Here is a 57,375-nt window from a genome sequence, read left to right on the forward strand (position 1 = left end):
CACGCCTGTCGCGTGCAACGGTTAACGGCATATAGTCCCGGAAAGATCCATAGCGCGTTTTCACAAAGCCCGTGCGTCGAAGGGAAAAGCCTTCAGCACGGGCATTGCCCGGAGGTGAGTTGCGGCGCCGGCCGCCGCGTGACAAGAACCCGTGCTGAAAGCGGATGGCAAACATCGAACAGCCTTCCACCTTCATTAAACGGCACGAGCGTGCCATTCTTTTACACGGAGTTTCCCTAGTTCCCCACAACCACGGCCTTATGGCTTGTCTTGCGACCGCCGCAGCGCCTCCTCGTCCTCGGGTGAAGCGCCCGGCGCGAGCGGATCGGTTTCGGGCGGCACACCCGGCAATGGACGCGGTTGCTCGCCCGGTTCGTCGAGCGGCTGGTTGGCAGGATCGGCGACGGGGTCGATGGTGGGATCGGTTTGCATGATGAGCATCCTGAGTATGGGAATGTTTCCCAACGCTCAGCGCGCAACGGCTATTCCCGAAGGCCCTGCGGCTACGGCCGGACTGCTGGCCTTCGCGTGATGATCTCGATCAGTGGATGTCCGGCTGTAGAAATTGCCTCAATGAGCGGCGAAACTTTCAACGCCCAATCGCGGACCCTGCCCCGTGTCACGGACTATTGACGATCGAGCCGCGAGCGCGGCATCTCACCGGCCAATCCGGTCAGGAACGGCTCCAACCCGAACAGCCACGCAAAACAGAATGTGACGCGCGACAACGCGCTGATTTGCCGTTGCGGCACGCCCGCGTGCTCGCTTTCCGGCGACGTAGGCAACAAGGGTTGAGTCTGGACAAACTCATCAGCGGTGTGGTCAGGTCGCATGGTCGTTCTCGTTATTGATATGGTTTGGAAGCCGTGCTTACGCAAACGACGTGCCACTCTCACCCAGCGGACTTTGGGTCGACTGGCACTCAGATTAGCGCTGCTATCGACATGGAGTCTGTGCGTCAGAGCGCCAACGGAAAACCAGCGAACGACGAGACGAATCCCGGAAGCGACGGATTAAATCCGTCGGAGTTTGCGCCGACGAACGCAAAAGGAATGACGATATTTCCGCAGCGTGAAATGTGTTGCCTAACACGCGCGCCTGAGTTCGCAGCGATCAATTTCAAGCGCGTCTGAATGCCGCCCATATGGCGACGAGCACCTTTTATCCAGCTGGATAGAAATCCTCCGCGCGCAGCTTAATGGCGGAACGGAAGTGACATATTGCCGCACTCAATATCCATTTCACGCCATACAAACAAAAAGGGTTCCGACATTATCGGAACCCTTTCGTTTCGCATCATTGGTGGGCCGGGTCGGATTCGAACCGACGATGTCCTTTCGGAGGCGGATTATGAGTCCGCTGCCTGCAACCAGCACGGCGTCCGGCCCAAGAAAAAAGACCCGGTCGTGAAGGCCGGGCCTATTCGTTGATTGGCCGACATACTACACGAAAAAGGGGCCTTCGCAACCGCTTCGCTACGGCGAAACAACCGCGAGGCCCCTTCAAACCGCTACATCATTTGCAACCAACGCCAGCTTCGATCAATTCCCTTCGAGGAACGACTTCAGCTTGTCCGAACGGCTCGGGTGACGCAGCTTGCGCAGCGCCTTCGCCTCGATCTGACGAATCCGTTCACGCGTCACGTCGAACTGCTTGCCGACTTCTTCGAGCGTGTGATCGGTGCTCATCTCGATACCGAAACGCATGCGCAGCACCTTCGCTTCACGCGGCGTCAGCGAGTCGAGCACGTCCTTCACGACATCGCGCATGCTGGCATGCAAAGCGGCGTCGGCCGGCGCAACCGTGTTGTTGTCTTCGATGAAGTCGCCCAGATGCGAATCGTCGTCGTCACCGATCGGCGTTTCCATTGAGATCGGCTCCTTCGCGATCTTCATGATCTTGCGGATCTTGTCTTCCGGCATTTCCATCTTCTCGGCCAGCGTTGCCGGATCCGGCTCGAGACCGGTTTCCTGCAGAATCTGACGCGAGATGCGGTTCATCTTGTTGATCGTTTCGATCATGTGAACCGGAATCCGGATCGTGCGCGCCTGGTCGGCGATCGAACGCGTAATGGCTTGACGGATCCACCACGTTGCGTACGTGGAGAACTTGTAGCCGCGACGATATTCGAACTTGTCCACCGCCTTCATCAGACCGATGTTGCCTTCCTGAATCAGGTCGAGGAACTGCAAACCACGGTTCGTGTACTTCTTCGCGATCGAGATCACGAGACGCAAGTTCGCCTCGGTCATTTCGCGCTTCGCCTGACGCGCCTTCAATTCGCCCGCCGCCATCTGACGGTTGGTTTCCTTCAGGTCTTTCAGCGGCAGCACGACGCGCGCTTGCAGATCCAGCAGACGTTGTTGCTGTTCGCGAATAGCCGGAATGTTCCGCGTGAGGATCGCGCTATAAGCGTGACCTTCACCGACGATCTTATCGGCCCACTCGAGATCCGTTTCGCTGCCCGGGAAACGCGCGATGAATTCCGCACGCGGCATGCCGCACTTGTCGACCACCGTATGCAAAATCTGACGCTCGACCTGACGCACTTCGTCCACCTGCGCGCGCAGCGTGTCGCACAGACGCTCTACCGTACGCGCGGTGAAGCGGATCGTCATGAGCTCGTTCTGGATCGTTTCCTGCGCCTTCAGATACGACTTGGACTTGTAGCCTTCCTTCTCGAACGCGCGACGCATCTTGTCGAACCATTCGCTGATCATCGCGAACTTTTCGAGCGACGCACGCTTGAGCGCTTCCATCTGCGCTGCGTTGGCCGTGGCTTGCGCCGTGCCGTCGTCTTCTTCCTCGTCTTCTTCCGAGTCTTCTTCGACTTCCTCGTCTTCGCTCTCGATCGCTTCCGCTTCTTGCGCGGAGAAACCGTCCGCGTCTTCCGCGTTGGCGTCGATCAGGCCGTCGACCAGTTCGTCGATGCGAATTTCCTCATTCGCGACGCGCTCGGCCATTGCCAGGATGTCGGCGATCGTGGTCGGGCATGCGGAGATGGCCATCACCATGTGCTTCAGGCCGTCTTCGATCCGCTTGGCGATTTCGATTTCGCCTTCGCGCGTGAGCAGTTCGACCGTGCCCATTTCACGCATGTACATGCGGACCGGATCCGTAGTGCGGCCGAATTCCGAGTCGACGGTGGACAGCGCGACTTCCGCTTCCTCTTCCACTTCGTCGTCGGACGAAGCCGCCGGCGCGTTGTCGTTCAGCAGCAGCGTTTCAGCGTCGGGGGCCTGCTCGTACACCGCCACGCCCATGTCGTTGAACGTGCTGATGATGCCTTCGATCGCCTCGGTCTCGGTGAAGTTATCCGGCAGGTGGTCGTTGATCTCAGCGTACGTGAGGAAGCCGCGTTCCTTGCCGAGCTTGATCAGCGCGCGCAGTTTGGAGCGGCGCTCCTCGAGTTCCTCGACCGTGCCCGGCTGTGACGACGCGAAAGCGTCTTTCAGCAGCGCTTTTTCCTTTGCACGACGGTCGCGAGCCTTGGCCTTTTCCACCTTGGCCGGAGCAGCAGCCGCGGGGTTTTCTTCGCTTTGGGTTGCGTCGTCATCGACGGGTACTTCGTTCAGCTTTTTCGTCATGGAGTTCGCCGTACCGGCTGTAGTCTCGACTCGCGGCTGGTGGACGCCAGCCGGTTGAACCGTGGATACTGGAACCTCGCGCACTACCGCATCGTCCTGCGCGGCAGCCGCTTCCCTTGCGCTTCTGACACCCGACCCCTTCGTGGCCGGTACTGCTACAACTTTCGCCGCCCTGACCGGCTCGGCTCGCGCAGCCGAACTGGTCGAGGACTTCTTCCCGGCAACTGGTGCAACACTGACCGCAGACGCTTTTTTGACAGAAGAAACTAACCTGGCTTCGGTGACCTTTCTGGTCGGCTCCTTGGAGCTTGTGCCTGTCGTTTTCTTTCCGCCCGTTGTTCCGCCCGCAGTCTTTGCCATCGCATCGCCTTTTCGCCTTTGCTAGGAAAACCCTTGAAAAACAAACCGCTGGAAACCTTTTATTATAGCACCGAGGGTCTCCGCGCTCCGCCTACAGCCCGAGCTGGCGCTTCATGTCAGCCCGCTTCCGATTGAGCTCCGAGAGCTCCGCAAACTCCTCCGGCGTGTGCCGGGATTGCCGCGAAAGCTGCTCGAGACGATCGCAGTAAGCGTCGTACCGCATCTTCAGGATCGCCGCCTTCAGCTCTTCTCCAACGATCCGCTCCTGCTCGCGCCGTTCCTCGATGACGGTCGCATCTTCCGGGTCCTTCAGCAGCAAATCCCGGACGTTTTCATCATAGTCTAGAATTTTGCGAAAGATTTCCTCGAAAGTTGGGGCGTTCGCGCCGTTTCGCAATAGGTCGGACAACAACTGAAACTCCGCCGAATCGCCCAGCGCACGCGCGTGCGTCGTCACTTCCTCGAACAGTTCGCCGTGCCGCGTGACCGTGAGCAACGCCTGTTCGGCCTCTTCGTCCAGCACGCCCACGGTGCGCGGATACATCACCAGATTGCGCAGCGTTTTTTCCTCGATACCGGTCACACTGCGCCGGTCTTTGCGGGCCGGTGCGGCGCGGGCCGCCGCCGCGATCCGGGAATCGACCTCGCACAGCGCGGCGACTTCGTCGAACGGCACATCGAGCCGGTCGGCGAACATATGCATGATCTGCGCGCGCAGGGCATTGGCCGGCAGCGCCTGCAGCAGCGGTTTGGCGTCGAACAGCGCGCGGGCGCGGCCTTCCGGCTGATCCAGCTCCTTGCCGGTCAGCACTTCGTTCAGCATGAACTGCGACAGCGGCATGGCCCGCTCGACCTGCTCGGCAAAGGCCTCGGTGCCGTATTCACGCACGTAACTGTCCGGATCGTGCTCGGACGGCAAAAACAGAAACCGGATGGTCCGGTTGTCCGCCGCGTGCGGCAGACAGGCATCCAGCGCCCGGCGAGCGGCGCGCCGGCCGGCCGAATCGCCGTCGAAACTGAAGATGACCGTGTCGGTCTGGCGCATCAGTTTCTGCACATGAATCGGCGTGCAGGCCGTGCCGAGCGTGGCGACCGCGTTCTGGAACCCCAATTGGGCCAGCGCAACCACGTCCATGTAGCCTTCCACGACCAGCACGTAGTGTTGTTCGCGGATCGCCAGACGCGCCTCGAACAGCCCATACAGCTCGCTGCCCTTGTTAAATAAAGGCGTTTCGGGCGAATTCAAATATTTGGGCTCGCCGCTGTCCAGCACGCGGCCGCCGAAGCCGATCACCTGCCCTTTCACATTGCGAATCGGGAACATGATCCGCTCGCGAAAGCGGTCGTAGCGGCGGTTCTGGCCTTGAGCGTCGGACTTTTCGCTGACAATCACCAAACCCGATTCGACCAGTGCATCGTCGCGGTAGTTCGGAAAGGCCGGTTCGAGGTTCTGCCAGCCGTCCGGGGCGTAGCCGAGTCCGAAACGGGCGGCGATCTCGCCGGTCAAGCCGCGCTTCTTAAGATACTGAATCGCGACCGGCGAGCTGCGCAGTTGCTTGCGGTAGAAGTCGCAGGCGGTCTGCATGACATCGGAAAGCGCGGTGGTGACCGCTTTGGATGCTGCCGGCGCATAGCCGCCGGACCCGCCGCCATAGCCGGGCGACGGCTCGTTCGGCACGGTCAGCCCGACGGACTGCGCCAACTCATTGACTGCCTCGGGAAACGAGGACCCGACGTGCTCCATCAGGAACCCGATCGCCGTACCATGCGCGCCGCAACCGAAGCAGTGATAGAACTGTTTAGTCGGACTAACCGTAAACGAAGGGCTTTTCTCGTTATGGAACGGGCACAGCCCCATGAAGTTCGCGCCGCCCTTTTTCAGCTGCACATACCGGCCGACCACGTCGACGATATCGACGCGGTTGAGCAGGTCCTGCAGGAATGACGGTGGAATCACAGTAAATGACGCTGCCTTAAAAAAACTCAACGCCGCGCACGCCGTCGAAAAACAGCGTGCACGACGCGAAAATACGGAAATTTACTTCGCGAGCGCGGCTTTGACTTGCGTCGAAACAGCGGTCATGTCGGCGCGGCCGGCCAGCTTCGGCTTGAGCACGCCCATCACCTTGCCCATGTCCTGCGGTCCGGCTGCGCCGGTTTGCGCTACCGCAGCCTGGACTTCGGCAACGATCTCGGCCTCGGACATCTGCTCCGGCATATAAGCAGACAAGATCGCCAGCTCGGCCTTTTCCTTGTCGGCCAGATCGGTGCGGCCAGCGGCTTCGAACTGGCTGATCGAATCCTTTCGCTGCTTGATCATCTTGTCGATGACAGCGGTGATCGCGGTGTCGTCGAGCGTGATGCGCTCGTCGACTTCGCGCTGCTTGATCGCGGCGAGCAGCAGGCGGACCGTGCCGAGACGCTCGGTCTCACGTGCCCGCATGGCGGCCTTCATATCGTCGTTGATCCGGTCCTTGAGACTCATCACTCACCTGAATGCGTTGGAATTTGAAAAACCGGCCAGATCAACCACCTGCACACGCGCATCAACACGAATACCCGCTTGGGACTGCTTCCTCAAGCGGGTTGGCACCCTGTGCGTGGTGGTTGCGACCCTGCCGGCTGGCCCGAAGGGCCGTGTTTTCCGTGATGGCGCCTGTCGCGCCCTCACCGGTTGGATGTCGCCGCTCCGTTAGACGGGAACCGCGGCAACGCCAGAATCAGTAGAACTTCTTTGGCAGCATCTGGCTACGCAGACGCTTGAAATGACGCTTCACCGCGGACGCCTTCTTGCGCTTGCGCTCGGCCGTAGGCTTTTCGTAAAACTCGCGAGCGCGAAGTTCCGTCAGCAAGCCGTTTTTCTCCATGGTGCGCTTGAACCGGCGCATGGCAACTTCAAACGGCTCGTTGTCTTTTACGCGGATGGTCGTCATTTTTCAATAACGGAACTTTGTAAAGGTTCAGGAGTATAGCAGAGCTTTCTCACAAAGCCAGAGCGCCGTCAAGCCCCTCTGGCGTACTCCGCGGCCGCTTCGCCGGCCGCCACACCCGACGCCCAGGCCCACTGAAAATTGTAGCCGCCCAGCCAGCCGGTTACGTCGACGGCTTCGCCGATGAAGTACAAGCCCGGCGCGCGCGCGCTCATCATCGTCGACGATGACAGGTCGCGCGTGTCGATGCCGCCGCGCGTCACTTCGGCTTTGCGGTAGCCTTCCGTGCCGTTGGGCGTGAGCGTCCAGCGCGACAGCGCCTCGCCGACGCGGCGCAGGGTTTTGTCCGGCAAATCGGCCACGCGGGCTTCGGCGGGAATCTGATGGGTTTCCAGCCAGACATGGGCGAGCCGCTGCGGGACCCATTCCGACAACAGATTGGCGATCTGCCGCTTCGTGCCGGTCTTCGCTTCCAGCAAGGCGGTCGTAGCGTCATGCTCCGGCAGCAAGTTGATGTGAATCGGCTCGCCGGGCTGCCAATAACTCGATATTTGCAGCACACCCGGGCCGGAAAGACCGCGGTGAGTGAGCAGCAGGTCTTCGTTGAATTCGGCGCCGGTCTTTTTGTTGCCGGTCGTCAGTTGCACTTCCAGCGAGACGCCGGACAGCGCCGCGAACGGCTCCCAGTCTGCCGCTGCAAAGGTCAGCGGAACCAGCGCCGGGCGCGTGTCGATCAGCTTGTGACCGAACTGCTTGGCAAGCCGGTAGGCGAAATCGGTGGCGCCGATCTTGGGGATCGACAGCCCGCCCGTAGCAATCACAAGTGCGCGTGCCGTAATCGGCCCCGACTGCGTATCCAGCGTGAAACGCCCTTCCGGATCCTGTCGCACCTGCTCGACCGCGAGCGGCGTGCGCCACGCCACGCGGCCCGCGTCGCACTCGTTCTTCAGCACATTGATGACCGCGTCGCTCGACTGGTCGCAGAAGAGCTGGCCTTTGTGCTTCTCGTGCCACGTCACATGATGACGCTTGAGGAGCGCCATGAAGTCGCGCGGTGTATAGCGCGCGAGCGCCGAGCGGCAAAAATGCGGATTGGCCGACAAGTAATTAGCCGGGCCGGCATACAGATTCGTGAAGTTACAGCGGCCGCCGCCGGAGATGCGGATTTTCTCCGCGAGACGCTGCGAGTGGTCGATCAGCACCACGCGACGGCCGAGTTGTCCGGCCACCGCCGCGCACATCATGCCGGCCGCACCTGCGCCGATCACTGCGATATCGAAGGATTCCATGGGGCCGCATTGTACCTGCGCGTCGGCGGCGCCTTGCCCGCGCTGCTATACTTTCAGGCTTGCCTTCTCACTTTCGGGCGCTGGAGTTTTGTCACTTCGGCGGCCGCTCAAGCTCACCATCATGCTCGTTCTCGGCATCGAAAGCTCTTGCGACGAAACCGGTCTCGCGCTCTACGACACGGAGCGCGGCCTGCTCGCGCACGCGTTGCATTCGCAAATCGCGATGCATCGGGAGTACGGCGGCGTGGTGCCGGAACTGGCGTCGCGCGATCACATCCGGCGCGCGCTGCCGCTGCTCGAAGAGGTGATGGAACGCGCCGGCGCGGCCCGCGGCGACATCGACGCGATCGCCTACACGCAAGGCCCCGGTCTCGCGGGCGCGCTGCTGGTTGGCGCGAGCGTCGCCAATTCGCTGGCCATGGCGTGGGACAAGCCGACCATCGGCATTCATCACCTTGAAGGGCATTTGCTGTCGCCGCTGCTGGTGGATGAGCCGCCGCCGTTCCCGTTTGTCGCGCTGCTGGTGTCCGGCGGTCACACGCAACTGATGCGCGTGACCGACGTGGGCGTCTACGAGACGCTCGGCGAGACGCTGGACGACGCCGCCGGCGAAGCCTTCGACAAAACCGCCAAACTGCTCGGCCTGGGTTACCCGGGCGGCCCGGAAGTCTCGCGCATGGCCGAATTCGGCACGCCGGGCGCGGTGGTCCTGCCGCGTCCCATGCTGCATTCCGGCGACCTCGATTTCAGCTTCAGCGGCTTGAAAACCGCTGTCCTCACGCACGCCAAGAAGCTCGGCGGCGCGAATATCTGCGAGCAGGCGAAAGCCGATCTGGCGCGTGGTTTCGTCGACGCGGCAGTCGACGTTCTGGCTGCCAAGTCGCTGGCCGCGCTCAAGAAGACCAAGCTCAACCGGTTGGTCGTCGCGGGCGGTGTCGGCGCGAACCGGCAGTTGCGCGAGGCACTGTCCGCTGCCGCGAAGAAGCGCAATTTCTATGTGCACTATCCGGACCTGTCGCTGTGCACGGACAACGGCGCGATGATCGCGCTGGCCGGCGCCTTGCGACTGCAGCGCTGGCCAGATCAGTCGGGCAAGGACTACGCGTTCACGGTGAAGCCGCGCTGGGATCTGACGTCCCTCGCACGCTGAGTCCTGTATTCGTTTGGCCGTAAAAAAAGCCGCTTTCAAAAGAAGCGGCTTTTTTGTTCGATTCAGCTAAAGCGCGTATCAAGCCGCCCGTTTATCCCGCTCGATCACCGCGTACGCGCTGTGATTGTGAATCGACTCGAAGTTCTCGGCTTCCAGCACATAGGCTACGATCCGCTCATCCGCGTTCAAACGCTGCGCGACGTCGCGCACGAGGTCTTCGACGAACTTCGGATTTTCATAAGCGCGCTCGGTGACGAACTTCTCGTCCGGGCGCTTGAGCAAGCCCCACAGTTCGCACGAGGCTTCTTCTTCGGCGATACGGATCAGTTCTTCCACGGCCACGTCGCCCGCCAGTTCGGCGTTGATGGTGACGTGCGAGCGCTGGTTATGCGCGCCGTACTGCGAGATCTTCTTCGAACACGGGCACAGGCTCGTCACTGGCACCAGCACCTGCAGGAACAGACGCGTCGCACCGTTGCGAGTCTCGCCCGTCAGCGTGACTTCGTAGTCGAGCAGGCTTTGCACGCCCGACACCGGCGCGGTCTTGTTCACGAAATACGGGAACGACACCTCGATGCGGCCAGCCTCGGCCTCGAGCTTTTCGAGCATCGCGGCGAGCATGGCGCGGAACGTGGCCGGCTCCAGCGGAGCCTTGTTCTCTTCCAGCAACGCGACGAAACGCGACATGTGCGTGCCCTTCTGGTCAGCCGGCAGATGCACGTCGAGATTCCACGTGCCGACCGTCGGCTGCACCTCGCCGCTTTGCGTGCGCACCGTCAGCGGATGGCGCACGGCCTTCACGCCGACCCGTTGAATCGGGATCTGACGGGTGTCGGGCGTGCTTTGTACATCGGGCATCACAAAGGCGGGATTCATCTGATTCATCTTCTTGTCCTTTCAGGAAACGCCGGACTGCCCCGCGTCTTTCGCCCGCAGAAAAGCCCTTCGGGCAGTCCGCTCGCGAGGGCTGTCGCGAAGCGACAGGCTCGGCGGCTCCCGGCGGCCGCGCGGATCAAGGCGCGCAACGGCGAACGCCGGCCCTTGCCGGCGTTGGATGATGGGCCCGAAGGCCCACCGATTCAAGTTGGAGATTGCTTATGGCCGCCATGGCACGGCGACCGAACCGCGAGCGGCGACGCTTTACGCGACGCGCTTCACCGACGACTGGCCGCCGACCGCGCCGCTCGACAGGAAGCGCTCGCGGATCGACTTGGTGATACCCGCGGCGTCGAGACCACACGCGGCGAGCAGCTTGGCCGGGTCCCCATGATCGATGAACCGATCGGGAAGGCCCAATTGTAGTACGGGTCGCATAACCCCACTTTCAAGCAGGGCTTCGACGCAAGCCGAGCCCGCGCCGCCCATCACGCAGCCTTCTTCGACGGTCACGATGGCGTCGTGCGTTTCGGCCAGCTGACGGACCAGACCGGCGTCGAGCGGCTTCACGAAGCGCATGTTGGCAACCGTCGCGTCCAGTTGCTCGGCGGCGGCCAGCGAGGGCGCGACCATCGTGCCGAACGCCAGAATCGCAATACGCTTGCCAGCCGGCTGCGACGTTTCGCGACGAATCTCACCCTTGCCGAGCGGCAGCGCGGCCATCTGCTTGACAGTGGCGACGCCCGTGCCGGCGCCGCGCGGGTAGCGCACCGCCGTCGGGTTCGGCTGCTGCAACGCCGTGTACAGCATCTGGCGGCATTCGTTTTCGTCCGACGCGGCCATCACCGTCATGTTCGGGATGCAGCGCAGGAACGCCAGGTCGTAAGCACCCGCGTGCGTGGCGCCGTCCGCGCCGACCAGACCCGCGCGGTCGATGGCGAACACCACCGGCAGGTTCTGCAGCGCGACGTCGTGAATCAGCTGGTCGTAAGCGCGTTGCAGGAAGGTCGAGTAGATCGCGACCACCGGCTTCATGCCTTCCGCGGCCAAACCGCCGGCGAACGTCACCGCGTGTTGCTCGGCGATGCCGACGTCGAAGTAACGATCCGGGAAGCGCTTTTCGAACTCGACCATGCCCGAGCCTTCGCGCATGGCCGGCGTGATGCCGACCACACGTGCGTCGAGCTCGGCCGCGTCGCACAGCCATTCGCCGAACACCTGCGTGTAGGTCTTCTTCGACGGCGTGGTGGCCGGCTTGATGCCTTCAGCCGGATTGAACTTGCCCGGGCCGTGATACAGCACCGGATCGGCTTCGGCCAGCTTGTAGCCTTGGCCCTTCTTCGTCACGACGTGCAGGAATTGCGGACCGCGCAGTTCCTTGATGTTTTGCAGCGTCGGGATCAGCGAGTCGAGATCGTGACCGTCGATCGGGCCGATGTAGTTGAAGCCGAACTCTTCGAACAGCGTGGCCGGCACGATCATGCCCTTGGCGTGCTCTTCGAGCTTGCGGGCGAGATCGAGCATGGGCGGGGCAACGCGCAGCACGCGTTCGACACCGGCACGCGCGGCGGCGTAGAAGCGGCCCGACATCAGGCGCGCCAGATGGCGATTCAGCGCACCGACCGGCGGCGAAATCGACATGTCGTTGTCGTTGAGGATGACCAGCAACGGCACGTCGTCTTCGACGCCGGCGTTGTTCATCGCCTCGAACGCCATGCCGGCCGTCATTGCACCGTCGCCGATTACGGCGATGCCCGTGCGATTGTCGCCCTGCAGCTTGCTCGCGACCGCCATGCCGAGCGCGGCGGAAATCGACGTGCTGGAGTGCGCCGTGCCGAACGTGTCGTATTCCGATTCGTCGCGCTTCGGGAAGCCCGAGATGCCGCCCAGTTGACGCAGCGTGTGCATCTGGTCGCGGCGGCCCGTCAGAATTTTGTGCGGATAGGTTTGATGGCCGACGTCCCAGACGATCCGGTCGCGCGGCGTGTCGAACACATAGTGCAGAGCAATGGTCAACTCGACCGTGCCGAGGTTGGACGAAAGATGGCCGCCCGTCTGCGATACGCTGTCGAGCACGAAGGCACGCAACTCGTCGGCAAGCGGTTGCAATTGGCGGCGATCGAGGCGGCGCAAGGCTGCCGGGTCGTCAATGGTTTTCAGCAAGTCGTACATCGTCGTTCCATTGTAGGAAAACTTACGCGCCCGCACTTCATACATGCGCCTTATAACGAAGGCGCGCGGCGGCGGGCTTTCGCGTTCAGCTAACCCGGTTCACCACCAGGTCGGCCAATTCGGCAAGACGCTGCGCGCGTGCGCCAAATGGCGCCAGCGCGGCGTGAGCGTCGCTGCGCAACTGCGCTGCGAGCGCGCGCGACGCGTCGAGCCCAATAATCGACACGTAGGTCGGCTTGCCGTCCTTCGCGTCTTTACCTGCCGTTTTGCCGAGCGTCGCCGAATCGGTCGTGACGTCGAGAATATCGTCGACGACCTGAAACGCGAGGCCGACAGCGGCCGAATACGCGTCGAGCGAACGCATGGCGTCCGCGTCCGGCGTTTCGCCCGCCAGTGCGCCCATGCGCACTGCGGCGCGCAGCAAGGCGCCGGTCTTCATGCGGTGCATGGTTTCCAGTTGCGTGCGTGTCAGCGTGTGGCCGACGCTCGCCAGATCGATGGCCTGGCCCCCGCACATGCCGATCGAACCGCTCGCCAGCGCCAGTTCGCGCACCAGCGCGGCCTGCTGCGCCGGGGCCAGAACGTCCGACGTCAGCGAAACGAACGCTTGGGACTGCAGCGCGTCGCCAACCAGCAATGCCGTCGCTTCGTCATATTTGACGTGTACCGTGGGCTTGCCGCGACGCAGCGCGTCGTCGTCCATGCACGGCATGTCGTCGTGGACGAGCGAGTACACGTGGATCATCTCCAGCGCTGCTGCCGCCGCGTCGAGGCACTCGGCGCGCGCGCCTGTCAGCTCGCCGGCCGCGTGGCACAAGAGCGGGCGAACCCGCTTGCCGCCGCCCAGCACCGCGTAGCGCATTGCTTCATGCAGCGTGGCGGGCTCGGTTGCCTCGGTCGGCAGGTAATGTTCCAGTGCCGTTTCGACGCGCTCCAGTACCGAGCGCATCCATTGTTCGAATGTCATAGGTCGTCCCCGCTTTCAGTAGCGGCTGTGCCTGCGGTATTCATGGGCAGCGGCTTGAGCGTCTCGCCGTCGAGCACGCGCACCTGCTGCTCGACCTTCTCGAGCTGTTGCTGGCAAAACGCCACAAGGGCGGCGCCGCGCCGATAGGCGGTAAGCGACTCCTCGAGGCTCAGGTTGCCGCTTTCCATGCGGGCAACCAACCCTTCCAGCTCCGCCTGGGCGGCCTCGTAATTCTCGGGCAGCGGCGTGCTGTCGACGCCTTCGGCTGGCGTGGCAGCAGTATCTTTCGACGCGGTCTTCGCCATGAATAGTCGCAAAATTAAAACAAGTCGGACATTCTACGGCAAAAGCGATATTTCCGAGCCGCCGCCGCCCTACGCCTCGCCTTCCCGCTGTGCGCCGTCCCAGCAGTCTCGCAGAAAAAAAACGATCGGTCTGCGGCGAAAACGTCGAACTTTCCTGAGAATTTTGACCCAAATCAGGCACTTAACGGCCCCAAACAAGGGGAAACAGGTATAATCGCGGGCTCCCTAAATCGAAACCTTCGATGGTTGGGTTGTTCACTGCTTTCACGTCTTCACGGGAGTGGGAATGTCCAATCTGAGCAATGCATTGCAGTTGCGGTCTGTCCACAGCCAGCTGCCAGTCACGGCTTACTTTGACGAAGCGCTTCTAACGCGCGAAATCGAAACCCTTTTCAAGAAAGGTCCTCGTTACATCGGCCACGATCTCATGGTGCCCGAGGCGGGGAATTATTTTGCTTTGCCGAGCGAGAGCGAAGGGCGTGTGCTCGTCCGTAACCAGCAGTCGCAAGTCGAACTGCTGTCGAACGTGTGCCGCCACCGGCAAGCCATCATGCTCAATGGCCGCGGCCAGACGGAGAACATCGTCTGCCCCCTGCATCGCTGGACTTACGACCTGAACGGCCAGCTTCTCGGTGCGCCCCATTTTGCGGACAACCCCTGCCTGAATCTCGGCGCCACGTCGCTGCAGAACTGGCAAGGCCTGCTGTTCGAAGCGCAGGGGCGTGACGTCGCGCGTGATCTGGCGCGCCTCGGCACCAAGGAACACTTCGATTTTTCGGGCTTCATGTTCGACCACGTCGAAGTGCACGAGTGCAACTACAACTGGAAGACCTTTATCGAGGTCTATCTGGAGGACTATCACGTTGCGCCGTTCCATCCGGGCCTCGGCAGTTTCGTCAATTGCGACGACCTGACGTGGGAATTCGGCGAGTGGTACAGCGTGCAGACGGTTGGCGTGCACAAGGATCTGGAGCAGCCGGGCAGCCCCACCTACCGCAAGTGGCACGACGAAGTATTGCGCTTTCGCGGCGGCAATCCGCCCGAATTCGGCGCGATCTGGATGGTGTACTACCCGGGCATCATGATCGAGTGGTATCCGCACGTACTCGTGGTGTCGTGGCTGATTCCGCGTGGTCCGCAGCAAACCACCAACGTGGTGGAGTTCTATTACCCTGAGGAAATCGCGCTGTTCGAACGTGAGTTCGTCGAAGCCGAGCGCGCCGCCTACATGGAAACGGCCCGTGAAGACGACGAGATCGCCGAACGCATGGACGCCGGCCGCCGCGCGCTGATGAATCGCGGCGAATCGCAGGTCGGCCCGTATCAGAGCCCGATGGAAGACGGCATGCAGCACTTCCACGAATTTTTGCGGCGCGAACTCGGTACGATCTGATCGGCGCTGAATCAGATTCGCCAGATTTTTCTGGCAGTAATCAATGCATGGAAAGACGGGCTTCGGCCCGTCTTTTTTTGTTTAGACTAACGACATAGCTCGGCCAGCCGTTGGTGGCAGCAAGTTGCTCCAACGGAGCCGCCACCGCCCGCATCGAGCTTTACATGGACGCGAGTAAGCGCTAACTCGGGTCGACCGCTTTACATGGGACCCGAGTAAGCGCTAAAGCGCTAACTCGGGTCGACAGGAGACGTCATGCCGCACACTCACTACACCACTCTGATTTCCGCGACCAATCTCGCGGAACGGCTTGCCGCCGCGCCGGGCAGCGTGTTCGTCATCGATTGCCGATTCGATCTGGCCGACACGGAAGCAGGCGAAAAAGCCTATCTGGCCGGGCATCTGCCGGGCGCGCACTACCTGCATCTGGACCGCGATCTGTCGGGGCCGAAGAACGGTCACAACGGCCGCCATCCACTGCCGGATCGTGCGCGGCTTGTGGAGACGCTGGAGTCGCGCGGCCTGAAGCAGGGCCAGCAGGTCGTCGCCTATGACGCGCAAGGCGGCATGTACGCCGCTCGTGCATGGTGGCTGCTGCGCTGGCTCGGTCACGACGCGGTCGCGCTGCTCGACGGCGGACTGCAGGCGTGGGAAGCCGGCGGTCATTCGCTGACGCAGGACGCGCCGGCCCAGAACACGGGCGACTTCAAGGCAGGCGCTCCGCTGTCCGTTACAGTCGATGCGCAAACGGTCGAGCGCAATCTGGGCTCGAAAGAGCGCGTGGTGGTCGACGCGCGCGCGGCCGACCGCTATCGCGGCGAGAACGAGACGTTAGACCGTGTCGGCGGCCACATTCCGGGCGCGCTCAATCGCTTCTTTAAAGACAACCTCACCGCCGACGGCCGCTTCAAGCCGGCTCATACGTTGCGCGAGGAATATCACGCGCTGCTTGCCGACACGCCACCGGAGCACGTGGTCCTGCAATGCGGCTCGGGCGTGACGGCATGCGTGAATGCCCTCGCGATGGAAGTCGCCGGCCTGCATGGCGCGGCGTTGTATCCAGGCTCGTGGAGCGAGTGGAGTTCTGACCCGAAGCGGCCGATCGCGACGGGCGCGAATCCTTGAGCGCCTCACGGTAAGCCACACACAGCAAGTGATTAGCAAAAAGGCCGTTGCCGCATAAAAAGCGGCAACGGCCTTTTTTATCACCAGTAAGCCAGCGCGGACCGCTCAAACTACTGCAGCCTCAAGCCACCCCATGCTGCTTGAACCAGACCAGCACACGGCGCCAGCCGTCCTCGGCATCGGCCTTCTTGTAGCTCGGCCGGTAGTCCGCGAAAAACGCGTGGCCCGCATCGTCATACACGACGAATTGCGAACCCCGCCCCGCTTGCGGACCTTGCGCGATGGCCTGCTTCATCTGCTCCAACGTGTCCTGCGGGATGCTCTGATCCTGCAGTCCGTAAAGTCCCAGCACCGGCGCATGAAGCTGCGCCACCTGATCGAGTGGATTGGCCGGCATCATCGCGTTCTTTGTGCCTGTTACCCGCCCATACCAGGCAACCCCCGCCTTCAGCCCCGGGTTATGTTCGGCGTACAGCCACGCCATCCGCCCGCCCCAACAGAACCCGTTCACTCCCAGCCGCTTCAGATCGCCGCCATGCTCGCCAGCCCAGGCAGCGGTCGCGTCGAGATCGCTCATCACCTGTTCGTCCGGCACTTTGCTGACCAGTTGCTCGTTGAGTTGCTGCATGCTCGTATAAACGGTCGGATCGCCCTGCCGTTCATACAGATTCGGTGCGATCGCGAGATAACCCTGTTTGGCGAAGCGCCGGCACACGTCGGCGATATGCTCGTGCACGCCGAAAATCTCGTGCACGACGAGAATCACCGGCAAGTGCGTCTTGCCTTTCGGTTGCGCGCGATAGGCCGGCACCAGGGTATCGCCGGAGCGCACCGCGACTTCGCCGGCTTCGAGGCCGTCGCTATCGGTATGAATGGTTTGCGCCGAAACGGGCAGCACAGCGGCGGCGAAGCCAGTGCCGAGCGCGGCCTTGATGAAAGTACGCCGGTCGAAGGGGACGTGCGGGACCAGGCTGTCGATTTCGGGTTTCAGCATGCGGCGCTCCTCGGTTGAACGTTGGAGGCAACAGGATACGCCTGACACGCATCCTGTTGCAGATGCAACGTTTCCCGGCGCCGACCCGGCGCCTCAGTGCAGCTTGACCCGCGGTAGCGTGGTACGGCGCAACCAGTGAGCAAACGTGTCGAGCACCATCCGCGCGTAGCCGTGCAGCGCGGCAATATGCAGCCGATATAGCGACATGTACATGAAGCGCGCGAACAGCCCTTCGATCAGCATATTGCCGCCGATCACCCCGCCCATCAGATTGCCGACCGCGCTGAAATGCCCGAGCGACACCAGCGACCCGAAGTCTCGATAGGTGAATTCCGGCAGCGGCTTGTTTTCAAGCCGCGCCGCCAGCGCCTTCATCAGGAAGCTCGCCTGCTGGTGAGCCGCCTGCGCGCGCGGCGGCACGTTGCGCTCGTTGCCCGGCCACGGACACGCCGCGCAATCGCCGAGCGCGAAGACGTTATCGTCGGTTTCGGTTTGCAGCGTGCGTCGCACGATGAGCTGACCCAGCCGGTTGACCGGCAGGCCGTCGAGCTCGCTGAGAATCGCTGGCGCCTTGATGCCGGCCGCCCACACGGTCAGATCGGCTCGCACGGTTTTGCCGCTCGCGGTGCGGATCATGCCGGGCGCGACTTCGGCCACGGTTTCGCCGATCATCAGCTTCACGCCGAGCTTGGTGAGCAGCTCGGCCGTGGCGGTCGAAACGCGCTCCTGCAAAGCCGGCAAAATGCGCGGCCCGGCTTCGATCAGCACAATGCCGACGTCATGCCGCGGATCGAGCTTGTGCAGGCCGTAGGCGGACAGCACCTGCGCCGTGTTGCGCAATTCCGCCGACAGTTCCACGCCCGTCGCGCCGCCGCCGACAATCGCCACCTGAATGCGCGGCTCGCCGGGCGCGCCAACGGCCGGCGTTGCCTCGACGGGTTCATGCACCTGATGCTCGGCGCGCATGCAGGCTGCAATCAGACGTTTGCGAAAACGCTCGGCCTGACTAACGGTGTCGAGTGCGAGGGAAAATTCAGGCGCGCCTTTGACGCCGAAGAAGGCGGTCGTGCTGCCGATCGCGATGATCAGCGTGTCGTATTCGAGCTGACGTACAGGCAGCAGCTCCGCGCCGTCGTCGTCGAGCACGGTGCCGAGCGTGAGGCGCTTATTCGCGCGGTCCAGCCCCGTCAGGTCGCCCTGCTGAAATTCGAAGCCGTGCCAACGCGCTTGCGCCGCATATTCGAGCTCCTGCGTGAACGGGTCCATGCTGCCCGCCGCCACTTCATGCAGCAGCGGCTTCCAGATATGAGTAGGGTTGCGGTCGACGAGCGTGACCTGCGCCTGAACACCGCCCTTGTTCTTGTGGGGTGCATAGCGATCGCCCAAACGCGTCGCCAGCTCCAATCCCCCCGCGCCTCCGCCAACGACGATAAAACGATGCATGGAACTCTCCGTATTTGCCGATGGGTTATGCGTCGTGCGGCGTCCATGCAATTTCACATGAGCGCCGTCTTGCAGCGATTGTCCGCGAGCAGCAGGGGTTGTCACAAGCCATCAATGCGCATATGTGACATGCGCACGACGATATCGCGTCCCGTCACACGCACGTCAATGCGCTTCTTCCCAGTTCAGCCCGGCGCCCACTTCGGCGACCAGCGGCACTTTCAGGTCGGCGACACCGCACATCAACTCGGGCAAGCGCTTGCGAACGTCGGACAATTCCGCATCCGGTACTTCGAGGATCAATTCATCATGCACTTGCATGATCATGCGCGTGCCGATCTTCGACTCTTCGATCCAGTTCTGCACCGCGATCATGGAGAGCTTGATCAGATCGGCGGCGGTGCCTTGCATCGGCGCGTTGATCGCGGCGCGCTCGGCCGCCTGACGACGCGGACCATTGCCGCCGTTGATCTCCGGCAGCCACAGGCGGCGGCCGAACACCGTCTCGACGTAACCCTTGGCCTTCGCGCTCACGCGTGTTTCGTCCATATACCGCGCCACGCCCGGATAACGCGCGAAATAGCGGTCGATATAGAGCTTGGCAGCGTCGCGCGTGATGCCGAGGTTCGCGGCGAGACCGAACGAACTCATGCCGTAGATCAGGCCAAAATTAATGACCTTGGCCACGCGGCGTTGATCGTTCGACACTTCGAGCGGCGTCACGCTGAAAATCTCCGCGGCCGTGGCGCGGTGAATGTCTTCGCCCTGCGAGAACGCGCGCAGCAGCGATTCGTCGCCGGAAATGTGCGCCATGATGCGCAATTCGATCTGCGAATAATCCGCCGAGACCAGCTTGTGTCCGGGCGGTGCGATAAACGCTTCGCGAATACGGCGGCCTTCGCCGGTACGCACGGGAATGTTCTGCAGGTTCGGATCGTTCGACGCCAGACGCCCGGTGACCGCCACGGCCTGCGCATAGTTCGTATGCACGCGGCCCGTGGTGGCGTTGACCATGCGCGGCAGCTTGTCGGTGTAAGTGGACTTCAGCTTCGACAAGCCACGGTGTTCGAGCAGGATCTTCGGCAACGGATAATCTTCGGCGAGCTTTTGCAGCACTTCTTCGTCAGTGGACGGTGCGCCGCTCGGCGTTTTCTTGACGACCGGCAACTCCAGCTTCTCGAAGAAGATCTGCCCGATCTGCTTCGGCGAACCCAGATTGAATTCGCCGCCGGCCAGCACATACGCTTCGCTTTCCAGCTGGATCAGACGCGTGGCGATCTCGCTGCTTTGCAGACGCAGTTTCTCCGCGTCGATCAGCACGCCGGTGCGCTCCATCTTGCGCAGAACACGCGAAGTAGGCAGTTCGATCGCGCGATACACGTACTCGAGTGTCTTCTCCGCAGTCACTTGCGGATACAGCGCCTCGTGCAGCCGCAAGGTGATGTCGGCGTCTTCCGCTGCGTATTCGGCGGCCTTGTCCAACGCGACTTCGTCGAAGCCGATCTGCCCGGCGCCCTTGCCCGCCACCTCTTCGTACTTGATCGTCTTCACGCCGAGATGGCGCAGAGCGAGGCTGTCCATATCATGCGTGCGATGCGACTCGACCACGTACGATTGCAGCAGCGTGTCGTGTTCGACACCGCGCATTTCAATGCCGTAGTTCGCCAGCACCTGCTCGTCGTACTTGAGATGCTGACCGACCTTCTTGTGTTCGGCGCTTTCGAGCCACGGCTTGAGCTTCGCCAGCACTTCGTCGCGCGGCAATTGCACGGGCGCGTCCGGGCCGCGATGCGCGAGCGGCACGTACGCCGCGCGGCCGGCTTCCAGCGACAACGACAGCCCCACGATCTGCGCAGTCATAGGGTCGAGCGAGGTGGTTTCCGTATCGAACGAGGTCAACTCGGCCGCGTTGATCTTCTCGAGCCACGCGTCGAATTGTTCCCACGTCTGCACGGTGTCGTAGTGCCGCTCGTGATCCACGGACAAAGCCGGCGGCACATCCGTTTCCCGGCCTTCCACGGCGTCCGCGATTTCCACTTCGCGCAGCCACGTCTTGAAGCCGTGGCGCGTGAAGACTTCGCGCAACTCCTCGCGCGATTCCGGCCGGCTTTGCAGGCTTTCCTCGATCGACACGATGTGGTCGGTCATGTCGCAGTTGCGCTCGACGGTGACGAGTTTCTTCGCCATTGGCAGAAAATCGAGCGCTCTGCGCAGATTGTCTCCTACCGCACCTTTGATTTCGTCCGCATGTGCGACGATGCCATCTAGCGAATCGAATTGCGTCAGCCATTTGATCGCTGTTTTCGGCCCGCATTTCTCGACGCCGGGCACGTTGTCGACGGTATCGCCGATCAACGACAGGTAGTCGATAATGCGCTCCGGCGGCACGCCGAACTTGGCGAGCACGCCGGCGCGGTCGAGCGTTTCGTTAGTCATCGTATTGATGAGGGTGACATGATCCGACACAAGCTGCGCCAGATCCTTGTCACCCGTCGACACGATCACATTCATGCCACGCTTTTCCGCTTGCGTGCTGAGGGTGCCGATGACGTCGTCGGCCTCGACGCCGTCTATCATCAGCAATGGCCACCCTAGCGCGCGCACCGCCACATGAATCGGCTCGATCTGGCGCGAGAGGTCGTCCGGCATCGACGGGCGGTTCGCCTTATAGTCGGGATACCAGTCGTCGCGAAACGTTTTGCCCTTGGCGTCGAACACGCACGCGCTATACTCTGCTGTGACTTCCTTGCGCATGCGCCGCAGCATGTTGATCATCCCGTAGAGCGCTCCCGTCGGATTACCGTCGGGGCTGCGCAGATCCGGCATCGCATGGTAGGCCCGGTACAGATAACTCGAACCGTCGACCAATAGCAGGGTCTTACCTTCAAGGCTTCGTTCTTCAGGCATTATGACTAAGAGAAAAGTGATTCCGAGTCTGCGATCACTCGCAGATCAAGAGCGCGCAACGGCCAAAAAGGCCCGCGCATCGTGGCAGATGTTCACGATTATGGCAGAGTTTATCGAGGCGACCGAGTACCTCTCGGAGATTCGCCCGGCTGTCAGCATCTATGGTTCAGCGCGCCTGAAACCGAACTCGCCCTACTACAAACTGGCCACGCAAATCGCCCGCAAGCTCTCGGACGCCGGCTTCGCGGTGATCTCGGGCGGCGGCCCGGGCATCATGGAAGCGGCCAACAAGGGCGCGCATGCAGGCAAGGCGCCGTCGGTCGGCCTGAACATCGAATTGCCGCATGAGCAGTCAGGCAATCAGTGGCAGGACATCTCGTTGCGCTTCCGCCATTTCTTCACGCGCAAGGTCACGTTCGTGAAGAATTCGGATGCCGTGATCGTGATGCCCGGCGGCTTCGGCACGCTAGACGAACTCGCCGAAGTGCTCACGCTGATCCAGACCAAGAAGTCACGCCACGTGCCGATCATTCTGGTTGGCGCCGAGTTCTGGGAAGGCCTGCTCGCGTGGTTCAAGAACTCGCTTACGCCCATGGGCCTGATCAACCCGACCGACATGGACCTCATGCAGGTCATCGACGATCCGGACCAGGTGCTCGAAGCGGTGCTCAAGTTCTATGAGGACCGCGAAGAAACCGAGCCGCAGCCGACCAAGTCGGACGAAGACCGGATGTTCTATCTGTGAGGCTGCCGCTTCGCGCTCCTGCGCGAAGTGAAAGCAACGCAACACGACGAACACGCTTACGCAAACGGGCAGCCTCAAGGCTGCCCGTTTGCATTTCATCGGTTTGATCGACTTGCGCTCGTGACTCCAGATCACAAGAGCGACGCTCAAAAATCGTTTTGCTAGACGCCGGGTTCAGCGCTAACCTCCTGAGCTTGAACCGGAAGCTAACCGATATGGATCACGATCTCACCTCGTCCGAGCCCGCGCTTGCGCCCACGCCCACCTTGCGGCAAATCTTCGGCGGGTTTCTCGGCCTCGGGCTGATCTCGTTCGGCGGCGCACTGCCGCTGGCGCGCCGGGCGCTGGTGGAACAACGCCGCTGGCTGAGCGCCGACGAATTCACCGACTTGCTGGGCCTCTGCCAGTTCTTGCCGGGCGGCAATGTGATCAACCTGTCGGTGGCGATGGGCATGCGCTTTCGCGGCGTGCCGGGCGCGCTGGCCGGTCTGCTCGGACTGATCGCGGGACCGTCGCTGGTGGTGATCGGCCTCGGCGTGCTGTACGAACACACGCAAAACGACCCGCACGTTCGTCATCTGTTTGCCGGTCTCGCCGCCGCGGCCGCCGGCCTGCTGATCTCGATGGCCGTGAAAATCCTGCTGCCGCTGCGGCATAGCCCAATGGCCGCGCTCATCGCGGCACTCGGCTTCATTGCGATTGCGATCATGCGGCTGCCGCTTCTGCCCACCATGCTCGTGCTGACACCACTCAGCATCTACATCGCGTCGAGGAGCGCACGATGAACGACACGCTCATTGCCCTCGCCGTTATTTTCAGTCAGCTTTCGCTGCTCGCGTTCGGCGGCGGCAATACAATTCTTCCGGAGATGCAGCGGCAGGTGGTGGATGTGCATCACTGGATGCCGGCCAGCGAATTCAGCGCGCTGTTCGCGCTCGCGCAAGCCGCGCCGGGGCCGAATCTGATGATCGTCACGCTAATCGGCTGGCACGTGGCCGGCTGGGCGGGCATGCTGGTGACGTCGGTGGCGAAGTTCGGGCCGTCGTCGCTGGTGACGATCCTCGCGATGCATGCGTGGGAGCGCTTCAAGGACCGGCCGTGGCGACGCTACGCGCAACTGGGACTGGTACCCGTGACCGCCGGCATCATCGCGGCGAGCGCGGCGCTGATTGCCGAAGCCTCGAACTCGACAGCAATCGCGTGGGCGATCACCTCTTTCACCGCCGTCATGGCGATGACGACGCGCGTCCATCCACTGTGGCTTCTGGCGGCGGGCAGCTTGATCGGGCTGATCGGCGTCGGGCAGCTTTGAGTTTGTTCGAGCAGGAGCGAGCCGAAGTAGCGCTCGCCCTTGCCTGCCAAAAACCCGCTTACTGAAACGCGACTTCCGCGAAGCTGCGCAGCTTGCGGCTATGCAAACGATGCAGCCCGTTCATCCGCAATAGCTCCATCGCCTTCACGCCGATCTGCAGATGCTGATCGACCTGCGCGCGATAGAACTGATCGGCCATGCCGGGCAGCTTCAATTCGCCGTGCAACGGTTTGTCCGACACGCACAGCAACGTGCCGTAAGGCACGCGGAAACGGAAACCGTTCGCGGCGATCGTCGCGCTTTCCATGTCGAGCGCCACCGCGCGGCTTTGCGAGAGCCGCTGCACCGGCTCGCGATGATCGCGCAACTCCCAGTTGCGGTTGTCCACACTCGCCACCGTCCCCGTACGCATCACGCGCTTCAGTTCGACGCCGTCCAGCTGCGTGACTTGCGCGACCGCGCGCTCCAGCGCCACCTGCACTTCGGCGAGCGCCGGAATCGGCACCCATAGCGGCAAGTCGTCGTCGAGCACGTGATCTTCGCGCACGTAGCCGTGCGCCAGCACATAGTCGCCGAGACGCTGCGTATTGCGCAGGCCCGCGCAGTGGCCGAGCATGATCCACGCATGCGGACGCAACACGGCGATGTGATCGGTAATGGTCTTCGCGTTCGACGGTCCGACGCCGATGTTGATCATCGTGATGCCGCTGCCGTCCGCGCGCTTCAGGTGATACGCGGGCATCTGCGGCAGACGCGGCGGCGCAGTGCCTTCCTGTTCCTGTTCGCCGAGATTCGCGTTGTACGTGACCACGTCGCCGGGCTCGACGAACGACGTGTATTCGCTGCGATAGGCGCGCAATTCTTCGTCGTCGGTATGGGCCATCATCGTGCGGCCGAGTTTGACGAACTCGTCGATATAGAACTGGTAGTTCGTGTACAGCACGTAGTTCTGGCAGTGCGTGGGCGAGGTCGCCGTATAGTGCTTCAGCCGATGCAGCGAGAAATCGACCCGCGCCGCCGTGAACAACGCAAGCGGATGCGGCTCGCCCGGCAGCGGTTCATACGTACCGTTGACGATGCGGTCGTCGAGCAGCGCCAGGTCCGGCGTGTCGAACACGTCGCGCATCAGGAACAGGCGCTCGCGGTCCAGATCGCCTTCGAGATGGATGCCTTCGGCGAAAGCGAAATGAATTGGAATCGGCTGGTCCGACACGCCCACTTCAATCTGCACGTGATGATTCTTCGCCAGCAGGCGCAATTGCTCGCGATAGTAGTTGCCGAACAGATCGGGCCGCGTGACGGTCGTCTCGAACACGCCCGGACCCGCGACGAAGCCATATGAGCGGCGTGAGTCGATATGCGTGTTGACCTCAGTGCACACGCGCACGAACGGATAGCAGGCGCGTACCCGGCGGTCGAACTGTTCGTTGCGGCGATAGCGCGCGAAGGCGTCGCGCAGGAACGAAGTGTTCGCTTCGTAGATCGCCGAGAGGCGGGTGACGGCCTCGGTCGCGTCGTCGAAGGATTCGGTTGGGAAGCTATTGGCGGGAGTCTGCACCGCGCGTTGATTGGTATCGTTGTTCATCTTCATTCGCCTCTAATGATGAGGCCACATTACCACGGAACCGTTGCTCGCCAAATCACCTGACGGTGCTGCAACACACGTTGCCGCACGGCCCGCAAGTTTGCGCGCACGCCGCGCGAAAGCGGCGCAAAATAAGGCGGTCGCGCCCGAGGACCAGGTGGGATTTGCTAGAATCGGGGCACCATATTGGAGAATCACCATGAAGCCGCTCCTTCCCGTCGCCGTTGCACTGGCCTTCGCCTTTGGCAACGCCGCGATGGCTGCCCAGCCTGTCGACGATACACCGGCTCCCGGCGCGCCTCAGTCCGCCAACGAACGGGCCGGTCTGCCCGACCTGGAGAAGATCAATCGTCCGGCCGCCGAGGTCAGTTCGAAGGTCGAAATCAACGTCCCGCGCACGCCGAGTTTCTACGAACGCAGCGCCAACGGCACCGAAATCACCGAATACCGCGACAAAGGCAAGCCCGTCGAAATCAACGTGCATTCGAACCTCGGCACGCGCTATCAAATGAGCGCGCCGCTCGACACGTCGCCCTCCGTACGCGACAACGGCCGTGCAAGCACGCGTTTGCCGTCGGTGCACCTGACCTATTGATGCATGCCGGGGCGGCGCCCCGGTGTAAGCCGCCGCCCGGATCCACGCGCCCGCAAGGCGCCGTCCCGAGCCTCGGTCAGCCTGGCCGCTCACCCTGGCGGTAAGGCATTGAAATACCGCCGCGCTTCACGGCGCCGCAAGAACGCTTTCCCGATACCGCATTTGCCTCACATCGCACTGGCCGAATCGCGCCAGCCCGACCAACCTGACCTGACGCTTCCCGCATGGCTGTCTTCACCGCTGTCACCGAACCCCAACTTGCAGAATGGATGAGCCATTACGATCTCGGCGACGTCGTCAAATTTCGCGGCATTTCCTCCGGTATTGAGAACAGCAACTTCTTCCTGACGACGACGCGCGGCGAATACGTCCTCACGATTTTCGAAAAGCTGACGGCAGAACAGCTGCCGTTCTATCTCGACCTCATGCGGCATCTGGCCGCGCACCGCGTGCCGGTGCCGGACCCCATGCCGCGCGAAGACGGCGCGCTGTTCGGCACCTTGCACGGCAAGCCCGCCGCCATCGTGACCAAGCTCGAGGGCACGCCGGAACTGGCGCCGGGCGTCGAGCACTGCATCGAAGTCGGGCAGATGCTGGCGCGCATGCATCTGGCAGGACGCGACTACACCGGCTATCAGCCGAATCTGCGCAGCCTGCCGTGGTGGCAGGAAACCGTGCCGACCATCCTGCCGTTTCTGGAGGGCGAGCAACGCGAGTTGCTGTCGTCCGAACTGGCGCATCAGGAAGCCTTCTTCGCCTCGGCCGATTACGCCGCGCTGCCCGAAGGCCCGTGCCACGCCGACCTGTTCCGCGACAACGCCATGTTCGCGCACGCCGCGCCCGAGACGGGCCACGAAGTGCGCCTCGGCGGTTTCTTCGACTTCTATTTCGCCGGCTGCGACAAGTGGCTGTTCGACGTGGCGGTAACGGTCAACGACTGGTGCGTCGATCTCGCCACCGGCAAGCTCGACGACGCGCGCACCGAAGCCATGCTGCGCGCCTACCAGACCGTGCGCCCCTTCACGGCCGAAGAAAACCGCCATTGGGGCGACATGCTGCGAGCGGGCGCGTACCGTTTCTGGGTCTCGCGCCTGTATGATTTTTATTTGCCGCGCGCGGCCGAACTGCTCAAACCGCACGATCCCGGCCATTTCGAGCGCATTCTGCGCGAACGCCTAACCGGCGTTGCACTTCCAGGCATTCATACCTCATGCAACTGATCGAAGTCCCCGCGAAAGCCGGCTATGTGTGGTTCCGGCAGGGTATCTGGCTGTTCCGCAAGAACCCGCTCGCGTTCCTGACGCTGTTCTTCACCTATCTGCTGGTGATGACGCTCGTGGCGCAGATTCCGGTGGTCGGCGGCGTGTTGCCGCTGGCCTTCATTCCGGGCGTCGCGGTCGGCTTCATGGCCGCGTGCCGCAACACGATCGCCGGCAAACCGGTATTCCCGACCATTCTGGTGGACGGTTTTCACTCGTACGGCCCGGTGGTCGCCAAACGGCTGCTGGTGCTCGGCGTGCTTTACGTCGTCGCGATGGCATTGGTGCTGGCCGCTTCAGCGCTCGCCGACGGCGGCATGCTGCTGAAGGTCATGCTCGGCGCCGCCACGATGGATCAGGACGCGATCGCCAACAGCAATATCCCGCTGGCGGTGATCACGGCTCTCGTAGTCTACATTCCAGTGGCGATGATTTTCTGGTTCTCGCCGATTCTCGCCGCGTGGCATGACGTGCCGCCCGTCAAGGCGATGTTCTTCAGCCTCGTCAGTTGCTGGCGCAACCGCGGCGCGTTCATCGTGTTCGGCGCGCTGTGGTTCGCGGTGGCGATGACGGTGTCGCTCGGCTTGTCGGCGCTGATGCAGGCGCTGGGCGCGGGCGACTTCGCGTTCGCGATCCTGATGCCCGCCACGATGATCGTCACGACCATGCTTTACTGCTCGTTCTACGCGACCTATCGCGGCTGCTTCGGCGTGCAAACGCCCGAAGCACCGGACCTGCCGACCACGCCGGCGGCCTGAGTCCGTTCTGGCGCGGGCGCTGTTCTGGCGCCCGCGCCGCGCCGCCCTTCGCGGCGACGCCTGCCTTCAGCGTTTCCTGAGTCTCCAAACTGCACTCGTCAAGCTGCGCCGATTTGCGGCACAATGGTTTGCGCGCAATCCATTTGCACGCTCTTTTTATACGAGATGCATCATGACCCAGCGCCCCGCTTTGCCCTTCACGCTCGACGAGCAACTCTGCTTCGCCCTCTACTCGACCTCGCTTGCCATGACCAAGGCGTACAAGCCGCTGCTGGACAAGCTGGGCCTGACGTATCCGCAATACCTGGCCATGCTGGTGCTGTGGGAGAGCGACGACGTCACGGTCAAGGACATGGCCGCGCGTCTGAATCTCGATTCGGCGACGGTCACGCCGCTGCTCAAGCGCCTCGAAACCCAAGGACTGCTGGAGCGGGTACGCGGTGTCGAAGATGAGCGTCTCGTGTATATCCGGCTCACCAAAGCCGGTTCGGCGCTCAAGCGCCAGGCGCGCGAAGTGCCCGCGGAAATCTTGTGCGCGACCCAGCAGACGCCTGAATTTCTGCTGCGTTTGCGCGACGACCTGACTCGCCTGCGCGCCACCCTCAACGACTACATGGACCACTAGCCGGTTCGTTGCAAAACGTGCGCTATCGCTACGATGCGAAAATTAATTTGCACACAAATGATTTGTGTACTATCTTACTCACATGCCGCAGCGACAGCGCTCCGCCAGAACGGCGGGCTCAGCAAAGAGCGGCAAATTTGCAGATCCTGACAACCCAGACAAAGGAGCAGCACCATGAACATCCTCTACAAAGCAAGCGCAACGAGCACCGGTGGTCGCGACGGCCGTGCAGTGTCGTCGGACAAAGCATTGGACGTGAAGCTGGCGGCACCGCGTGAACTGGGCGGCACGGGCGCAGCGGGCACGAATCCGGAACAGCTCTTTGCTGCAGGCTACTCCGCATGTTTCCTGAGCGCCATGAAGTTCGTCGCTGGCCAGAAAAAGCAGACTTTGCCGGCTGACACGCAAGTCACGGCGGAAGTCGGCATCGGCCCGAACGACAAGGGCGGCTTCGCACTCGACATCGATCTGCGCGTCTCGCTGCCGGGTCTGGACGCCGGCGCGGCGAAGGAACTGGTCGACGCAGCGCACCAGGTTTGCCCGTACTCGAACGCCACGCGTAACAACGTCGACGTCCGCTTGCAAATCGCCTGAGCGACGGATTCGATGCATCGCTAGAGAATCGCTCGAGCGGCGCGGAAAACTGCGCCGCTTGCCACGACAGCGCCCGCACCCTGCACAATAGGGGCGGGCGCTGTGGCATTTGCAGACGCGGTATGCAATGTGCGGCGCAGCCACTCACTTTAATTTGACTATCCACGTTCCAGATGACACGTGTACGACGCTTGAACGACTCTTTTGACACCGGTCTGGTCTGGTTTCGCCGTGACCTGCGCAGCACGGACAACGCCGCGCTCTACTACGCGCTCAAGCATTGCGAGCGCGTGTGGTGCGTATTCGTGTTCGACACGACGATCCTGCAACCGCTGGTCGACGCCTGGCGGGTTCGTCATCCAGATACGCAGCCGCAGGATCGCCGCGTCGAGTTGATTCTTGGGGCGCTGGGCGAACTGGATGAAGCATTACGCGCCAATGGCGGCGGCTTGATCGTGCTGTACGGCGACCCGGCCGACCTGGTGCCGAAGCTCGCCGATGAACTCGGCGTGGACGCGGTTTTCGCGAATCACGATTACGAACCGGTCGCGATCGCGCGCGACGAGACAGTCCGCGAGACGCTCACTGAAGCCGGGCGCCAGTGGCTAACGTTCAAGGATCAGGTGATTTTCGAGCGCGACGAGGTGCTCACCGGCCAGAACAAACCGTTCACGGTGTTCACGCCATACAAGAACGCCTGGCTCAAGCAATTGACGGCTTTCGATCTGAAGCCGTATCCGGTGGAAAGTTACACCAAGCATCTGGCCGCGCCGCCGTCGAAGCTGGACCGCCGTTTACCGACGCTCGATCAGCTCGGCTTTGCGCCGAGCAATCTCGCGGAACTGGACCTGCCCGGCGGCATGAGCGGCGCGCAGCGTCTGCTTGACGACTTCGCGACGCGCATCGACAGCTACAAGGACCGGCGCGACTTTCCCGCCGCGAAGGGTCCGAGCTATCTGTCGATCCATCTGCGCTTCGGCACGGTCTCGATCCGCACGCTCGCGCGCCTCGCCCACGAGATGTCGCTGCAACCCGACGGGGAAGGCTCGGCGACGTGGCTGTCGGAACTGATCTGGCGGGACTTCTACTTCATGATCCTGGCGCATCATCCGCGGCTCGCGAACGGCGCGTCGTTCAAGGAAGAGTACGACCGGCTGCGCTGGGAGCAAGGCCCGGAAGCCGACGAGGCGTTCGCCGCATGGTGCGACGGCCGCACCGGCTACCCGCTCGTCGACGCGGCGATGCTGCAACTCAACCGCACCGGCTATATGCACAACCGTCTGCGGATGGTGACAGCGAGTTTTCTGGTGAAGGATCTAGGCGTGGACTGGCGACTCGGCGAGCGGTACTTTGCCGAACGGTTGAACGACTTCGATTTCTCGGCCAATAACGGCGGCTGGCAGTGGGCGGCGTCGACGGGATGCGATGCGCAGCCTTATTTCCGGATCTTCAATCCGATCACGCAGTCTGAAAAATTCGACGCCGAAGGTCGCTTTATCAAGCGCTATCTGCCCCAACTCGCGAAGCTGCCGTCGAAGTGGATTCATGCGCCGTGGCTGGCGGGCACGGAGCGGCTCGCGGAATTCGGCGTGGTATTGGGCAAGGACTATCCGGCGCCGATCGTCGACCATGCCGAAGCGCGAGCGCGCACGCTGGCCCGATTCGGCAAGTGAGCACACGCTTACGTCGCTTTGCTTGGATTCTGGCTATCTGAAGGAGACTCGTGGATGCGCCGATGGCCGTCGCTGCTGGTGTTTCTTGTTCTGGCTTTCGCTGCCGCGTTCGTCGCGAGCCGGTTTCTGCCTGACGCCTGGTACGTGGCGCTGCGAAAGCCTGCGTTCAATCCGCCGGCTTGGGTTTTCCCGCCGGCGTGGTCAGTGCTTTATGTGCTGATGGCGATTGCCGCCTGGCGCGTGTGGAAACGCGACGGCCTGAGCGCAGCGATCGTTTTATGGCTGGTGCAGTTGCTGTTCAACGCAGCGTGGATGTGGCTCTTCTTCGGCCTGCATCGACCGGACGCGGCGCTGGCCGACATTCTGATACTGCTGGTATTGATCGTCGCGCTGACATTTGCATTCTGGCGACGAGACCGCTGGGCAGGCGGACTATTGGTGCCCTATGTGGCTTGGGTGGCGTTCGCCGCGGTGTTGAATCAGGCGTTGTGGCAATTGAATCCGGCTGTCTGAGCGCTTGCAACGACTTGCGACAGCTTGGGCGCCTCACCCTGAACACCGGCGTTGCAATTCGCGCCGATGCTTTAACTGATGCAGCTTAGTGCTGGGTCATCCACGACGGTTGGCGCACGTTCGCCTCACGGTCCAGCTTGCGCATACGGAATTCCAGATCGTACAGATCGGTTGCTTCAGCGAGGAAAGCGTCAGCGCGTTCTTTCGCGAGTTGATCGGGCGATTTGGTCAGAAACAGAAACAGGCGGCTAAGCAGGTACATGGTCAACCTCGACAATGAGTTTAGGCGTTAACGCCTAAGGGATAACCCGTATTATAGGGAAAACCCTAGGAACACGCCAGCACTCATTTCGAAATGTTGTTTAACCGTCAACGCACGCCCGCGGAGGCCGCTGCGGCGTCGGCTTCAGCGATACGGCCTGTGCCCGTGCGGCGCTGATGCTTGAAGAATTCCCACACCATGGCGCTTGCGTCGGGACCTTTGGCGGAATGAAACGGCACGGCGTCGTCGCCGCCGCTCCAGGCATGGGCAAGCCCTTGCACGCGGCACAGCCGGACCACACGCCGCCCGCCGCGCAAATAGTCGCGCATGACCACGCCGCCCTTGCGGTCTTCGCGGACTTCGCCTGATTTGCGCGCGCCGTTCTGGTCGACGATGCGGTTCAGGCGGAGAAACTGTACCGCCAGCTGGTCGGCATTGACCGGCGAGACCACATGGTCGGCATCGCCGTGGATGATGAGGGCCGGCATGCCGGGGTAACGCGCTACGTCGGCGGCTTCGTCGACCAGTTCGGCGGGTTCGCGGCGCGCGCCGCGCCGCATGACGTCCATCGCCATAATGCCGGAACGCGCCTCGCCAAAAGCAGGGCCGGAGTGCAGTGCGACCGCCGCGAAATGCTCCGGATGGTTGAGGGCGAGCAGCGCGGTAAGGCCGGCGCCAGCGGAAATTCCGGCGACATACACGCGCTCGCTGTCGAAACCGTGCTGCGCGACCAGCGCATCCACCAGCGAGACCACCGCACGTGCTTCAGCGCCGCCGGCGCTTTCGCCGGCGTCGTACCAATGCCAGCAGCGGTGCGAATGCACGTGCTTCGACTGTTCCGGATAAACCACGGCAAAGCCGAAGCGGTCGGCGAGCACGTTCATCCGCGTGCCTTCGGCGAATTCATCGATCGACTGCGTGCAGCCGTGCAGCATCACCACCAGCGGCATGGCTTCGAGCGCATGGCCCGTTGGGACATACAAGCCGTATTGAAGGTGGTTGACGAGCCGGCCGGGCGCGGCAGGCGCCGAGTGGAAAGAGCGCGTCCACGAACCGCTCGCCCATGCCGAGGCGCGCGGACGCACCCGTGATTCACGAGCGGCGGCGCGCGGCACCTCGCGTTTGGCGGGCGCGCGCACGGCCGCGGCCGGCTTGATCGGGCGAACTTTGGTGGACGGCTTACTGGTGGCGGGCCGGGCCGGTCGCGTCGTGGTGCGCTTGGTGCTCTTGCGGGCATGCTCGGTCTGGATCGCGAGCAGGCGCTTGAGACCGCGCAGCCAGATTTTCGATAGACTTTTTGCCATTGGCGGAAAACCTCGCAAAAAGGGACAGGGTCCGTCCGGTAGAACGGTACTTTGTTGTGCAATGCACAATAACACCAATCCTCATGCGATGCTGGAACCCCGGAATGCTATCCGGGACCGCAATTTCCGCTCGGCGAACCTTGTCGCGAGGCCGGCGTCGAAGCCCGGCAAGGCTCGTTCGCTGTTGGTTTGCCGCTTTGTTCGCCGCCTTTGTTTGCCGCTTGTCGGACGAATCTTTGCCCTTGTTCGCGAGCCAACTTCCAGCGGCAAAAAGTCTCGCGCGCAGTGCGACTGCGCTGCAGCACCCGTCTATACTGGCGGTGATTCTCTGCCGCGCGGACTTTGCCACGCCGGCCGAGACGGCGATTTGCGCCGCTTGTACGTCAACTCACCACCAACCGATTCTACGCGGCCTTGGTCGCGCCTTTTGCCATGCCCGATTTACCTGCTCACCTTTGGTATTCGATCACAAACCTCGGCGGCGCTGGCATGACGCTGCCGCTCGCGTTCGCCATCGCGCTGTGGCTGGCGGTCGGCTACACGTGGCGCATGGCGGCCGGCTGGCTGCTGCTGCTCGGCGCGGCCATCGGCGTCGTGACGGTGACGAAACTGGCGTTCCTCGGCTGGGGTGTCGGCGTGCGCGAACTGGACTTCACCGGCGTTAGCGGACATGCCATGCTGTCCACCGCGGTCTATCCGGTCGTGCTGTTCCTGATGCTCTTGCCGACGCGGCCTGCCATCCGTCTGGCCGGCGTGCTGCTCGGCCTCGCTGCGGGCATCGCAGTGGGTTTGTCGCGCGTCGTGCTGAGCGCTCACTCGCCGTCTGAAGCCATTACCGGCTGTCTGACCGGTGCCCTGGCGGCACTGGTGTTCGTCCGTCTGGCGTGGCACGCGGAGCCGGGCCGGTTGTCGGCGCTGCCCGTCGCCGTCAGCATGATGGTCCTCGCGGTGGTCGCGCACGGCGTGCACGTGCCGACGCAGCGCTGGGTCACGCATATCGCACTGAAAGTGTCCGGTCATGACCGGCCGTTCATTCGCGCAAAGTGGAAGGCGGTGCGCGATGTGCGTCCGGCCACGGCGCCGCTGTCGCAAACGCTCAACATGCTGGCGCCGCCGCATTCGTCCGACGTCTGAATCAACTCCCGCAATTCGATATACCGCTTCATGCGCACGGCTGAATAACTGTCATGGGTCACCGTTATAACCTTTCATATATTACGATAGCGTTTTAACCCACCGATCCGGCTCAAGCCGGACTTCCAAGCCTTCATGACACTCTCCCGCCGCCTTCTGAAGCAAGCGCTGTTCGTCGCCACCGCCGTCTCCGTCGCCATCAGCGCCAATGCGCGCGCCGACGAGCTGGTGGTCTCCGCGGCCGCCAGCCTGACCAACGCGTTCAAGGCGGTCAGCGAAGTGTTCGAGCAGCAGCATCCTGGCACCAAGGTGCTGTTGAACTTCGGCGCCTCCGACGTGCTGATGCAGCAGATCGTCAAGGGTGCGCCCGCCGACGTGTTCGCGTCCGCGGATCAAAAAGCCATGGACAAGGCCGCCGCCGAAAAAGTGATCGTGCCGGCCACGCGTAAGGACTTCGCCGCCAATTCGCTGGTGCTGATCGTGCCGGCCGACAGCCATTTCGCGCCGACCGCGCTGAACGATCTGACGTCGGCGAATGTGAAACGCGTGGCGTACGGCGATCCGGCGTCCGTGCCGGTCGGCCGCTACACGCAGGGCGCGCTGCAGGCAGCTGGCGTGTGGGATGCCGTGAGCGCGAAGGCCGTGCTGGCGTCGAACGTCCGTCAAAGCCTCGACTACGTGTCGCGTGGCGAAGTCGACGCCGGCTTCGTATTCAGCACCGACGCCGCCGTCATGCCGGACAAGGTCAAGGTCGCGCTGAACGTGCCGACGCAAACGCCGATCACCTATCCGATCGCGCAAGTGGAAGGCAGCCGCCATGCGGCGGACGCGCAAGCGTTCATGAACTTCGTGCTGTCGCCGGCCGGCCAGGCCGTGCTCGCGAAGTACGGCTTCAAGCCCGCGCACTGACATCACCGGGACGACGCACGCTCATGCAACAGGCCTGGATTCCGCTCCTGCTGTCGTTGAAAGTGGCGGGCTGGGCCACCGCGCTCAATCTGGTATTCGGCGTCGCCGCGGCCTTCGGTTTGTCGCGCTGGCGCTCCGGCGCGCGCGACGTGATCGATTCGCTGCTGATGCTGCCGCTCGTCATGCCGCCCACCGTGCTCGGCTATTACCTGCTCGTTCTGCTCGGACGACGCGGTGTGATCGGCGGCTGGCTCGACCGTTTCGATATCCGGTTGGTGTTCACCTGGCAGGGCGCGGTGATCGCGTCGACGGTCGTGGCCTTTCCGCTCGTGCTGAAATCGGCGCGCGCCGCCTTCGAGGCCGTCGATCCGCAACTCGAAAGGGCCGCGCGCACGCTCGGCGTCAGCGAAACGGCCGTGTTCTTTCGCGTGACGCTGCCGCTCGCCGCGCGCGGCATTCTCGCCGGCGGCCTGCTGGCTTTCGCGCGAGCGCTCGGCGAATTCGGCGCGACGCTGATGATCGCGGGCAATCTGCCGGGCCGCACGCAAACGCTGTCGGTGGCGGTTTACTCAGCCGTGCAAGCCGGCGACGACAGCACCGCGAATTTCCTCGTGCTCGTGACCTCGGTGACGTGCGTCGTGATCCTGTTGCTCGCGGGGCGTCTTGTGCCGCAGCACACATTGTTGAAGTCGGGTTGATATGCTGCTCGCCGTCGACATCCGCAAGACCTTCCAGAGCGCCGAGCGGCGCTTCACGCTCGACGTCGCCTTCAAGGCCACCTCGCAACGCGTCGTACTGTTCGGGCCATCGGGAGCGGGCAAGAGTCTGACCTTGCAGGCGATCGCCGGCCTGCTGCGTCCCGACGAAGGCTCGATCATGCTGCATGGCAACGCGCTGTTCGACAGCGCGCGCGGCGTGGATCTGAAGCCGCAGGCGCGCAAGCTCGCCTACCTGTTTCAGGACTACGCGCTATTTCCGCATCTGAACGTGCGGCAGAACATCGGCTTCGGCTTGCAGCAGGGCTGGCTCAATCCGCGCAAGCGCATCACGCATCCGCAGATCGATTACTGGCTCGATGCGCTGGAATTGAAAAGCGTGGCGGGCAATCATCCGGCGCAGCTTTCCGGCGGACAAAAGCAGCGCGTGGCGCTGGCGCGAGCGCTCGTCGCGCAACCTCAGGTGCTGTTGCTGGACGAACCGTTTTCGGCACTCGACAGCGCATTGCGTCAGCGCATGCGCCGCGAGTTGTCCGATTTGCAGACGCGGCTCGATATTCCGATGGTGTTGATCACGCACGATCCCGACGATGTCGCCGCCTTTGGCGATCAGGTCGTGCAGGTCAGCGACGGCTGCGTGCGCGAGGATCATCCGTTCGCGGGGTATGCGCGCAGCGAGCCTTGAGTCTGGACGGCGAGCCCGTCGCCCGCTCAGTCCTTCACGCCAAGTATCACGCTCGACGCCTTGAACGCCGCGACAGCGCTCCCGCCTTCCACGAGGCCGAGCGTGTCGACGCTCTCATTGGTGACGACCGCCGTGATCACCGCGCCGCCCTCCAGCACCAACGACACCTCGGCATTGACCGCGCCGCGCTTCACGCTCTGCACCGTGCCGCGCAACTGATTGCGCGCCGAGAGTTTGAGCGGCGCGCCGCTTGCGTTGTCGACGAGCAGCACGACCCACGACGCCTTGATCAACGCGAACGCCGCCACGCCCTCGACAAGCCCCAGCGTCTCGGTGCTCTCATGCGTGATGACCGAGACGATCGCGTGGCCGCCGGGCAGCGTCAGCGTGATTTCGTCGTTGACGGTGCCGCGCGTGATGGCCGACACCGTGCCGTAGAGCTGATTGCGCGCACTCGTCTTCACGCCGATGCGGCCGATCAGATCCCAGTCCGTCGCGAATCCTTCTATCGCCGCGCCCGCGCGCTCGAGAAAGCGTTGATGCTCGCGCTCCACCGCGCGAAACGTCTCGATCAGTTTGACGGCGCGTGGCGTCAGCGTGGTGCCGCCGCCACCCTTGCCGCCGGTCAGGCGCATTACGAGCGGCTCGCCGGCGAGATTGTTCATCGTGTCGACGGCATCCCACGCGCCCTTGTAACTGATGCCGACAGCTTTCGCCGCGCTGGTGATCGAGCCGGTCTCGCCGATCGCCGCGAGCAGCGCGATCCGCGACGCACCGCCGAGCGTCTGCGCGCCGGCTTGAAACCAGACAGAGCCGCCGAGTTCAAGCGTTTCGCGGGCAGGATCGGTGCGGTCGGATGTCATGGCGAGGAGCGGTCGATGACCGAAGAAAGGACGACGAATGATTATAGCGACGCGAGCCTGCGCCACCGGCCGCTAACCTGGCGGACCTCGAAAACGGATAGATGGGATACTTCGAGTTCGACGCTTCGAACACTAGGCCCTTTGCATTTTCGGCGCGGCTGGCCACGGCTGGTGCGCTGCAACTTCAACAAGGAGCAAGACAGTGAACATCGATCTATCGGGCAAGACCGCTATCGTCAGTGCATCCACGGCGGGCATCGGCCTTGCCATCGCCACCGGCATTGCCGCATCAGGCGCGCAGACCGTCATCAACGGACGCAAGCAGGAGGCGGTGGACCGCGCGATCGACACGATCCGCAAGACCGCGCCGCAAGCGAAATTGCAGGGCTTCGCGGGCGACCTCGGCACGCTGGAGGGCTGCGACGCGTTGGCGAAAGCCGTGCCGCAGGCGGATATTCTGGTGAACAACCTCGGCGTCTTCGGACCCGGCGACCTCTTCAGCACCGCAGACGACGACTGGGAACGCTACTTCCAAGTCAACGTGATGTCGGGCGTACGGCTCACGCGCTACTACCTCAAAGGGATGATGGAGCGCAAATGGGGCCGCGTGGTGTTCATCTCGTCCGAGTCCGGATTGAATATTCCGCCGGATATGCTCGCTTATGGGTTTTCAAAGACGGCGCAACTGAGCATTGCGCGCGGCATCGCCAAACAGGCGGCGGGCAGCGGCGTAACGGTGAATGCCGTGCTGCCCGGACCGACCTTGTCCGACGGCTTCCGTTCGATGGTCGAAGAAACGGCTAAAGAGCAAGGCAAAACCGTCGAGCAGGTCGCGACCGAGTTCGTCCGCGAGCATCGAAGCAGTTCGATCATTCAGCGCGCGGCCACCACCGAGGAAGTGGCGAACATGGTCGTCTACGTCTGCTCGCCGCAAGCCTCGGCGACGACCGGTGCGGCGCTGCGCGTCGACGGCGGCGTGATCGATACGATTGCGTGACGTTGCCGCTTTTCCAATGAACGACGGGCGGCATGGCCGCCCGTTTCACGTTTTCACTTCATAAGACGGCCGCAGCCATCACAACGCGTACTGCGCGATCCCGTTGCCGAACGACCAGTTCTCCTTCAGCACCTCGACGAGGTTGATGAATACGTCCTCTCGTCGCAGCCCGGGCGATTCCGCCAATTCGTCCGCCATACGCTTGTACAGCGCCTTTTTCATCTCGAGCGTGCGGGTGTTGTTCAGCGTGATCTGAATGATCACGAGATCGTCGCTTCGCTGCACGTTCAGATACTGGTTGTCGTACACAAAATTGCCGGCCTCGTGCTCGGTGATCAGCATGAAGATGTCGTCCTTCGGCACGTTGAAGGTGTCCACCAGCGCGCGCTGGATGCTTTCCGTCACCGCCTTCCGGTATTCGACGGGCTTACCTGCGCGCAATGCGATTCGTGTGAGCGGCATGATGAAATCTCCTTGGCTGCGTTGATTGGGTAAAGACAGCTTAGGCGCGCTCAGTCATAATTAACAGACATCATTGATGATTTCATCTATATTCATCGGAAATGAAAGTTCTCGATCTCGACGCGGTCCGGGCGTTTGTGCTGGTCGCCGACCTGCATAGCTTCACGCGTGCCGCGGACGCGCTCGACACGACGCAATCGGCGGTCAGCCTAAAACTCAAGCGGCTGGAAGCCCATCTAGGTAAGCAACTGCTCGAGCGCACGCCGCGCGTGGTGCGACTTTCCGCGGACGGCAACGCGTTCCTCAACGCCGCGCGCGACTTGCTGAACGCGCATGAACGCGCGCTCGGGTCGCTGTCGGTCGAGCGTCGGCGGCTTGCGTTGGGGCTCAGCGAGCATGTCGCGGGACCGGACTTGCCACTTCTGCTCGGCAAGCTCAATGCGCACGACCCGGGTCTGGTGATCGAATTGCATCTGGGCACGTCGGCCGCGCTGCTTGCGCAATTCGACGAACGCCGTCTCGACGCGGTGATCGTCCGCTATGGCGCCGACGAACCTCCACGCGACGACGCCCAAGTGCTTTTCAGCGAACCGCTCGGCTGGCTCGCCACGCCGGCGTGGCTGCCGCGGGTCGGCGAGCCGTTGGCGCTCGCGCTGCTTAGCCCGCCGTGCAACGTGCGCGACGTGGCGCTGCGAACGCTCGCGCAGGCGGGGGTTGCGTGGCAGGAGGTGTTCGTCGGCGGCGGCGTGGCGGCCGTCGGTGCGGCCGTGGCGGCAGGTTTGGCGGTGTCGCCGCTGGCGCGCCGCGTGGCGCCGCGCGGTCTGATCGACGTCGGCCCGCGACTGGGTTTGCCGACGCTGCCGGAGTCGCGCGTGACGCTGCATTCGCGGGTGAGAGATGAGCGGTCGGCGGAGACGTTGCGGCTGGTGACGAATGGGTTGGCGATGCAATGACCTAGCAAGTCGCGCCCTCGCGTGCGGATAAACTTCGCCGCCTTTCGCTTAAGCTAGAAAAGAAAACCCTTTCAAAGTAGATCCGTGGACCTCGACCCCCGACAAACCGCCGCCGTCCGCGCGGTCATCGAAACCGGCAGCTTCGAACAGGCCGCCGTGCGGCTGAACCTCACGTCGTCGGCGGTTTCGCAACGTGTGCGAGCGCTCGAAACACGCCTCGGCAATCCGCTGATCGTGCGCACCCGGCCGTGCCGCGCGACGCAGATGGGCCAGCGTCTGCTGCAATATCTGCGGCGCGCCGCCCTGCTCGAAGACGATTTCGCGAGCGACCTGGCAGGTGCGAACGAAGCGCTCCTTAGCGTCGCCGCCGCCGTCAACGCGGATACGCTGTCAACGTGGTTTTTCCCCGCCCTCTCCGAAATCCTGCTGGAGGAAAACGTACTGCTCGACCTGACCGTCGACGACCAGGACCACACGCACGCCCTGCTCGCTTCGGGCCTCGCGATCGGCTGCATCACCACCGAACCGGCGCCCATGCGCGGCTGCTTCGCCGAGCGGCTCGGCGCCATGCGTTACCGGCTGGTGGCGTCGGCCGCGTTCGTGGCGCGGTGGTTTCCGAATGGCTTGACGCGCGAAAGCGCCCGCCGCGCGCCGGTGATCCTGTCTTCACGCAAGGACGCATTGCAGGCGCGCTTTCTCGAGACGCGCTTCGGCCTGCCGCCGGAAGCCTATCCCTGTCACTACGTGCCCGCGCCGGTGCCGCGTTACATGGCAATTCAGCGCGGCCTCGCGTACGGCATGGTGCCCGAACTGGAATTCGGCGATGCCGTCGAGCGCGGCGAGCTAATCGACCTGGCGCCGAGGCAGCCCACCGACGTCGAGCTGTACTGGCACGCGTGGAAGGTCCAGTCGCCGCGCCTGGAAAAGCTGTCGACGCGCATCGTCGAACTTGGACGCACGGCCTTAGGGCCGCCGGGCAGCAAACCGAAACGCAAACGCGCGGCTTGATTGCGGATCAGTGAAGGATCGGCGGCAGCGAACCGCTGCTGGCGGTAGCGGGATTGCTCGTTGCGTTCGCCGGATTGGCGCTAACGTTTGCGGATGAGGCCGGCACATTCACGTGAGATGCAGCCGGTTTCTCCGCGCCGGTTTTCGCCGCGACCTTGGCCGTTTGCGGATGAGCCTGACGAGCCGGGACCACCAGATTCGCGCGCACAACCTTGCCCTGCCCCGCTTTCGACTGGACCAACTGCGCGTGCGGCTTTTTACCCTGCGCGGCCACAGCCGCTTTCGATCCGGTTTTGCTTGCGTGCGTGGCGCTGACCCCGCTCTTCGTGGCGCCCTTGGCGGCCACCTTGTTCACGCCGGCATGCGCCGCGGGCTGATTACCGTGCGCTGCCACCGCTACGGCGTGCTTCGAGGCGGCCTTCGAAGTGGCCTTCGACTCCTTCTTGGACCCGGCATCCGACTTGACCTTGACCGCCCCCGCCTTGGTCTTTGTCTGGCCGGCGACATGCCCGCTCGCCTCGGGCGGATTCCACACTTCGGCGTAACCGGCGGCCGTCGCCGCGCCCGACACACACCACACGGCAAGCGCCGCTCCTGCTGCTACTGCTCGAACGCCCATCTCCTGCTTCTCCTGATCTTCGACTTTGCAACGAGCGAGGATTATATTCTCTTGCTAAAATCCATATTTAGACTAATATAAATTTTAAGTACAAATTAGGACTTACCCGCTCATGGCTCACGCTGCCCGTGCCACCCAGCCCGAAGCGCCGATTCGTCGGCCGGTTTCGGAACCCACGCTAACGGAAATGTCCGCAGCGGGCCTACGCGCGTTCTTCAACATTGCGCGCGACTGGGACCTGAGCGCGGAAGAACAGATCGTGCTGCTCGGCTCGCCGGGCCGCTCCACCTATTTCAAATGGAAGGCGGCGCCTGAAACGGCCCGCCTCGGGCGCGACACGCTCGAACGCCTGTCGCTGCTGCTCGGCATCTACAAGGCGCTGCAAATCCTGCTGCCGCAAGCCAGCGCCGCCGACACCTGGATCAAACGCCCCAACAGCGCGCCGCCGTTCGGCGGCCGCCGCGCGCTGGACCGCATGCTGGCGGGCAACATCAGCGACCTTGTGGCCGTGCGCCAGTATCTCGACGCAATGCGAGGCGGCTGGGCGTGACACAACCGCATTGGCAGGACCGCTGGCGCACGGCGCCGCTCGATTGGTCGCCCGCGTATCGCGTGATTCCGACGCGCTTTCCGGCCGTCAATCTGTTCGACCGGGTTGCCTCGCCGGAAGATTTCGACGCGCTGTACGCGCTCGAAGCCATGACCAACGACCGTCTGCGCACCGAAGTCGGTGAACTCGATCTGGTGCCGCGCGAGGAGCGCCGCTTCGGACCGGGCTACGGGCCGATCATGGCCGCGTTGACGCATCTGAATCCGTTCGGCAGCCGTTTCTCGGACGGCACGTACGGCGTGTTCTATTGCGCCCGCTCGCGCGCCACCGCGATCGCCGAAACGCGTTATCACACAGGGAAATTTCTGGAAGCAACCGCCGAGCCGCCCATGCGCCAGCAGATGCGTCTCTACACCGTCGTCGCGCAAGGCAACGTGGTGGACATTCGCGACGACACGTCGGTGGATCTTGCGGTGCTGTCACCGGACGACTACCTGGCCGGACAGTCGCTCGGCCGGACAGTGCGCGAGGCGGGTGCGCCGGGTATCGTGTATCCGTCGGTTCGGGACGACGGCGGTGAGTGCCTCGCCGCGTTCAAAACCACGCTGCTGCGCGACTGCCATCACTCAGCGTATCTGGAATACAACTGGAACGGCACGAGCGTGGATATGGTGTTCGAGCTCAGCCAGGTCGGCTGATCGTGCGGCCTGAACGGCCGATGCGTAGCTGATGCGTGACCGGCGTGTGGCCCATGTGTGGCCCATACGCCGACCTGTGGCCGGCGCGCGCCGCCCGCCGTCAAGGCAGCGCCAGCGCCGCCGCGCCTTCCGCGCGCGCCTCTTCGGTTGAAACGGACCAGCGCCGCAACGCGAGCGGCTCCACGATCGTAAGCTTGCCGCCAGGCCCGAACGCACCGGTGTCGATGAACAGCTGCGAACCGATCTGCTTGATGTCGCGCATCGGCGTGTGGCCGCAATAAGTCAGCGAGAGTCCGCGCTGCCGCTGCGGATCGCCATTGCCCAGCGCGAGGTCGCGGCCCCACAGCAATCGCTGGCGGGTTTCGTCGGAGAAATTGCCCGCGTCCAGTTCCGCGTCCGAGCCGAAAAATTCGGCATGCAGAACATTGAAGCGCTCCTTGCCGCTGCCGACCACGCGCACAAGCGGCAACCCGCGCAAGATCTCAGCGTAATGTTGCAAGCGTTCATTGGATAACTGCGCCGCCCACACGCCACCGATTCCATACCACCATTGCCGCCGCAAGCGTCCGTCGGCGACGGCGCACAGCGTGTCCTCATGATTGCCGAGCACAGGGAAAAACCACGGCTTGTCGAGCAGTGCCAAAGCCAACTCAGAATGCTCGCCGCGGTCCACCAGATCGCCGACCGAAAACAACCGGTCCCGCGTCGGGTCGAACGTGATCACGCTCAGCAGATAGCGCAATGCATCGACGCAGCCATGCAGATCGCCGACCACGAAGTCGCGGCCGCTCTGGTTGGCCGGGTGATGCTGGACGGAATGGACGAGTACGGTAGCCATGGGCTAATGATAATGCGGCATCCGCGATACGTATGCGCGCTGGCCATCGTTTCTTGGCGCCGCCAAGGCGTGAATGACGCAAATCTGACGCAAAAGCGGCCTGTTTCCGGCAGGCCTTACCGGAAACACCCCGCCCGCGGGGCCCCTATTGCTGAGTTCGCAATTTGCCGACTTGATCGGCCGTCACGGTCGACTGGGGATTGCCGAACTGCTTGGTCACATAGTTGGTGATGGCGGCCACCTGCTCGTCGGTGAGTTGGTTGGCGAATGCGGGCATCAACACGTCCGCCTGTTTCGTCGTACGAGTGACGCCGTGCAGAATCACCATCGCCAGATTGTTGGCATCGCTCGCGCCCACCGCCGAGTTATGAATCAGCGACGGATACGCCCCCGGCGCACTCGCGCCCACGCCTTGCCCCGTCCAGCCATGGCAGCTCGCGCAATTGGCGACGAACAGTTGTGCACCGTTCACGGCATGGACGGCGGTGCCGCGCAGCGCCGTGACGTCGTCGGCGGGATTGCCCCACTGGTCGCGCGGGCGCGATTCGCCGCCGCTGATCGGCGGCACCGCGCGCAGATACGCGACGATCGAGCCGAGATCTTCACGCGTCAGATATTGCGTGCTGTCGGTCACCACTTCGGCCATCGGACCGGCCGCATTGGCACGGCCCGGCGCCGCACCGGTCGACAGGTACGACACCAGTTCGTCATCGCTCCAGTTGCCCACGCCGCTGTTTTTGTCCGACGTGATGTTGTACGCGTGCCAGCCGGCCTGCACCGCGCCGGAGAAACGCGCACTCGACTTCAAACCTTGCGTGAAATTGCGCGGCGTATGGCATTCCTCGCAATGCGCAAGCCCTTGCACCAGATACGCGCCGCGATTCCATTCGGCGCTTTGCTTGGGATCGGGCACGAAGCGGCCCTCGGTGAAGTTGAACAGGTTCCAGAACACCATCAGCCAGCGCTGATTGAACGGGAAATTCAGGCTGTTGCCAGGCGGCGTGTAGTGGATCGGCGTGAGCGTATTCAGATACGCGCGAATGGCGAGCACGTCCTGATCGGTGACCTTGGTGTACTCCGCGTATGGGAAAGCCGGATACAGGCGCTCGCCGCTTTTGCCGATGCCCTCATGCATGGCGCGCAGAAAATCGGCGTCGCTCCATTGACCGATGCCCGTATCCGGATCGGGCGTGATGTTCGGCGTCACGATCGTGCCGAACGGCGTGTTGATCGGCAGCCCGCCCGCGAACGGCCGCGCCTTGTCCGCGGTATGGCACGCCACGCAATCGCCGGCGCGCGCGAGGTATTCGCCGCGCTTGACCAGGTCGCTGCCGGCCGCTGTCGCCGGCAAGGCCGCGCCGTTAACCGCTTGCGAGGCGTCGTCCGCGCGGGCCGGGGTGATCGGCAGTTCATCGTTGCGTTGCGTATTGGGACCGTGCGCCTCATACCAGGCGACATACAGCGCAAACAGCGAAAAAATCGCGGCCAGCGTCGCGACCCTGAGGTGGCGGCGGCGGGCCTTCTGCACCAGCGTATCGAGCGGCTGCACGCGAGAGGTGTTCTTCGTCATTGTGGCTCTCCGTTCACGCTCAGATTTCACGCTTGAGCTTGTCGGCGAGCTTCAGCGACAAGGCCGCGATCGTGAGCGTGCAATTCACCGATGCCGCCGTCGGCATCACGCCGCTGCTGGCGATGAACAGATTGGAGTGGTCATGCGTGCGGCAGTCCGCATCGACGACCGAATCCGCCGGATCGCTGCCCATGATCGTGGTGCCCATGATGTGATTGTTCGGCGCGAAGGTATCGTCGAAAGTGACCTCGGCGCCGCCGAACAGCGCGGCGATCTGCGCATACAGTTCGTGCGTGTTGGCCGCGCTTTTCTTCACGTAGTCGTTGATCGAGTAATAGATTTCCGGCTGCGGAATGCCGAGCGAATCCTTGTGATCCGCAGACGGCACCACGCGGTTCTGCGGCTCGGCCAGATGCTCATGGAAGCTGTTGATGTTCAGCGTGCGCGCCGCGCGGTCGCGTATTTGCCGGTCGAGTTCGGCGCCGGTCAGGCCTTTTTTCAACAGGTCGGCGGTCACGCTCATGGTCGGCACGCCGTTCGACAGATGCAGCTTTTTCGCGGCGTAGTCCGAACGGAACGCGCCATCGCGGAAGTTGACGATCGAGGTCATCTCCATCGGTCCGCGTCCGGGCCACAACGGTTCATTGGCGAGGAACGTGACGCCCGTGCCCGGATGGTCCATCAGGTTGCGGCCCACATGATCGGAACTGTTGCCGACGCCGCGCGGGAATTTATCGGATGTCGACATCAGCATCAGCTTCGGCGTTTCGATGCCGTTCGCGGCGAGCACGAACAGCTTGCCGGTCACGCGAGTGCTGTTGCCGTTCGGGTCCTTGTAGTGGACCGCCGTGATCAACCCTTTGTTGTCCGCTTCGACGCGATACACCACCGCTTCGGGAATCAGTTTCGCGCCGGCGTGTTCGGCTTTCTCCGCATGCACGACGCCGTTGTACATCGCGGCAATCGGGCAGATCGGCATGCAGTTGTTATTGCCGCAGCAGGTGGGCCGCGCATCGTACGGACGGCTATTGCGCGCCACCGGCTCGGGCACGACCTTGAAGCCTTGCGCATTGAGCACGTCGCTGAAACGCTGATCCATGTACGAGAGCGGAAGCGGGTTCATCGGATATGGCTTCGAGCGCGGCGAGCCGAGATCGATCGAATTGCCAGGGCCGGAGACGCCGAGTTGCACTTCAGCCGCCGAATACCACGGCTCCAATGTTTCATACGGATACGGCCAGTCGCGTCCCACGCCGTACAGCTTGTGCAACTGGAAGTCCGACGGCAACAGCCGCCATGCGGCCGCCGCCCAATGCCAGGTCGTGCCGCCCACCAGCCGCAGATACTGCGAGCTATACGGATAGTCGCCTTTCTGGATCAGATAATTGTTGGCGGGCGCGTACTCGGGATGCGGCGCGTACGGCGTCGATGGATACGGCGTCGCGAAGTCCGACTTGACCGGCGAGTTCCGGAAGTTCTCGACAATCTGCCAACGCGGAATGCGCGGCCCGGCTTCGAGCAGAATCACCGACGCGCCGGCCAGCGCCATCTGATGCGCGACCAGTCCGCCCGCCACGCCCGAACCGACCACGACGATGTCGGCGGAATTTGAGTTTGCCATTGTTGCCCTCTTGCAGGCTTGCTGTGCTGCTTGTTGTGCTCGTTGTGCTCGTTATATTCGCGTTACCGGAGGCACCGCGTCGAATGATTCAATCAAGCGATGCGACACGCGCGAGAGGAACGTCTTTAAGCGCTCAGCGGTTTCTTTGTCCAGTAGAACGGCACGTCCCGGCAATAGGACGGAATCGTGAGCACGTCCTTGACGGGCTCGAACATCAAGGCCTTTTCATAAGCGACCACATCCACATGCGGCATCTCGCCGACGAGGCCGAGATACCACGCGCGTATGATCGCGCTCACGGTCTTGGCGAGCACGGGCTGGTCGACTTGCAAAGCCTGCGTGACGGTATCGGACGGCACGCCGCCATGACCTTGCAGCCATATGTTGAGCGCGGCGACGTTCTGCGTGAACTGACTGTCCGATTTGACGAGGGCGCCGTAGACGCCTTTGCCGAGCGAGGCATCGAAGCCCGTGCGGCCGGTGAGGCGCTGCGAGAGTGCGAGGAAAGCGTCGAGCCCGCCGCCTGCGGGCGCATCGGCAAATGCCGGGGCGATCCATGAAAGCGAGCGACCGGCGCCGGCAAACGCGAGCGCCGCGGCCGCCGCGCATGCGCCGAGCACCCACGCTCTGCGCGAAGCGGAAAACGATGCTGACGGCGACAACTCTGCTGGATGCGTCACTTCGTGGTGCGCATCATTGTTGTTGGGTACATCTGTCATGGGGACTCCAGATGGTGAGTGATTCTCAACGTGCCTCGCGACCCTGGCGTGATGCCATTCGCGCGTGGCGTCGATCTCTACCCCAAACCTGGTCTAAGCGCCGCTTGAGCGGTCTTTGATGAGCCCGCGCATACTCAGTGCGAACTAAGTGGCGCGGTGCTGATGACATCCGTATGAATCCGCATTCACGGCATGGCATGCCCGGCAAAAAAACGGGCCGCCTGCCAATCGCCTTTCAACTGAAAGCGCCGCGCAAGGGCGTTGCGAAAGACTATAGCCTGTGACCCGTCCATTCGACAAATGATGGACCCGGCGCGGGTAGAATCCGCGACACCGAGCCCTACACCCTACATTCCATGCTCACCAAATACTATCCACAGGTTCTTCGCAATCGACCGCGCATGCTGGTTGGCCTTGCGCTCGGCGTCGTCGGCGCGCTGCTCGTGCCCGCGCACACACGCCCGATGGTCCGCGTGCTGGCCGGCTGGGACGCAACCATCTGGAGTTACCTCGCGATGATCTGGGTGCACATGGCCGTGGCCGACGAAGGCCGTGTGCGCGAATTCGCCCGTCGCGACGACGAGAACGCCGGCGTGGTGCTGATGGTGATCTGTGTGGCGACCATCGCGAGTATTGCGGCCATCGTGATGGAACTGGCCTCGGCCAAGGGGACGGCAGGCGCTTCCACAGTCTGGCACTACGCGCTGACCGGACTCACGATGTTCGGCGCATGGTTCCTGATCCCGACCATCTTCACGCTGCACTACGCACGCCTTTACTACGATCCCGATGTAAAGGAAACGCCGCTGCTGTTTCCCGACAAGGCGCTCCAGCCGGACTATTGGGATTTTCTGTATTTTTCGTTCACCATTGCCGTGGCCTCACAAACGTCGGACGTGGTGTTGCGCTCGCGTTCGATTCGCCGCGCGGCGCTCGCGCAATCCGTCCTGTCGTTCTACTTCAACGTGGCTGTGCTGGGTTTGTGCGTGAACATCGCGGCGGGTTTGCTCGGCTCGTAATACTGTCGACACAAAGCGTCTGATCGAACACCCTTGCCGCATAAAACTCCGCCTTTTGCGGTCATCACCCCGCCTGCGACGCGTCACGTGTAAAACCCGGATCGCGGTCGCCCGTTTTACACGCGGCGGCCGTCCATTCGACGTGTAGCAGCGCCTCGCGCTTTTTTCTCACCGCCCTCCGAAGCCTGCTACGAGGGTCGCGCTCGCCCACCCATCGCTCCCGCCCGAGCCGCACTGGCACAGCGTTTGCTGCGTCTCCCGAATCGATCTGGCCGGCCCGGTGCAATCGACGCCTGGCGTCAAAGCACCCCTTACTGGCCAGCGGCGTGACGATCTTTGCACTACATTGACCAGTACGCGCCTTCGCTTAAGCATCGCGCGGTATCCGGCTCTGGAAGCCCAATGAGCGCTGTGATCGCATGCCAATTGCATCCACACCGCAGCAGGACGAATCTGGAAACCATCGATGGAACCTCGAAACGGGTACGCGCCGCGGATTTACTTTTTTCATTCACTTCTGGTTGGGCCGCTCGATGCGTGGCCTGCGCAGTTCGCGCATGCAGCCGCGCTGGGCTTCGATCACGCGCTGATCGGCAGCCTCTTCGAGCCGGGACAGGCCGGCCACGGACAGGTGGTCGGCAACCACGCCCGCCTGCATCCGGTGTTCGAAGCCCAGCAGCAATCTGCTACCGAGGCGATTCGCACGCTTGCGAACGCGGCGAAGCAGAACGGCCTGACCTTGCTGGTCGATCTGGTGATCGACCGGATGGCCGCGGATGGCGCACTGTACGCCGAACATGCCGACTGGTTCCATCCCTTCGAATCTGAAGAGGCGCGGCTCGATCCGCGCCATGTGCATCGCGCGGATAACGTCGCGTATGCGAACTTCAACGAGGCCGGCAGCAGCGCCGCGTTGGTCGGCTGGTGGACGCAACAACTTCTGGCGCTCGCCGAGGCGGGCGTGGGCGGGTTTCGCTTCGATTCGCCCCATCGCGTGCCGGCCGCTGTCTGGCGGCAATTGAGCGACGCGGTCCGCGCACAGCATCCCGACGTACGTTTTCTCGCCGCCACGCCCGGCCTGGCGCGGGACGATCTGCTCGGCCTGCAAGGCGCCGGCTTTGACAGCGTGTTCTCGTCGGTGCGCTGGTGGGACTTTCGCGCGAGCTGGATGGTCGAGGAACATGCCGCGCTCGCGCGCATCGGCGCGCCGATCGGCTTTCCTGAAGCGCCATACGGCACCCGCCTTGCCGCCGAGCTGACCGATGTGCACGACGCCGCCATCGTCGAGCGCGCTTACCGGCGCGCGCTGTTTACGTCGGCTTCGATCGGCACGGGCTGGATGATGCCGATGGGTTTCGAGTACGGTATCGCCGAACCCATGTCGCAAACACGCGGCGACGCTGCTCAGTTCGCCCTCGCCGCTCGAGCCAAAAAATTCGATCTTACGGAAGCCATCACGCATGTGAATCTGGTGGCGAGTAAATCGAAAACGCTGCACGCCAATGGTGAATTGCGCCCGCTCAGCGGGCCCGGCGCACCGGCGGCGGTGTTGCTGCGCGCCGATCAGCCCGACCTGCGCCATGCCGACGAAGCGATCCTCATCGCGATCAATCCCGAACTCGGCGCGCCGGTACGCGTCGATCCCGCGCGCTTCCTTGCGGGCGTGCCCGGCAACTTCACGCGCTTCGTGCCGCTCGACGCGCCCGACAACGCCGCACCTGCCACACTCACGTCGTTCACACTTGCCCCCGGCGCGGTCCGCCTGTTCCGCGCGGTCACGGAGAAGCCGATCCGTCTCGCGCTGCCCATCGACAAGGCGAACAGCAAGCGCAGCGGCCGCAAGACAGTAATAGAGGCTATCAACGCACCGCGCGTGGCGATCGAGAGCGTGACGCCCTCGGTCGATAACGGCCGCTTCGCGGCCAAGCGCAGCGTGGGCGAACGCGCCGAAATCACCGCCGCGATCTTCGCCGAAGGTCACGACAAGATCGCCGCCGCCGTGATCTGGCGCGCCGCCGACGAAACCGCGTGGCACGAAGTGCTGATGGAGCCGGCGCAACCCGCCGGCCTCGACATCTGGAAGGCGCGCATTCCGCTCGAACGCATGGGCCGTCACGAATTCACCGTGATCGCGTGGCGCGACGACTTCGCTTCGCTGGTCGAGCACGTGCAGAAGAAGCTGAAGGCGGGGCAAACCGTCGAACTTGAACTCGACGAAGCGTCGCATCTGTTCGCGCTGGTGCTTGCCGAGGTCGAAACCGTGGAAGGCGCGCACACCGAACCGCTCGAACATATCGTCAAGCTCTTCACCAAGGCCGACGCGGAGACGAAGCTCGCACTGCTGCTCTCGCCGACCACGGCGAAGGCGATGACTGCCGCGAGCCACCGGCCGTTCCTGAGCCGCGATCCGGTCATCTACAAGATCGACGCCGACCGCACCGCCGCGCGCTTCGCGAGCTGGTACGAAATCTTCCCGCGCTCGATGAGCGATGACGAATCGCGCCACGGCACCTTCGCTGATGTCATCACCAAGCTGCCGCGCATCCGCGACATGGGCTTCGACGTGCTGTATTTCCCGCCGATTCACCCGATCGGCGTGGCGAATCGGAAGGGCCGCAACAATACGCTGACCGCGCAGCCGGGCGACGTCGGCAGCCCGTATGCGATCGGCGGCGTCGAAGGCGGTCATACAGCCGTGCATCCGCAACTCGGCACGCTCGACGACTTCAAGGCCATGCTCGCCGCCGCTCACGCGCACGGCCTCGAAATCGCGCTCGATTTCGCGGTGCAATGTTCACCCGATCACCCTTGGCTGAAGGAGCATCCGACCTGGTTCGCGTGGCGCCCCGACGGCACGCTGCGCTACGCGGAGAATCCGCCGAAGAAGTATCAGGACATCGTCAACCCCGACTTCTATGCGCACGACGCCAAGCCCGATTTGTGGCTCGCGCTGCGCGACGTCTTCCTGTTCTGGATCGAAGCGGGCGTGCACATTTTCCGCATCGACAATCCGCACACCAAGCCGCTGCCGTTCTGGGAATGGGTGATCGGCGATATTCGCGCGCGCTATCCCGACACGATCTTTCTCGCCGAAGCCTTCACGCGCCCACGCATGATGAACCGGCTCGGCAAGATCGGTTTCTCGCAGTCGTACACGTACTTCACGTGGCGGGAATCCAAGCGCGATTTCATCGAGTACATGACCGAGCTCACGCAGACCGGCGCGCGTGATTCGTACCGGCCGAACTTCTTCGTGAATACGCCGGACATCAACCCGCGGCATCTGCAATCGCAGGGACGCACGGGCTTTCTGATTCGCGCCGCGCTTGCCTCGACGCTGGCTGGTTTGTGGGGCGTGTATAGTGGTTTCGAGCTATGCGAGGCCGCCGCGCTGCCGAACAGCGAGGAATATCTCGACTCCGAGAAGTACCAGTTGCGCGCGTGGGACTGGAACCGGCCCGGCAACATCACCGGCGAGATCACTGCGCTGAACCGCATTCGCCGCGCGAACCCGGCGCTGCAAACGCATCTCGGCCTGACATTCCTGCCCGCGCATAACGACCACATCCTATTCTTCGAAAAGGCGACCGAGTCGCGCGACAACGTGATTCTCGTCGCGATCAATCTCGACCCCTTCAACGAACAGGGCGCGGATATCGAATTGTCGTGGGAGACTTTCCAGAAATGGAATCTGCACGATCATGGCCCGCTGGAAGTCACCGACCAGATGACCGGCGCCCGCTTCGAATGGCACGGCCGCTGGCAGCACGTCCAGCTCGGGTCGGGCCAGCCGTTCTCGATCTGGCGCATCGCGCCGCTCGGCGGTCTGCCCGCCGAACGGCCGGATGAAGCCGACAGCGACTCCGACAGCGTTCATCACGCAGACGCTGGCAACCCAACCTCAACGGAAGGTGCGACATGAAGCGTGACGACCCAGCTCAAACAACGACACAGTCACCGGTGGGCAATGCTCCCGGCAACACGGCCAAGCCGCGCACCAATCGGCGCGGCAAACCCGCGGCCTTGAGCGACGATCCGCTCTGGTACAAAGACGCGATCATCTATCAGGTGCACATCAAGTCGTTCTTCGATGCGAACAACGATGGCGTCGGCGACTTTCCCGGCCTGATCGCCAAGCTCGACTACATCGCCGAACTCGGTGTGAACGCGATCTGGCTGCTGCCGTTCTATCCGTCGCCACGGCGCGACGACGGCTACGACATCGCCGACTACCGCAATGTTCACCCGGACTATGGCAACCTGTCCGACGTGAAGCGCTTCATTCAGGAAGCGCACGCACGCGGCATTCGCGTGATTACGGAGCTGGTGATCAACCACACGTCGGATCAGCACCCGTGGTTTCAGCGCGCGCGCCGCGCGAAGCCGGGCTCGAATCACCGCAACTACTACGTGTGGTCGAACACCGATCAGAAGTACCAGGAAACGCGGATCATCTTCATCGACTCGGAGCCGTCCAACTGGACGCACGATCCGGTGGCGGGCGCGTATTACTGGCACCGCTTCTACTCGCATCAGCCCGACCTGAACTTCGACAATCCGGCCGTGCTGAAGGAAGTGTTGCAGGTGATGCGGTTCTGGCTCGATATGGGCATCGACGGGCTGCGGCTCGACGCAGTGCCGTATCTGGTCGAACGTGAAGGCACGAACAACGAGAATCTGCCGGAAACGCACGCGATTCTGAAGAAGATCCGCGCCACCATCGACGCCGAGTATCCGAACCGGATGCTGCTTGCCGAAGCCAACCAGTGGCCGGAAGACGTGAAGGAATATTTCGGCGACGAAGACGAATGCCACATGGCGTTCCACTTCCCGCTGATGCCGCGCATCTACATGTCGATTGCGAGCGAAGACCGCTTCCCGATCACCGACATCATGCGGCAAACGCCTGACCTAGCAGCAACGAATCAGTGGGCGATTTTCCTGCGCAATCACGACGAGCTGACGCTGGAAATGGTCACGGATTCCGAGCGCGATTATTTGTGGAACACCTATGCGAGCGATCGCCGCGCGCGCCTGAATCTCGGCATTCGCCGCCGCCTCGCGCCGCTCATGGAGCGCGACCGCCGCCGTATCGAGCTGATCAATTCGCTGCTGCTCTCCATGCCCGGCACGCCCGTGATCTATTACGGCGACGAACTCGGCATGGGCGACAACATCCACTTGGGCGACCGCGACGGCGTGCGTACGCCGATGCAGTGGTCGTCGGATCGCAACGGCGGATTCTCGCGCGCCGACCCTGAGCAACTGGTGCTGCCGCCGGTCATGGGCTCGCTGTACGGTTTCGACGCGGTGAACGTGGAAGCGCAGAGCCGCGACCCGCACTCGCTGCTGAACTGGACCCGGCGCATGCTCGCCACGCGCCGCGCGAAACAGACTTTCGGGCGCGGCACGATCCGCTTCCTGAAGCCGGAAAACCGCAAGATTCTCGCGTATCTGCGCGAGATGCCAGGCGAACCGCCGATCCTGTGCGTGGCGAATCTGTCGCGCGCGCCGCAAGCGGTGGAACTCGATCTGTCCGAGTTCAACGGTTCAGTGCCGATCGAAATGACCGCGGACTCCGTGTTCCCTGCCATCGGCCAACTGACTTATCTGCTGACGTTCCCGCCGTATGGCTTCCTGTGGTTCATGCTCTGCCCGGGTGCCCAACGTCCGACGTGGGCACAGGCCCATTCGGAATCGCTGCCGGAATTCGTCACGATCGTGATCCGCGAAGGCCAGGTCGGTCCGACGCCGGAGAACGTGCGCGTTCTCGAATCAGAAGTGCTGCCTTCGTGGCTGAGCCGGCGCCGCTGGTTCGCCTCGAAGGATCAGAAGCTCAATGCGGTGCGGCTCGCGGCATTGACCACGATTCCGCACGGCGGCTTCGCCTTCACCGAAATTGAAGCGGACGTGGGCGGTCACACCGAACGCTATGTGGTGCCTATCGCGATCACGTGGGGCGGCGAAACCACTTTCCCGTTGTTCAAGCAACTGGCCTTCGCGCGCGTGCGGCGTGGCCGCAACGTGGGGCATCTGACGGACGCGTTTGCGTTACCCATCTTCGCTCACGGCGTGATGCGCAAGCTGCGCGAACGCGCCGTGGTGCCGACTGTGCAGAAGAGCGAAATCAAGTTTCTGCCGACCGAGCGTTTCGACGAACTCGAAGGGCTCGGCGAACGGCCGGAGATTCGTTGGCTCGCGGCTGAGCAGAGCAATAGCTCGTTGATCATCGCCGACACCGTCGTGCTGAAGCTGGTGCGGCGCCTCGTGAGCGGCATCCATCCGGAAGCCGAAATCAGCCGCTATCTGACGCAACTGGGCTACGCAAACACCGCGCCGCTGTATGGCGAAGTGGTGCGCGTCGATCCCGAAGGCGTGCCGCACACACTCTGTATCCTGCAAGGCTATATCGAGAATCAGGGCGACGCGTGGAACTGGTCGCTCGATTATCTGCGCCGCTCGGTGGATGAACTCGCCATCACCGTCGATACCGAATCGCAATCGGCGCCGGACCGCTCCAACGAGGCGATTCTCCTGGAAGGCTACAGCACGTTGGCCGGCATCATCGGCAGACGGCTGGGCGAACTGCACGTGGCGCTCGCCTCGCCGACGGACGACCCGGCGTTCGCGCCGGAACCCGCCAGCGCGGAGCAGGTGAAGGCATGGGTGGACGGCACGCAGGCGATGCTCGCCAGCGCGCTCGATCTGCTCGCGCCGCGCATCGAGCAGATGAGCGATCCGGAAACCAAAGCACTGGCGCAGAGCCTGATCGACCGCCGTACGCAATTGGTGGCCGCCGTCGACAAGCTGGTTTCCGCTGACGCAGGCGCGCTGCGCATCCGCGTTCACGGCGACTTCCATCTCGGCCAGGTACTGGTCGCGCAGGGCGACGCGTTCCTGATCGACTTCGAAGGCGAGCCGGCGCGGTCGCTCGAAGAACGTCGTCAGAAATCGAGCCCGCTGCGTGACGTGGCCGGCCTGCTGCGCTCGCTGTCGTATGCGAGCGCGGCGGCGCAGTCCACTATGGAAGCCGCGCCGCAACAGACCGCCGATCGTAAGCGCGCGCTGTTCGATCGTTTCCGCGCGCATGCCACCGAAACGTTCCTCAGCGAGTACCGCGCAGCGGCAGCGGAAGCTGCGACGCCGCTCGTCGCGCCCGAAGCCGAACAGGCCTTGCTCGATCTGTTCCTGATCGAAAAAGCCGCCTACGAAATCCGTTACGAAGCGGCCAACCGCCCGACGTGGCTCAGCTTGCCGGTACGCGGCCTCGCCGCGCTCACCAGCCGCTTGCTCGGTGACACCGGCGCGCCAGGCCACGATTCCTCAACCCAGGCGCCAGGCGCCGCCACACCGCCTAATCCGGCCGAGGGCGACTATGAGTGAGCATGATCCGGCCATAGGCCTCCAACCGCTCGAGATCGACGCGCTCGTCGAAGCGCGTCACCCTGATCCTTTCTCGCAACTCGGCATGCATCAGACGGACGCGGGTCCAGTGGTGCGCGCGCTGTTGCCGAACGCCGCGCATGTCAGCGTGATTGCGCGCGCCGACGGTGCGCTGCTAGGCGAACTTGAGCAATTGCGCCCGGGGCTGTTTGCCGGCCGCGTCACGACTGCGGCGCCGTACCGTTTGCGAATCGACTGGCATGGCGTAGTGCAGGAAATCGAGGACACGTATTCGTTCGGTCCGGTTCTCGGCGACGAGCCGCTTGGCCGGCTCGCCGGCGGCGATCCGTACGCGGTGCTCGAATGCCTCGGCGCCCATCCGATGGAATTTGACGGCGTGCCGGGTGTGCGCTTCGCCGTGTGGGCGCCGAACGCACGGCGCGTTTCGGTGGTGGGCGACTTCAACGCGTGGGACGGCCGCCGTCATCCGATGCGGCTGCGGCATCAGGCTGGCGTGTGGGAATTGTTCGTGCCGCGCGTCGGGCCGGGCACACGCTACAAATACGAGCTGCTCTCGCGCGATGGTCATCCGCTGCCCCTGAAAGCCGATCCGTGCGCGATGCAAACCGAGAAGCCGCCGGGCACCGCGTCGATCGTGGCGCACGTCGACGAGATCGAGCAGTTCCCGTGGACCGATCACGAATGGATCCAGTCGCGCGCCGATAAGCAGACGCCGCGCTCGCCGATCTCGATCTACGAAGCGCATGCGGAATCGTGGCTGCGCGTTGCGGAACAAGGTCAGCGCGGACTCGACTGGGATGAGCTCGCGGAGCGCATGATTCCGTACGTGAAAAGCATGGGCTTTACGCACGTGGAGTTCATGCCGATTGCCGAGCACCCGTTCGGCGGATCGTGGGGTTATCAGCCGCTCGGCCAGTTCGCGCCGTCGGCACGCTTCGGCAAGCCCGAACAGTTCGCAAGATTCGTCGACAAGGCGCACGAAGCCGGACTCGGTGTGATTCTCGACTGGGTGCCCGCGCACTTTCCGAACGACGCGCATGGCCTGATCGACTTCGACGGCACGCCGCTCTATGAGCACGCCGACCCGCGCGAAGGCTATCACCAGGACTGGAACACGATGATCTACAACCTCGGCCGCAACGAGGTGAGTGCGTTCCTGGTCGCTTCGGGGCTGGCGTGGCTTAAGCGTTATCACGTCGACGGTCTGCGCGTGGACGCGGTCGCCTCGATGCTGTATCGCGACTATTCGCGCGCCGCCGATGAGTGGGTGCCGAATATTTACGGCGGTCGCGAGAACCTCGAATCGATTGCATTCCTGAAGCGCCTGAATCACGAAGTCGGCTACGTTCCGGGGGTGCCGGGCGCGATCACGATCGCCGAGGAATCGACCGCATGGCCGGGCGTGACGGCGCGTGTCGAGGACGGTGGCCTCGGTTTCCAGTTCAAATGGAACATGGGCTGGATGCACGACACGCTGCACTACATGGAAGAAGATCCGGTCTACCGCCAATACCATCACCACATGCTGACGTTCGGCATGGTGTACGCGTATTCGGAGCGCTTCGTGCTGCCGCTCTCGCACGACGAAGTGGTGCACGGCAAGGGCTCGCTGCTCGGCAAGATGCCCGGCGACAGGTGGCAGAAGTTCGCCAACCTGCGCGCGTACTTCGGTTTCATGTGGACGCATCCGGGCAAGAAGCTGCTGTTCATGGGCGGCGAATTCGGTCAGATGGCGGAGTTCGATCACGATACGTCGCCGCATTGGCATCTGCTCGACGATCCGAACCACCACGGCGTTCAGAAGCTGGTGCGCGACCTTAACCGGCTGTATAGCGAGGAGCCGGCGCTGCATCTGCTCGATTGCGAGCCGGGCGGCTTCGAATGGCT

Annotated in this window: 50 protein-coding genes and 1 tRNA gene (1 of these 51 running past the window's edge); 26 read left to right on the forward strand and 25 right to left on the reverse strand. The window is 63.1% G+C overall.

Going from position 1 to position 57,375, the window contains the following annotated elements; all coding sequences use genetic code 11:
• Positions 1-258 precede the first annotated feature (258 nt).
• From PQR54_RS29470 to PQR54_RS29505, 8 genes are all read right to left on the reverse strand, one after another.
• Positions 259-432, reverse strand: coding sequence for a hypothetical protein (locus PQR54_RS29470; RefSeq protein WP_408251923.1), 174 nt, complete (start codon positions 430-432; stop codon positions 259-261).
• A gap of 194 nt (positions 433-626) precedes the next feature.
• Positions 627-833 (reverse strand): hypothetical protein, encoded by a 207-nt coding sequence (locus PQR54_RS29475; protein ID WP_408251925.1) that lies wholly within the window; start codon positions 831-833, stop codon positions 627-629.
• Between the two features lie 467 nt (positions 834-1,300).
• Positions 1,301-1,388 (reverse strand) — tRNA-Ile (locus PQR54_RS29480).
• A 153-nt stretch (positions 1,389-1,541) separates the two neighbouring features.
• Complete coding sequence (rpoD, locus tag PQR54_RS29485) at positions 1,542-3,947, reverse strand: RNA polymerase sigma factor RpoD (RefSeq protein ID WP_408251927.1); 2,406 nt, start codon at positions 3,945-3,947, stop codon at positions 1,542-1,544.
• A 91-nt stretch (positions 3,948-4,038) separates the two neighbouring features.
• Complete coding sequence (gene dnaG, locus PQR54_RS29490; protein WP_408251929.1) at positions 4,039-5,904, reverse strand: DNA primase; 1,866 nt, start codon at positions 5,902-5,904, stop codon at positions 4,039-4,041.
• An 81-nt stretch (positions 5,905-5,985) separates the two neighbouring features.
• Complete coding sequence (locus PQR54_RS29495) at positions 5,986-6,432, reverse strand: GatB/YqeY domain-containing protein (RefSeq protein ID WP_408251931.1); 447 nt, start codon at positions 6,430-6,432, stop codon at positions 5,986-5,988.
• Positions 6,433-6,667: 235 nt separating this feature from the next.
• On the reverse strand, positions 6,668-6,880 hold the full coding sequence (rpsU, locus tag PQR54_RS29500) for a 30S ribosomal protein S21 (RefSeq protein WP_408251933.1): 213 nt from the start codon (positions 6,878-6,880) through the stop codon (positions 6,668-6,670).
• A gap of 68 nt (positions 6,881-6,948) precedes the next feature.
• Positions 6,949-8,166: a BaiN/RdsA family NAD(P)/FAD-dependent oxidoreductase gene (locus tag PQR54_RS29505; protein ID WP_408251935.1), complete on the reverse strand. Its 1,218-nt coding sequence runs from the start codon at positions 8,164-8,166 to the stop codon at positions 6,949-6,951.
• Positions 8,167-8,287: 121 nt separating this feature from the next.
• On the opposite strand from PQR54_RS29505, the gene tsaD reads away from it, so the two are divergent.
• Positions 8,288-9,316, forward strand: a complete 1,029-nt coding sequence (gene tsaD / locus PQR54_RS29510) for a tRNA (adenosine(37)-N6)-threonylcarbamoyltransferase complex transferase subunit TsaD (protein WP_408252059.1) — start codon at positions 8,288-8,290, stop codon at positions 9,314-9,316.
• A gap of 78 nt (positions 9,317-9,394) precedes the next feature.
• On the opposite strand, the gene folE2 is transcribed toward tsaD, so the two are convergent.
• From folE2 to PQR54_RS29530, 4 genes are all read right to left on the reverse strand, one after another.
• Positions 9,395-10,201: a GTP cyclohydrolase FolE2 gene (gene folE2, locus PQR54_RS29515; protein ID WP_408251937.1), complete on the reverse strand. Its 807-nt coding sequence runs from the start codon at positions 10,199-10,201 to the stop codon at positions 9,395-9,397.
• A gap of 255 nt (positions 10,202-10,456) precedes the next feature.
• On the reverse strand, positions 10,457-12,364 hold the full coding sequence (dxs, locus tag PQR54_RS29520; protein WP_408251939.1) for a 1-deoxy-D-xylulose-5-phosphate synthase: 1,908 nt from the start codon (positions 12,362-12,364) through the stop codon (positions 10,457-10,459).
• Between the two features lie 85 nt (positions 12,365-12,449).
• Entirely contained in the window at positions 12,450-13,331 is an 882-nt protein-coding gene (locus PQR54_RS29525) for a polyprenyl synthetase family protein (protein WP_408251941.1), read from the reverse strand.
• Positions 13,328-13,636, reverse strand: coding sequence for an exodeoxyribonuclease VII small subunit (locus tag PQR54_RS29530; RefSeq protein WP_012428576.1), 309 nt, complete (start codon positions 13,634-13,636; stop codon positions 13,328-13,330). The genes PQR54_RS29525 and PQR54_RS29530 overlap by 4 nt, the downstream gene beginning before the upstream one ends.
• Before the next feature lie 286 nt (positions 13,637-13,922).
• On the opposite strand from PQR54_RS29530, the gene PQR54_RS29535 reads away from it, so the two are divergent.
• Together PQR54_RS29535 and PQR54_RS29540 are read left to right on the forward strand one after the other, a co-directional pair.
• Positions 13,923-15,029, forward strand: coding sequence for an aromatic ring-hydroxylating oxygenase subunit alpha (locus tag PQR54_RS29535; RefSeq protein WP_408251943.1), 1,107 nt, complete (start codon positions 13,923-13,925; stop codon positions 15,027-15,029).
• 255 nt (positions 15,030-15,284) lie between these two features.
• A complete protein-coding gene (locus PQR54_RS29540) occupies positions 15,285-16,154 on the forward strand; it encodes a sulfurtransferase (protein ID WP_408251945.1) in 870 nt (289 codons plus the stop codon).
• A 121-nt stretch (positions 16,155-16,275) separates the two neighbouring features.
• Here PQR54_RS29540 and PQR54_RS29545 read toward each other — a convergent pair whose 3' ends face one another.
• The 3 genes from PQR54_RS29545 to polA form a co-directional block, all read right to left on the reverse strand.
• Positions 16,276-17,148 (reverse strand): dienelactone hydrolase family protein, encoded by an 873-nt coding sequence (locus tag PQR54_RS29545; protein ID WP_408251947.1) that lies wholly within the window; start codon positions 17,146-17,148, stop codon positions 16,276-16,278.
• A 93-nt stretch (positions 17,149-17,241) separates the two neighbouring features.
• Positions 17,242-18,591, reverse strand: a complete 1,350-nt coding sequence (locus PQR54_RS29550) for an NAD(P)/FAD-dependent oxidoreductase (protein WP_408251949.1) — start codon at positions 18,589-18,591, stop codon at positions 17,242-17,244.
• A 165-nt stretch (positions 18,592-18,756) separates the two neighbouring features.
• A complete protein-coding gene (polA, locus tag PQR54_RS29555) occupies positions 18,757-21,498 on the reverse strand; it encodes a DNA polymerase I (RefSeq protein WP_408251951.1) in 2,742 nt (913 codons plus the stop codon).
• A 1-nt stretch (position 21,499) separates the two neighbouring features.
• On the opposite strand from polA, the gene PQR54_RS29560 reads away from it, so the two are divergent.
• The 3 genes from PQR54_RS29560 to PQR54_RS29570 all read left to right on the forward strand — a co-directional run bounded on the left by PQR54_RS29560 (position 21,500) and on the right by PQR54_RS29570 (position 23,555).
• On the forward strand, positions 21,500-22,243 hold the full coding sequence (locus PQR54_RS29560; RefSeq protein WP_106282655.1) for an LOG family protein: 744 nt from the start codon (positions 21,500-21,502) through the stop codon (positions 22,241-22,243).
• Between the two features lie 215 nt (positions 22,244-22,458).
• Positions 22,459-23,028 (forward strand): chromate transporter, encoded by a 570-nt coding sequence (locus PQR54_RS29565; protein WP_106313350.1) that lies wholly within the window; start codon positions 22,459-22,461, stop codon positions 23,026-23,028.
• Positions 23,025-23,555, forward strand: coding sequence for a chromate transporter (locus PQR54_RS29570; RefSeq protein WP_408251953.1), 531 nt, complete (start codon positions 23,025-23,027; stop codon positions 23,553-23,555). The genes PQR54_RS29565 and PQR54_RS29570 overlap by 4 nt, the downstream gene beginning before the upstream one ends.
• 58 nt (positions 23,556-23,613) lie before the next feature.
• Here PQR54_RS29570 and PQR54_RS29575 read toward each other — a convergent pair whose 3' ends face one another.
• Positions 23,614-25,140, reverse strand: a complete 1,527-nt coding sequence (locus tag PQR54_RS29575) for an AMP nucleosidase (RefSeq protein ID WP_408251955.1) — start codon at positions 25,138-25,140, stop codon at positions 23,614-23,616.
• Between the two features lie 199 nt (positions 25,141-25,339).
• Between PQR54_RS29575 and PQR54_RS29580 the strand changes: the two genes are divergently transcribed.
• The 7 genes from PQR54_RS29580 (at position 25,340) to PQR54_RS29610 (ending at position 31,157) form a co-directional block, all read left to right on the forward strand.
• On the forward strand, positions 25,340-25,735 hold the full coding sequence (locus PQR54_RS29580; protein WP_106313292.1) for a hypothetical protein: 396 nt from the start codon (positions 25,340-25,342) through the stop codon (positions 25,733-25,735).
• Between the two features lie 224 nt (positions 25,736-25,959).
• A complete protein-coding gene (locus PQR54_RS29585; RefSeq protein ID WP_408251957.1) occupies positions 25,960-26,955 on the forward strand; it encodes a homoserine kinase in 996 nt (331 codons plus the stop codon).
• A complete protein-coding gene (locus PQR54_RS29590) occupies positions 26,946-27,752 on the forward strand; it encodes a BPSS1780 family membrane protein (RefSeq protein ID WP_106313294.1) in 807 nt (268 codons plus the stop codon). The genes PQR54_RS29585 and PQR54_RS29590 overlap by 10 nt, the downstream gene beginning before the upstream one ends.
• A gap of 172 nt (positions 27,753-27,924) precedes the next feature.
• On the forward strand, positions 27,925-28,377 hold the full coding sequence (locus tag PQR54_RS29595) for a MarR family winged helix-turn-helix transcriptional regulator (RefSeq protein ID WP_408251959.1): 453 nt from the start codon (positions 27,925-27,927) through the stop codon (positions 28,375-28,377).
• Between the two features lie 174 nt (positions 28,378-28,551).
• A complete protein-coding gene (locus PQR54_RS29600) occupies positions 28,552-28,971 on the forward strand; it encodes an organic hydroperoxide resistance protein (protein ID WP_408251961.1) in 420 nt (139 codons plus the stop codon).
• 173 nt (positions 28,972-29,144) lie between these two features.
• Entirely contained in the window at positions 29,145-30,644 is a 1,500-nt protein-coding gene (locus tag PQR54_RS29605; protein ID WP_408251963.1) for a cryptochrome/photolyase family protein, read from the forward strand.
• 54 nt (positions 30,645-30,698) lie between these two features.
• Positions 30,699-31,157 (forward strand): TspO/MBR family protein, encoded by a 459-nt coding sequence (locus PQR54_RS29610; protein WP_408251965.1) that lies wholly within the window; start codon positions 30,699-30,701, stop codon positions 31,155-31,157.
• Positions 31,158-31,242: 85 nt separating this feature from the next.
• On the opposite strand, the gene PQR54_RS29615 is transcribed toward PQR54_RS29610, so the two are convergent.
• The gene (locus tag PQR54_RS29615) at positions 31,243-31,419 is read right to left on the reverse strand and encodes a DUF3563 family protein (protein WP_095422103.1); all 177 of its coding nucleotides are present in this window, start codon (positions 31,417-31,419) and stop codon (positions 31,243-31,245) included.
• 107 nt (positions 31,420-31,526) lie between these two features.
• Positions 31,527-32,723: an extracellular catalytic domain type 1 short-chain-length polyhydroxyalkanoate depolymerase gene (locus tag PQR54_RS29620; RefSeq protein WP_408251967.1), complete on the reverse strand. Its 1,197-nt coding sequence runs from the start codon at positions 32,721-32,723 to the stop codon at positions 31,527-31,529.
• A 432-nt stretch (positions 32,724-33,155) separates the two neighbouring features.
• On the opposite strand from PQR54_RS29620, the gene PQR54_RS29625 reads away from it, so the two are divergent.
• The 4 genes from PQR54_RS29625 to PQR54_RS29640 all read left to right on the forward strand — a co-directional run bounded on the left by PQR54_RS29625 (position 33,156) and on the right by PQR54_RS29640 (position 36,167).
• Positions 33,156-33,857 carry a phosphatase PAP2 family protein gene (locus tag PQR54_RS29625; RefSeq protein ID WP_408251969.1) on the forward strand — a complete coding sequence of 234 codons (702 nt, stop codon included), beginning with the start codon at positions 33,156-33,158 and terminating at the stop codon, positions 33,855-33,857.
• Between the two features lie 135 nt (positions 33,858-33,992).
• Positions 33,993-34,766: a molybdate ABC transporter substrate-binding protein gene (gene modA, locus PQR54_RS29630; protein WP_408251971.1), complete on the forward strand. Its 774-nt coding sequence runs from the start codon at positions 33,993-33,995 to the stop codon at positions 34,764-34,766.
• Positions 34,767-34,789: 23 nt separating this feature from the next.
• Positions 34,790-35,464, forward strand: a complete 675-nt coding sequence (gene modB, locus PQR54_RS29635; protein ID WP_408251973.1) for a molybdate ABC transporter permease subunit — start codon at positions 34,790-34,792, stop codon at positions 35,462-35,464.
• Between the two features lies 1 nt (position 35,465).
• Complete coding sequence (locus PQR54_RS29640; RefSeq protein WP_408251975.1) at positions 35,466-36,167, forward strand: sulfate/molybdate ABC transporter ATP-binding protein; 702 nt, start codon at positions 35,466-35,468, stop codon at positions 36,165-36,167.
• 26 nt (positions 36,168-36,193) lie between these two features.
• Here the strand turns inward: PQR54_RS29640 and PQR54_RS29645 are convergent, their stop codons facing one another.
• The gene (locus PQR54_RS29645; protein ID WP_408251977.1) at positions 36,194-37,030 is read right to left on the reverse strand and encodes a TOBE domain-containing protein; all 837 of its coding nucleotides are present in this window, start codon (positions 37,028-37,030) and stop codon (positions 36,194-36,196) included.
• 202 nt (positions 37,031-37,232) lie between these two features.
• Here PQR54_RS29645 and PQR54_RS29650 point away from each other — a divergent pair, with 202 nt between their 5' ends.
• Positions 37,233-38,027 carry an SDR family NAD(P)-dependent oxidoreductase gene (locus PQR54_RS29650; protein WP_408251979.1) on the forward strand — a complete coding sequence of 265 codons (795 nt, stop codon included), beginning with the start codon at positions 37,233-37,235 and terminating at the stop codon, positions 38,025-38,027.
• A 78-nt stretch (positions 38,028-38,105) separates the two neighbouring features.
• On the opposite strand, the gene PQR54_RS29655 is transcribed toward PQR54_RS29650, so the two are convergent.
• Positions 38,106-38,489 carry a tautomerase family protein gene (locus tag PQR54_RS29655; protein WP_408251981.1) on the reverse strand — a complete coding sequence of 128 codons (384 nt, stop codon included), beginning with the start codon at positions 38,487-38,489 and terminating at the stop codon, positions 38,106-38,108.
• 101 nt (positions 38,490-38,590) lie between these two features.
• Between PQR54_RS29655 and PQR54_RS29660 the strand changes: the two genes are divergently transcribed.
• Entirely contained in the window at positions 38,591-39,442 is an 852-nt protein-coding gene (locus PQR54_RS29660; protein ID WP_408251983.1) for a LysR family transcriptional regulator, read from the forward strand.
• Positions 39,443-39,526: 84 nt separating this feature from the next.
• Positions 39,527-40,450, forward strand: a complete 924-nt coding sequence (locus PQR54_RS29665; protein ID WP_408251985.1) for an HTH-type transcriptional regulator ArgP — start codon at positions 39,527-39,529, stop codon at positions 40,448-40,450.
• Positions 40,451-40,457: 7 nt separating this feature from the next.
• Here PQR54_RS29665 and PQR54_RS29670 read toward each other — a convergent pair whose 3' ends face one another.
• Positions 40,458-41,069, reverse strand: coding sequence for a hypothetical protein (locus PQR54_RS29670; RefSeq protein ID WP_408251986.1), 612 nt, complete (start codon positions 41,067-41,069; stop codon positions 40,458-40,460).
• A 112-nt stretch (positions 41,070-41,181) separates the two neighbouring features.
• Between PQR54_RS29670 and PQR54_RS29675 the strand changes: the two genes are divergently transcribed.
• A complete protein-coding gene (locus tag PQR54_RS29675; protein ID WP_134461948.1) occupies positions 41,182-41,619 on the forward strand; it encodes an MbcA/ParS/Xre antitoxin family protein in 438 nt (145 codons plus the stop codon).
• Entirely contained in the window at positions 41,616-42,317 is a 702-nt protein-coding gene (locus PQR54_RS29680) for an RES family NAD+ phosphorylase (RefSeq protein WP_408251988.1), read from the forward strand. The genes PQR54_RS29675 and PQR54_RS29680 overlap by 4 nt, the downstream gene beginning before the upstream one ends.
• A 100-nt stretch (positions 42,318-42,417) precedes the next feature.
• Here PQR54_RS29680 and PQR54_RS29685 read toward each other — a convergent pair whose 3' ends face one another.
• From PQR54_RS29685 to PQR54_RS29700, 4 genes are all read right to left on the reverse strand, one after another.
• Positions 42,418-43,155, reverse strand: a complete 738-nt coding sequence (locus PQR54_RS29685; protein WP_408251990.1) for a metallophosphoesterase — start codon at positions 43,153-43,155, stop codon at positions 42,418-42,420.
• A 145-nt stretch (positions 43,156-43,300) separates the two neighbouring features.
• On the reverse strand, positions 43,301-44,725 hold the full coding sequence (locus PQR54_RS29690) for a cytochrome c (protein WP_408251992.1): 1,425 nt from the start codon (positions 44,723-44,725) through the stop codon (positions 43,301-43,303).
• Positions 44,726-44,744: 19 nt separating this feature from the next.
• Positions 44,745-46,346 carry a GMC family oxidoreductase gene (locus PQR54_RS29695; protein WP_408251994.1) on the reverse strand — a complete coding sequence of 534 codons (1,602 nt, stop codon included), beginning with the start codon at positions 46,344-46,346 and terminating at the stop codon, positions 44,745-44,747.
• A 125-nt stretch (positions 46,347-46,471) separates the two neighbouring features.
• Entirely contained in the window at positions 46,472-47,065 is a 594-nt protein-coding gene (locus PQR54_RS29700) for a sugar dehydrogenase complex small subunit (protein ID WP_408251996.1), read from the reverse strand.
• A 356-nt stretch (positions 47,066-47,421) separates the two neighbouring features.
• Between PQR54_RS29700 and PQR54_RS29705 the strand changes: the two genes are divergently transcribed.
• From PQR54_RS29705 to glgB, 4 genes are all read left to right on the forward strand, one after another.
• Complete coding sequence (locus PQR54_RS29705; RefSeq protein WP_408251998.1) at positions 47,422-48,084, forward strand: DUF1345 domain-containing protein; 663 nt, start codon at positions 47,422-47,424, stop codon at positions 48,082-48,084.
• A 466-nt stretch (positions 48,085-48,550) separates the two neighbouring features.
• Positions 48,551-52,006 carry a maltotransferase domain-containing protein gene (locus tag PQR54_RS29710; RefSeq protein WP_408252000.1) on the forward strand — a complete coding sequence of 1,152 codons (3,456 nt, stop codon included), beginning with the start codon at positions 48,551-48,553 and terminating at the stop codon, positions 52,004-52,006.
• Positions 52,003-55,467 (forward strand): maltose alpha-D-glucosyltransferase, encoded by a 3,465-nt coding sequence (gene treS, locus PQR54_RS29715; protein WP_408252002.1) that lies wholly within the window; start codon positions 52,003-52,005, stop codon positions 55,465-55,467. Before PQR54_RS29710 ends, treS begins: the two co-directional genes overlap by 4 nt.
• Positions 55,460-57,375, forward strand: the 5' portion of a protein-coding gene (gene glgB, locus PQR54_RS29720; RefSeq protein ID WP_408252004.1) for a 1,4-alpha-glucan branching protein GlgB. It continues 295 nt past the right edge of the window; 1,916 of the gene's 2,211 nt are visible here — the first part of the coding sequence; the start codon lies at positions 55,460-55,462; the stop codon falls past the right edge of the window. The genes treS and glgB overlap by 8 nt, the downstream gene beginning before the upstream one ends.

The organism is Paraburkholderia phytofirmans (assembly GCF_046028095.1).
GTDB lineage: Bacteria > Pseudomonadota > Gammaproteobacteria > Burkholderiales > Burkholderiaceae > Paraburkholderia > Paraburkholderia phytofirmans_A.

Excerpts from the sequence above, each read along its gene's own strand:
- PQR54_RS29675 (WP_134461948.1), top strand. The coding sequence starts at position 41,182 with ATGGCTCACGCTGCCCGTGCCACCCAGCCCGAAGCGCCGATTCGTCGG.
- PQR54_RS29660 (WP_408251983.1), top strand. The coding sequence starts at position 38,591 with ATGAAAGTTCTCGATCTCGACGCGGTCCGGGCGTTTGTGCTGGTCGCC.
- folE2 (WP_408251937.1), bottom strand. The coding sequence starts at position 10,201 with ATGAATCAGATGAATCCCGCCTTTGTGATGCCCGATGTACAAAGCACG.
- modA (WP_408251971.1), top strand. The coding sequence starts at position 33,993 with ATGACACTCTCCCGCCGCCTTCTGAAGCAAGCGCTGTTCGTCGCCACC.
- treS (WP_408252002.1), top strand. The coding sequence starts at position 52,003 with ATGAAGCGTGACGACCCAGCTCAAACAACGACACAGTCACCGGTGGGC.
- PQR54_RS29705 (WP_408251998.1), top strand. The coding sequence starts at position 47,422 with ATGCTCACCAAATACTATCCACAGGTTCTTCGCAATCGACCGCGCATG.
- PQR54_RS29670 (WP_408251986.1), bottom strand. The coding sequence starts at position 41,069 with ATGGGCGTTCGAGCAGTAGCAGCAGGAGCGGCGCTTGCCGTGTGGTGT.
- PQR54_RS29595 (WP_408251959.1), top strand. The coding sequence starts at position 27,925 with ATGACCCAGCGCCCCGCTTTGCCCTTCACGCTCGACGAGCAACTCTGC.
- PQR54_RS29565 (WP_106313350.1), top strand. The coding sequence starts at position 22,459 with ATGGATCACGATCTCACCTCGTCCGAGCCCGCGCTTGCGCCCACGCCC.
- PQR54_RS29470 (WP_408251923.1), bottom strand. The coding sequence starts at position 432 with ATGCAAACCGATCCCACCATCGACCCCGTCGCCGATCCTGCCAACCAG.
- PQR54_RS29695 (WP_408251994.1), bottom strand. The coding sequence starts at position 46,346 with ATGGCAAACTCAAATTCCGCCGACATCGTCGTGGTCGGTTCGGGCGTG.
- PQR54_RS29625 (WP_408251969.1), top strand. The coding sequence starts at position 33,156 with ATGCCCGATTTACCTGCTCACCTTTGGTATTCGATCACAAACCTCGGC.
- PQR54_RS29615 (WP_095422103.1), bottom strand. The coding sequence starts at position 31,419 with ATGTACCTGCTTAGCCGCCTGTTTCTGTTTCTGACCAAATCGCCCGAT.
- PQR54_RS29575 (WP_408251955.1), bottom strand. The coding sequence starts at position 25,140 with ATGAACAACGATACCAATCAACGCGCGGTGCAGACTCCCGCCAATAGC.
- PQR54_RS29640 (WP_408251975.1), top strand. The coding sequence starts at position 35,466 with ATGCTGCTCGCCGTCGACATCCGCAAGACCTTCCAGAGCGCCGAGCGG.
- tsaD (WP_408252059.1), top strand. The coding sequence starts at position 8,288 with ATGCTCGTTCTCGGCATCGAAAGCTCTTGCGACGAAACCGGTCTCGCG.
- PQR54_RS29550 (WP_408251949.1), bottom strand. The coding sequence starts at position 18,591 with ATGCATCGTTTTATCGTCGTTGGCGGAGGCGCGGGGGGATTGGAGCTG.
- PQR54_RS29645 (WP_408251977.1), bottom strand. The coding sequence starts at position 37,030 with ATGACATCCGACCGCACCGATCCTGCCCGCGAAACGCTTGAACTCGGC.
- PQR54_RS29530 (WP_012428576.1), bottom strand. The coding sequence starts at position 13,636 with ATGGCGAAGACCGCGTCGAAAGATACTGCTGCCACGCCAGCCGAAGGC.
- PQR54_RS29505 (WP_408251935.1), bottom strand. The coding sequence starts at position 8,166 with ATGGAATCCTTCGATATCGCAGTGATCGGCGCAGGTGCGGCCGGCATG.
- dxs (WP_408251939.1), bottom strand. The coding sequence starts at position 12,364 with ATGTACGACTTGCTGAAAACCATTGACGACCCGGCAGCCTTGCGCCGC.
- PQR54_RS29535 (WP_408251943.1), top strand. The coding sequence starts at position 13,923 with ATGTCCAATCTGAGCAATGCATTGCAGTTGCGGTCTGTCCACAGCCAG.
- PQR54_RS29590 (WP_106313294.1), top strand. The coding sequence starts at position 26,946 with ATGCAACTGATCGAAGTCCCCGCGAAAGCCGGCTATGTGTGGTTCCGG.
- modB (WP_408251973.1), top strand. The coding sequence starts at position 34,790 with ATGCAACAGGCCTGGATTCCGCTCCTGCTGTCGTTGAAAGTGGCGGGC.
- PQR54_RS29610 (WP_408251965.1), top strand. The coding sequence starts at position 30,699 with ATGCGCCGATGGCCGTCGCTGCTGGTGTTTCTTGTTCTGGCTTTCGCT.
- PQR54_RS29600 (WP_408251961.1), top strand. The coding sequence starts at position 28,552 with ATGAACATCCTCTACAAAGCAAGCGCAACGAGCACCGGTGGTCGCGAC.
- polA (WP_408251951.1), bottom strand. The coding sequence starts at position 21,498 with ATGCCTGAAGAACGAAGCCTTGAAGGTAAGACCCTGCTATTGGTCGAC.
- PQR54_RS29580 (WP_106313292.1), top strand. The coding sequence starts at position 25,340 with ATGAAGCCGCTCCTTCCCGTCGCCGTTGCACTGGCCTTCGCCTTTGGC.
- PQR54_RS29560 (WP_106282655.1), top strand. The coding sequence starts at position 21,500 with ATGACTAAGAGAAAAGTGATTCCGAGTCTGCGATCACTCGCAGATCAA.
- PQR54_RS29700 (WP_408251996.1), bottom strand. The coding sequence starts at position 47,065 with ATGACAGATGTACCCAACAACAATGATGCGCACCACGAAGTGACGCAT.
- PQR54_RS29710 (WP_408252000.1), top strand. The coding sequence starts at position 48,551 with ATGGAACCTCGAAACGGGTACGCGCCGCGGATTTACTTTTTTCATTCA.
- PQR54_RS29570 (WP_408251953.1), top strand. The coding sequence starts at position 23,025 with ATGAACGACACGCTCATTGCCCTCGCCGTTATTTTCAGTCAGCTTTCG.
- PQR54_RS29655 (WP_408251981.1), bottom strand. The coding sequence starts at position 38,489 with ATGCCGCTCACACGAATCGCATTGCGCGCAGGTAAGCCCGTCGAATAC.
- PQR54_RS29495 (WP_408251931.1), bottom strand. The coding sequence starts at position 6,432 with ATGAGTCTCAAGGACCGGATCAACGACGATATGAAGGCCGCCATGCGG.
- PQR54_RS29585 (WP_408251957.1), top strand. The coding sequence starts at position 25,960 with ATGGCTGTCTTCACCGCTGTCACCGAACCCCAACTTGCAGAATGGATG.
- PQR54_RS29605 (WP_408251963.1), top strand. The coding sequence starts at position 29,145 with ATGACACGTGTACGACGCTTGAACGACTCTTTTGACACCGGTCTGGTC.
- rpoD (WP_408251927.1), bottom strand. The coding sequence starts at position 3,947 with ATGGCAAAGACTGCGGGCGGAACAACGGGCGGAAAGAAAACGACAGGC.
- PQR54_RS29525 (WP_408251941.1), bottom strand. The coding sequence starts at position 13,331 with ATGACATTCGAACAATGGATGCGCTCGGTACTGGAGCGCGTCGAAACG.
- rpsU (WP_408251933.1), bottom strand. The coding sequence starts at position 6,880 with ATGACGACCATCCGCGTAAAAGACAACGAGCCGTTTGAAGTTGCCATG.
- PQR54_RS29620 (WP_408251967.1), bottom strand. The coding sequence starts at position 32,723 with ATGGCAAAAAGTCTATCGAAAATCTGGCTGCGCGGTCTCAAGCGCCTG.
- PQR54_RS29685 (WP_408251990.1), bottom strand. The coding sequence starts at position 43,155 with ATGGCTACCGTACTCGTCCATTCCGTCCAGCATCACCCGGCCAACCAG.
- PQR54_RS29545 (WP_408251947.1), bottom strand. The coding sequence starts at position 17,148 with ATGCTGAAACCCGAAATCGACAGCCTGGTCCCGCACGTCCCCTTCGAC.
- PQR54_RS29690 (WP_408251992.1), bottom strand. The coding sequence starts at position 44,725 with ATGACGAAGAACACCTCTCGCGTGCAGCCGCTCGATACGCTGGTGCAG.
- PQR54_RS29475 (WP_408251925.1), bottom strand. The coding sequence starts at position 833 with ATGCGACCTGACCACACCGCTGATGAGTTTGTCCAGACTCAACCCTTG.
- PQR54_RS29540 (WP_408251945.1), top strand. The coding sequence starts at position 15,285 with ATGCCGCACACTCACTACACCACTCTGATTTCCGCGACCAATCTCGCG.